Here is a 56,381-nt window from a genome sequence, read left to right as displayed (position 1 = left end):
TCAGCGACCGACGATGCGGCGGCGCAGCGCGCGGGGACTGGTGAGGAAGCCCCACCCCCAGGCCATGTGCATGGTGGCGATGACGGCCGGCACCCGCAGCGCGACCGCGGGCTCCTCCCGGCGCGCCTCGTACAGGCCGCCGGCGGTGACCGCCGCGAGGTAGGTGGCCGGCACCGCCAGCGCCGGGCGCCACCGCAGTCCCACGGCCGTGCCCAGCGCGCAGGCCACGAGGGCCGCCGGTGGGGCGAGGTAGCGGGCGTTGATCGACCCCTCGTGGAGGGCGGCCACCACCCGGCGCCACCGGCCGTAGTCCCGGTACTGCCGGGCGAGGGCGGGCAGGCTGCGGCGCGGCCGGTAGGCCACCACGAGCTCGGGGGTGAACCAGACCAGTCCCCCGGCCTGACGGATGCGCCAGTTCATCTCCCAGTCCTGGGCGCGGTCGAAGCGGGCGTCGTAGCCGCCCACCCGGTCGAGCCACTCGCGGCGGAAGCAGCCGAGGTAGACGGTGTCCGACGGCCCCTCCCCGCCACCGGTGTGGAAGCGCGCCCCGCCCACGCCGATGCGGGACCCCATCGCCACCGCCACGGCCCGCTCGACGACGGTGCGGCCCTGCGCGTGCATGATGCCGCCGACATTGGCCGCGCCGGTGCGCTCGAGCACCTCCACCGCGGTGCGCAGGTAGCCCGGGGAGAGCTCCCCGTGCGCGTCCACGCGCACCACCACCGGGTGCCGGGCCACGGACAGGGCGGCGTTCAGCCCGTCGGGGGTGCGCCCGCTGGGGTTGTCGATGACCACCACGCGCGGGTCGGCCGCGGCGAGGGCATCGGCCACCTCGCGGGTGCGGTCGCGCGAGGGGCCCACGGCCAGCACGACCTCCAGCTCCCCCGGCGCGTCCTGGGCGAGCACGGCCGCCACGGAGTCGGCGAGGTCAGCCTCCTCGTCGAGGACGGGCATGATCACGCTGAGGGCTGTCATGCGCACATTGTGCAGGCCCCGCGCGCCACGCCTGGGACCTGCCCGCGCCGCGTCCCAGCGTGGTCCCAGCCTCGTCGCCTAGGCTCTGGTGAGTGACCGACCGCCATGACGACAGCGATCCCCGCGACTGGGGCAGATCCGGTTCCGGCCGGGACCGTGACGCACGCGGGCGTCGCCGTGTGACCTCCCGGGGGGCCGGGCGGGGACCCGTGCCGCCGCACCCCGACCGTCCGGCGCGCCGCGGCGGCGTGCCCCGCGACGCCGAGGCGCGCCGGGACCGCACCCGCGTGATCGGTCGCCCCGAGCAGGACCCGCGGTACACCGACCGCTCCGACCGCCGCGACCCGCGCGGCCGGTACGACGAGCCGGCCGGGTACGCCGCGGCCGTCGAGCACCCCGAGCACGACGGGCTGGCCCATGAGGACGCCCCCCGCCCGACCCGCGGCGCCGACCGCCTCGAGCGGGCACCGCGGCGCCGCCACCCGGTGCGCCGGACGCTGACCGCCGTGGTCGTCGTGGTCGCGCTCTGGCTGGCCGGCACGGTCTGGGCCGTCGTCGACTCGTGGAACAAGGTCGAGCGCACCGACGCCATGCCCACCTGGGGGGACCGCCCGGCCGACACCGCGGGCCGCAACTACCTGCTCGTCGGCTCGGACAGCCGCGAGAACCTCTCCGCCGAGGACCGCAACCGGCTGCGCACCGGCGGTGGCGCGGGACGCCGCACCGACACGATCATGCTCGTCCACGTGCCGGTCCTGGGGGCCCCGTCGCTGGTCTCCATCCCCCGCGACTCCTACGTGCCCATCCGTGGCATGGGCGAGAACAAGATCAACGCCGCGTACAACACCGGTGGCGCCCCGCTCCTCATCGACACCGTGGAGCAGAACACCGGCCTGCGCATCGACGGGTACGCCGAGATCGGCTTCGGCGGCTTCACCAACGTGGTGGAGAGCCTCGGCGGCGTGGAGCTCTGCCCCAAGCAGGACATCCAGGACGACAAGGCCCACCTCGACGTGAAGAAGGGCTGCCAGGAGATGGACGGCGTCACCGCCCTGGCCTACGTGCGCGCCCGGTACTTCGACCCGCGTGGCGACCTGGGCCGCGTGGAGCGCCAGCGCGAGTTCCTCAAGGCCATCAGCTCCAAGGCGCTCACCCCCGCCAACGTGCTGCTCCCCTGGCGCCTGCACTCGGTGGGCAGTGCCGTGACGCCCAACCTCACGGTGGACGAGCACGACTCAATGCTGGAGATCGGCATGGCGCTCAACGCGGTGCGCCGTGCCAGCGGCGGCGACCGGCAGGTGACCGTCCCAGTGAGCGACTCCACGCTGCGCACCGAGCACGGCTGGGCCGTGAAGTGGGACGACGAGAGGGCCGGCGAGCTGTGGAAGGCCCTGCGCGAGGGCGGCGACCTGCCCGACGGGCTGTGACCCCGGCCCAGCGCGCCGGGCTCTCGGTCGGCTTCGCCACCGGCCTGTACGGCATCTCCTTCGGCGCCCTTGCCGTCGCCAGCGGTCTCGACGCCTGGCAGGCGGTGGCGCTCTCGGCGCTGATGTTCACCGGCGGGTCCCAGTTCGCCTTCATCGGGGTCGTCGGCGGCGGGGGCTCCCCCGCCGCCGCGACCGGGGCGGCCACCCTGCTCGGCGTGCGCAACACCGTCTACGGGCTGCGCCTGGCCACGCTCGTCCCGCCCCGCAGCGCGCCCGAGCGGGCCGCGATGGCGCAGCTCACCATCGACGAGTCGACCGCCGTGGCGGTGGCCCAGCAGGACCGGGCCGAGCAGCGCCGCGGGTTCTGGGCCGCGGGCCTCGGCGTGTACGTCTTCTGGGTGGCCTTCAGCGCGCTGGGAGCGGTGGCGGATGACCGCATCGGCGAACTCGACGCCCTCGGCCTGGACGGCGCCGCGGTGGCCGCGTTCACCGGCCTGCTGTGGCCCCACCTCTCCGCCCGGCGGCCGGTGGTGATCGCGGTCCTGGCGGCCGTGGTGACCCTGGCCCTGGTGCCCGCCGTGCCCGCCGGCCTGCCCATCCTCGGGGCCGCGGTCGTGGCCGCCGCCGCGGGGTGGGCCAGCCGCCCCGAGACCCTCCGGAGCACCTCGTGACCCCCGTGACCGCTGCAGCGGTGCTCGCCGCCCCGGCCGCCGCCGACGCCCCCGCCACCTCGTGGACCTGGCTGCTGCTGGCCTGCGGGCTGGCCTTCGCGCTCAAGCTCGGCGGGTACCTGCTGCCGCGCACCCTGCTCGAGCGGCCGGCCGCCCTGGACCTGGCCGCCATGGTCACCGTGGGCCTGCTGGCCGCCTTGACGGCCACCAACACCCTCGCCTCCGGGCAGGGACTCCAGCTGGACGCCCGCGTGGTGGCACTGGGGGTGGCCGTGGTGGCCCTGTGGATGCGGGCGCCCTTCCTGCTGGTGGTGGTGCTCGGGGCGGCCTCGGTGGCCCTGGCCCGGGCCCTCGGCTGGTCCTGACCGGCGCCCCCCTCCCCTCTCCCCCGCGCGGCGCACGACGACGGGGCCCACCGACCGTCCGGTGGACCCCGTCGCGGCGTCGTGCGGTCAGCACATGGGCAGGGTCCTGAAGGTGTAGCCCCGGGCACGCAGCTGGCGGATCATGTCGTCCAGCGCCGCGACGGTCTGCGAGCGGTTGCCGCCCCCGTCGTGCATGAGGGCGATGCCACCGGGAGTCATCCGCTTGACCACGTCGTCGACGATGGCCTTCTCGCCCGGGCGCTGCCAGTCGTTGCCGCCGGCGCTCCACAGCACCGAGTAGCCGAAGCCGGCCGACCCCGCGGCCTCGTGCACGCGGTCGTTGGTGGCGCCGTACGGCGGGCGGAAGCACTTCGGCGGCCCACCGATGACGGCCTGCGTGCTCGTGAGTTCCTTGACCACCTGCGGGCTCGTGAGGTCCCACAGCTCGGGGTGGTTCCACGAGTGGTTGGAGACCTTGTGGCCCTCGGCGCGGGTCCGGGCCACCAGGCCGGGGTAGGCCTTCGCCCACGACCCGACGACGAAGAAGGTGGCCGGCACGTCGTACTTGTCGAGCACGTCGAGCACCTGCGGGGTGTACCGCGGGTGGGGTCCGTCGTCGAAGGTCAGGTAGGCGACCTTCTCCCCGGTGGGCCAGCTGAGGATGCGCCGGGCGGCGGTGCGGGGCGTGGTGGCCGAGGTGGACACCCAGCGGTGGTCGCCGACGTGCTGCCAGCCGCCCACCACCGGCCCGGTCACGCGCGTGCCCGCGGACAGCCTCCCCACCACGGAGTTGCCGGTGGACGGCCCGAAGCGGACGTTGGTGGTGCCCAGGGTCCACCGGGTGCGGCTGGCGCCCGGCGAGCGCAGGTGCTCCAGGCGCACCCACTCCCCCTCGCGCACCCGGCCCCACCCGTTGGTGACCTGCGAGTACTCCACCGGCTTGCCCGGCGCCAGCACCCGCACTGCGGCGTAGGTGCTGCGCGGCCCCTTCCGGACGGTGGTGCTCGTGGCGGCCACCCCCAGCGTCCAGGTGGACGAGGCGGTGACGGTGTCACGCGCCGCGACGGCCCGGGCCTCGGCCACGGACTGCGCCGGCACGCCGCCGGACTCCGCCCCCGGCACCCGGTCCTCGCGGGCCAGGGCGCCGGCGGTGGCCAGCATCGTGACGGCGACGCACCAGGCGGCGCCGCGACGCACGAGGCGGACACGGTCGTGTGCGGTCATGGTGTTCCCCTCCTCGGTGGGCCCCCGCCCACCTGTCATGACGGCGGGTCCCCTCGACCCGTCCGTGACGGCGCGGACCCCCTCGGTCCGGCCGCTGTGCGGACCCTCTCGGCCCGCGCGGGTGGCCCGGGCCCCCTCGGCCCGTTCCCCCTGCCGTCGTGCCGGGGCCGCCCCCCGCACACGACCCCCTGACGGGGTGCACCCCGACCTTAGCCGGGGTGCACCTCACGGGAGCCCGTCGAGAGCCTCACAGTCCCCGCACAGACCCCACCTGCCTGGCCGGTCTCAGCCGGGCAGGCCCTTGAGCAGCTGGCGCGCCATCACCATGCGCTGCACCTGGTTGGTCCCCTCGTAGATCTGGGTGATCTTGGCGTCGCGCATCATGCGCTCCACGGGGAAGTCCTTGGTGTAGCCGTAGCCGCCGAAGAGCTGCACCGCGTCGGTGGTGACCTCCATGGCCACGTCGGAGGCGAAGCACTTGGCCGCGGCACCGAAGTAGGTCAGGCCCGGGTCGTTGCGCTCCGACTTGGCGGCCGCGTTGTACACCAGCTGGCGGGCCGCCTCGAGCTTCATGCCCATGTCGGCGAGCATGAACTGCACGCCCTGGAAGTCGGCGATCGGCTGACCGAACTGCTCGCGCTCCTTGACGTACGCCAGCGCGGCGTCGAGGGCGCCCTGCGCGATGCCGAGGGCCTGGGCGCCGATGGTCACGCGGGTGTGGTCGAGCGTCTGCAGGGCGATCTTCAGGCCCTGGCCCCGCTCGCCCACCATCCGGTCGGCCGGGATGACGCAGTTCTCGAAGAGCAGCTCGCGGGTGGGCGAGCCCTTGATGCCGAGCTTGCTCTCCGGCTCGCCGAAGGAGAAGCCCTCGTCGTCCTTCTCCACCACGAAGGCGGTGACGTTGCGACCGCGGGGGCCGTCCGGCTCGGTGACGGCCATGACCGTGTAGTACTCCGAGACCCCGGCGTTGGTGATCCAGGACTTCTGGCCGTTGAGCACGAAGCTGCCGTCGGACTGCTCGGTGGCGGTGCAGCGCATGCCCGCGGTGTCCGAGCCCGCCCCGGCCTCGGAGAGCCCGTAGGAGAACATCGCCTCCCCGGCGGCCACCGGCGGCAGGTACTTCTGCTTGACCTCCTCGCTGCCGGCGAGGATCAGCGGCATGGTGCCCAGCTTGTTCACGGCCGGGATGAGGGAGCTCGAGGCACAGCCGCGCGCCACCTCCTCGATGACGATGCAGGTGGCCAGCGCGTCGGCCCCCAGGCCCTCGTAGTCCTCCGGGATGTGGGGGGCGTGGAACATCGTCTCGCGCAGCGCGTCGTAGGCGACCTGCGGGAACTCGCCGGTCGCATCCACCTCTGCGGCGGCGGGCGCGATCTTGTCGCGCACGAGCGGGCGGATGGCCTCACGGACCGTCTCGTGGAAGTCGCTGGGCGTGTACAGGTCGAAGTCGCTCACCGGGCCATCGTACGGCGCGGCCCCACCTGCCTCGTGACCCCCGTCACTCCCGGGCACGCACGAGGGCGGCGACACCCCGTGCAGGGTGCCGCCGCCCTCGCGCTCACGGCCCGGCTCAGAGGAACTCGAGCGGGTCGAACTCGTGGATCGGGATGATGCGCATGCGCGGCAGGCGCGCGTTGAAGGCGTGCACCTCGTACTCGAGGTCGAAGGTCTCCATGCCCTGCTCCTCGAGCTCCACGAAGCCCGCGTTGCGGTACTCGCGGAAGCCCATGAGGCCCAGGCGGCGGTCCTCGTCGTCGAGCAGGCGCGTCATCTGCGGCAGGAAGTCGCCGTCGTGGCTCACCAGCACCACGTCGTCGGAGCGCTCGGCGAGCGCGTCCAGCGTGCGCTGGATGGCGATGTCGACGACCTTCTCGTCCGGCCCACCGGACAGCGGGATCGGCTTGTAGCCGATAGCCATGAGGGCCTGCACGAAGTTCATCGGCAGGTGCTCGGTGCTGGCGGCCAGGAAGAACAGGCCCTGCACCGGCTGGGCCCAGGCCTGCTGCATGTGGGTCAGCAGGCGCTCCCACCGGGGGCGCTCGTCGGGCTGGGGGCGGCGGCCCAGGCAGTTGCCCAGGGTGGCGTCGATGTTCTCGCCGTCGACGAGGAGGTAGGTGGTGCGCTCGGGGGCGGCGGGGTTCATCGCGGGTCCTCGGCGGTCGGTGTGGACGGGGCGGGTTCGCCCTGCCCCTGCAGCCTACGGGCCAGCGCCTCGCCCTTGGCGTGGGCCGCGTCGCGCAGCGAGGACTGGAACTCCACCATCCGCTGGCGCAGGGCGAGGGACTCCTCGTCGGTGCCCGCGGCCAGGATCTGCGCGGCGAGCAGGCCGGCGTTGCGCGCGCCGCCCACCGACACCGTGGCCACCGGCACGCCGGCCGGCATCTGCACGATGCTCAGCAGCGAGTCCATGCCGTCGAGGTGCTTCAGGGGCACCGGCACGCCGATGACGGGCAGCGGGGTGGTGCTGGCGAGCATGCCCGGCAGGTGGGCCGCTCCCCCGGCGCCGGCGATGATGACGCGGTACCCCGCATCGGCGGCCGTGCGCCCGTGCTCGATCATCTCGGTGGGCATGCGGTGCGCCGACACCACCTGCACGGTGTGACTCACCCCCAGCTCCTCCAGGGCCGCCGCGGCCGCCTCCATGACGGGCCAGTCGCTGTCGGAGCCCATGACGATGCTCACATCGGCGGGGGCGCTGGTGCGCAGGTGGCTCATGCGGTCTCTCCTTCGTCGGTGCCCTCCAGCAGGGCCCGGGCGGTCTCGGCGCGCCGGCGCAGGTCGTCCAGGTCGTCACCGCACACGGTGACGTGCCCGACCTTGCGCCCGGGGCGCACCTCCTTGCCGTACAGGTGGATGCGGGCGGCGGCGTCACCGGCCATGACGCGGCGCGAGGCGGCGTGCAGGTCCTCGGCGGCGCCGCCCAGGACGTTGGCCATGACGGTCCAGGTGCTGCGCGGGGCGGTCTCACCCAGGGGCATGTCGAGCACGGCCCGCAGGTGCTGCTCGAACTGGTCGGTGGTGGACCCGTCCTGGGTCCAGTGGCCGGAGTTGTGCGGGCGCATGGCGAGCTCGTTGACCACCCAGCCGCGGTCCTCCTCGGTGGGGGCCCCGGTCTCGAAGACCTCCACGGCCATCACGCCGGTGACGCCCAGCTGCTCGGCGAGCTGCTCGGCGGTACGGCGCACGTCATCGGCCAGCGCCCGGTCCACCTCGGACGCGGGGGCCTCCACGCGGGTGCAGATGCCCTGCTCCTGCACGGTGTGGACCACCGGCCACGAGCGGACCTCCCCCGAGGGCGTGCGCGCCACCATCACCGCGAGCTCGCGGCGGAAGGCCACGGCCTGCTCGGCGAGCAACGCAGCCCCCTCGGCGCGGTCGAACCACGCGGCGGCGCGCTCCAGGTCGGCGGGGCCGTCCACGAGCATCACGCCCTTGCCGTCGTAACCGCCCCGCGGCGTCTTGAGCACCACCGGCCACTCACCGGCGGCGAACTCCTCCAGCGCGGCCGTGCTGGTCACCTCGGCCCAGCGGGGCACCGGCAGGCCGGCCTCCGAGAGGGCGCGGCGCATCACCACCTTGTCCTGGGCGTGCAGGAGGGCGTCCGGCGCCGGGTGGAGGGCCACGCCCTCGTCCTGCAGCACGGCCAGCACGTCGGCGGGCACGTGCTCGTGGTCGAAGGTCACCACGTCGCACACGCGGGCCAGCTCGCGCAGCGCCTCCAGGTCGTCGGCGCGCCCCAGCGGCGCCTGCGGGAAGACCTGCGCGGCCGCGGCGTCGGTGGACTCGGCCAGCACCACCACCCCCAGGCCGAGCTCGGTGGCGGGACCGGCGCACATGCGGGCCAGCTGGCCGCCGCCGACGATGCCCACGACGGGCGCCCCGGTGGGGACCTGCGGACGGTTGACGAGGAGGGGGGAGGCGTCTGTCACACCCGGAGGATATCCACCGTGCGTCGGAGCGGCCGCGGCCGCTCGCGCGCGTACCGTGTGCCCAATGACCAGCGAGCACCACCAGACCACCGGACTGCGCCGCGCCCTGGGGGTGCTCACCCGCGAGGCGAGCAAGTTCGGGGTGATCGGCCTCCTCGCGTTCGTCATCGACGCCGGCCTGTACAACCTGCTCATGTACGGCCCCGTGCTCTCCACCGACGCCGCCGCCGAGGGCGTCCTGGGCGACCACCCCCTCACGAGCAAGGTCGTCGCCACCGCCGCGGCCACGGCCTTCGCCTGGCTGGGCAACCGCTACTGGACCTTCCGCCACGCCCGCCGCGCCGACGTCGGCCGTGAGGCGCTGCTGTTCGTCGTCTTCAACGTGCTCGGCCTGCTCATCGCGCTGGCCTGCCTCTGGTTCAGCCACTACGTCCTGGACTTCCGCTCGCAGCTGGCCGACAACATCTCCGGCAACGGCGTGGGCCTGGTGCTCGGCACGCTCTTCCGGTTCTGGGCCTACCGCACCTTCGTGTTCACCGAGGAGCTCGGCGACGAGCTGGAGCCGTACGACGAGGACGACGACCCCGAGTCGGTGGTGCGCCCCTACGGCGTGCACGAGGAGGTCGACCACCACGACGCTTCCGGCCACCGGAGCGACTCCGGCCACCACGAGGACCCCGACCACCAGCAGGTCGGCACCGCGGCGTGACACCGCGGCCTCCGCACCCCGCGACGCGCACGCAGGCGCCCTGCCCCCATCGACGGAGGGCGCCTGCGGCGTTCAGCGGGTGGGTGACTCCGCCGGCTCGGAGAGGAACACCCCGAAGGTGGCGTGCCGCTCGTCGAGCAGTTCCAGGCGGCCCCCCACCGCGGTGATGATCTGCCGCGCCAGGGCCAGGCCGCGCCCGGTGCCGCCCCCGGCGGTCACGTCGCGCTCGAAGATGAGGTCGGCGATCTCCGGCTTGATGCCGGGCCCCTCGTCGCTCATCACCAGCTGGACGGACGGGCCGTTGTGCTCGATGTGCAGGGTGATGATGCCCTCGCCGTAGGTGAGCGAGTTCTCGATGAGGGTGGAGAGCACCTGGGAGAGCACCCCCTGCGGGCAGGCCACGTGCAGCCCGAAGGTGCCCGTCACCCGCATCCCCCGGCGCTGCTCGCTGAACAGCGGCTGCCACTCCCGCTGCTGGGCGGCGATCACCTCGTCCAGCGAGAGGATGTCCATGGTGGCCAGCGCCGAGTTGGCGGCGGTCTCCAGCATCTCCTCCACCACGGCGGTGAGGCGCTCCACCTGGGTGTGCGCCTCCTCGGCCACCTCGCGGGCCTCCTCGGCCGACTCGGCCAGGGCCAGCTCGTCGAGGCGGATGGTGAGCGCCGAGAGCGGCGTGCGCAGCTGGTGGGCGGCGTCACCGGCCAGTCGGCGCTGGGAGGTGACCATCCGGGTGAGGTGCACCGCGCGGCGCTGCACGGCATCGGCCAGGTCGTCGATCTCCGCGATGCCGGTGGGCTCCGGGCGGGCGCGGGTGCTCTCACCGGTGCCCATGCCCGGGATGCGGCGGGCCAGGGCGTCGATGGTGGCCTCCGGCCCGTCCAGCGCCTCGTGCACGCGGCGGGCGTTGAACAGCGTGGTCAGGCGCAGCCCGGCCAGCACCGCCAGCGGCACCCCGAGCCAGGCCCACAGCGGGGGCCCGGGCAGGTCGAGGGTGGCCCAGATGCCCAGCCCCACGGCCACCAGCAGGGGGAACAGGGCGCTGAGCTGCGCCACCCGCACCGCCCGGTGGACCACGTCGGTCCACAGGCGGCGCAGGGTCACCTGCGCGAGGGCCTTCACTCCTCGGTGACCAGCCGGAAGCCCACCCCACGGACCGTCGCCACGAAGCGCGGGGCGTTGGGGTCGTCGCCGAGCTTCTTGCGCAGGCCCGAGACGTGCATGTCCAAGGTCTTGGTGGACCCCACCCAGTCGGTCTGCCAGGCCTCACGCATGAGCTGGTCACGGCTCACCACCCGGCCGCGGTCGCGAACCAGGATGTGGAGCAGGTCGAACTCCTTGGCGGTGAGGGTGACCTCCTCGCCGTCCACCCACACGCGGCGGGCGGAGGAGTCGATGCGCAGGCCGTCATCGGAGTCCGCGCCGTCCAGGCCGGTCTCGTGCGGGGCACGGCGACGCAGCAGGGCCCGGACCCGGGCGTGGAACTCGGCCAGGCGGAAGGGCTTGGTCACGTAGTCGTCGGCGCCGGCGTCCAGGCCCACGACGGTGTCGATCTCGCCCGCGCGGGCGGTGAGCATGAGCACCGGGAAGGTGTGGCCCTCCGCGCGCAGGCGGCGGCACACCTCCAGGCCGTCCATGCGCGGCAGGCCGATGTCGAGCACCAGCAGGGTGCACCCCTGTCGGGCGGTCATGAGAGCGCTCGGCCCGTCGGCCACGACGGTCACGTCGAATCCCTCGCGCCGCATGGCGCGCGCCAGCGGCTGCGCGATGTCCTCGTCGTCCTCGGCGAGGATCGCGACCAGCGGCTCACCCGTCTCGTGGACGGTGCTCTCGCTCACTTGCCCGGCCACTTCGGTGCGCGCTTCTCGGCGAAGGCGGCCACGCCCTCGGCGCGGTCACCGGAGAAGGCGGTGGCGCGCCAGCAGGCGTCCTCCACCTGCAGGCCGGTGCGCAGGTCCACGTCGCTGCCCAGGCGCATCGCGCGCTTGGCGTTGCGCAGGCCCACCGGGGAGTTGCGGCCGATGGTCGCGGCCATCTCCAGGGCCTTCTCGCGGGCGGAACCGGCCAGGACCAGCTCGTCGACGATGCCGATCTCTGCGGCCTCCGGGGCCGGGTACTTGGCCGCGGTGAAGATGGCGCGCGCGGCGCGGCTCCACCCGATGCGGCGGGTCAGCAGCTGGGTGCCGCCCCCGCCGGGGATGACGCCCACGGACACCTCGGGCAGACCCAGCAGGGCGCCCTCGCCGGCCACCAGGACGTCGCAGGAGAGCGCGATCTCCAGGCCACCGCCCAGGGCGAACCCGTCGACGGCGGCGATGGTCGGCATCGGCAGGTCCAGCACCCCGCCGTAGGCGCGCTGGGTGACCGGGCGCTGCTCCATGAGGTCGGCGTCGGTGAAGGAGTTGCGCTCCTTGAGGTCCGCCCCCACGCAGAAGGCCTTCTCGTGGGCGGAGGTGACCACCACGCAGCGCACGTCGCTGGCGGCCAGCTCGTCGGTGGCGGCGCTGATGCGGCGGGCCATCTCGGTGGAGATGGCGTTCATGGCGCCGGTGCGGGCCAGCACCAGCTCGGCCACCTCACCGTCCTCGCCGTGCCGCTCGATGCGGACCCAGTCCTCCGGGCGGTCCGGGGTCGACGGATCACTCATGGCTCTCTCCAAACGTGAGGTGGCCCCGGGCCGAGGCACCGGGAGGGACGGACAACAGGTGGTGCGGCGTCACCGGGCCGATGCCGTGCAACGTCCGCGGCTCCAGTACCGCGAAGCGCCAGGCCGGGTCGTGCGCCAGGGCCCCCGCGGTCTCGGGGTCGGTCAGCACCGTCCCGGCCGCGGCGTTCGTGGTGAGGCGGGCGGCGCGGTTGACGGTGTCACCGTAGACGTCGCCGAGGCGGAGCAACACCCTCCCCGTGGCGACACCCACCCGCAGGGGCGGCAGCATCGGGTCCTCGTTGGCGGCGCGCACGAGGTCGTGGGCGATGAGCACCGCCGAGCGGGGGTCCAGCGCCTGGTAGAGCACCTCGTCGCCGATGGTCTTGACCACGCGCCCCCGGTAGCGGCGCACCACGTCGACGACGAGCTCCTCGAAGCGCGTCACCAGGCGGGCGATCTCCACGTCGCTGGAGCGGGCCACGCGCTCGGAGAACGAGACCATGTCGGCGAAGCCCACCGAGCGGTTCACGCCGGCGGCCAGCTCGGAGCTCGCGTCGGCGAAGAGCGTCGAGAGCGAGGCCGTGAGGTGGCGGCGCCAGGTGTAGCCCACGAGGCGCTCCAGGTCGTCGGCCAGGTCGGCCAGCACCACACCGGTGGCCTCGGCGACCTCCGGGGTCACGCGCTCGGCCAGGCCCTCGGTGCCGTCGGCCACCACGGAGGCGTCCGGGTGGTCCCAGGCGCCCAGCTCGCGGCGGGGCTCCCGGCGGTAGCGCTCCGCGTCCTGCAGGCGCTCGGCCACCACCTCCACCTGCCAGGTGGCCAGCCGCTCGGTGGTGGTCCCGATGCCGCGCATCAGGCTGATGAGCACGTCCTCGTCGATCTCGTAGCGGCCCAGCAGCCGCCGGGCCACCGTGAGGGCCTCGAGGTCGGCATTGCTGAAGACGGTGTCCTCGGCGCGGGCGTTCTGGAAGCCCAGGGCCCGCCAGAAACGGCGTGCCACGCGCAGCGGGACGCCCGCGTGCCGGGCCACCTCGCCACGCCGCATCGTGCGCCGGCGCCCGATGATGCGCTCGGCGATGGCGTCCATGGTGCGCGCGGGCGGGTCCGCGACCTCCGCGGGCCGGTGCGGGGGCAGCGCCGAGGGGAGCGAGTGGTTCAGGAAGGGCTGCTCGCCGTGCACGGGTCGCACGTCGCGCATGCGCTCCATGGGGCTCCTCCTCCCGTCATCGACCTGGACCGGTACATGGTGTCACGTGGGTCACGTCGCGGGGCGGAGGTGGACCACGTCCGCCGCCTGGAACTCGCGCGGCCCCTCCCCCGGCTCCCCGGCGACCTCCACGAGCAGCCCGCCCGAGGGCGCCAGACCGGTCGCCGTGCCCCGGACGAGCTCACCGCCGGGCAGGTGCAGGTCCACCTCCTGGCCGAGGGTGGCGCTCACCGCGGCCAACCGGTCGGTGAGCGGGCCGTGCTCGGCGTCCGCCAGCTCGGGGGAGACCCCCTCGGCCAGCCAGGCCGCGTGCCACACGGCCAGCCGGTGGAGCACCCCGGTGAGCACCTGCTCGCGGAGGTCTGCCGGGGGCACCCAGCCGGGGCCGTGGACGGCACGGAGCTCGTCGCAGACGCTCGCCGAGCGCCCCGCGGCCTCGGCCGACAGCCCCGCGGTGGGCCACACGTTGAGGCCGATGCCGGCCACCACCGAGCGGCCGCCCTCCCCCACCTGGCACAGGATGCCGGCGAGCTTGCGCCCGGAGGTCCGCGAGAGCACGTCGTTGGGCCACTTCACCCCCGTCGGCAGACCCAGGGCCGCCAGCGCCTCGTGGACCGCCGCCCCCACGCAGAGCGGCACCTGCCCCCAGCGCGGCGTGCGACTGGCCGCCAGAGCGAGGTCCACGGCATCGACCCCGCCGGTCAGGGGCAGCACCACCGAGACCGCGATGCCGGAGCCCGGCGGGTTCTCCCAACCGCGCCCCAGCCGTCCCCGGCCGGCGGTCTGGTGGTCGGTGGAGACCGCGCGCCAAGGGGTGCCGTCGGCCAGGGCCAGCGGTTGCGTGCTGGGGAGGCTGGCGTGGTGCACGAGACCGTCGGCGAGGTCGGACAGCGCGCGGCCCACCGGGTCGTGGACCGGGCCGCGGTCCGCGGCCAGGGCGCGCAGGGCGCCGCGCACCGCCGGCAGGTCGAGGCGGCTGTGGGGGTCCTCCAAGTCCTGGGGGGCAGGGCTGTGGTCGGTGTGCGAGAGGTGGGTCACAGGCCAACGTTAGGGTGGCGCGCATGACCGAGCACGGATCCGCGGGCAGCGAGCCCGAGATCGACCTGACCACCACCGCCGGGCGACTGGCCGAGTTCGAGCGCCGCCGGGCCGAGGCCCTGCACGCCGGCTCCGAGCGCGCCGTCGAGAAGCAGCACGCCAAGGGCAAGAAGACCGCCCGCGAGCGCATCGACGCCTTCCTGGACGAGGGCTCCTTCGTGGAGCTCGACGAGTTCGCCCGCCACCGGTCCACCAACTTCGGGCAGCAGAAGAACCGCCCCTACGGCGACGGCGTGGTGACCGGCTACGGCACCGTGGACGGCCGCACCGTGTGCGTGTTCGCCCAGGACTTCACCGTCTTCGGCGGCTCCCTCGGCGAGGTCTTCGGCGAGAAGATCGTCAAGGTCATGGACCTGGCGCTGAAGATCGGCTGCCCCGTGGTGGGCATCAACGACTCCGGCGGCGCCCGCATCCAGGAGGGCGTGGTGGCCCTTGGCCTGTACGCCGAGATCTTCCGCCGCAACGTGCACGCCTCGGGCGTCATCCCGCAGATCTCGCTGGTCATGGGCCCCTGCGCCGGTGGCGCCGTGTACTCGCCGGCCATCACCGACATCGTGGTGATGGTGGACCAGACCAGCCACATGTTCATCACCGGGCCGGACGTCATCAAGACCGTCACCGGTGAGGACGTGACCTTCGAGGACCTCGGCGGTGCCCGCACCCACAACTCGGTGAGCGGCGTGGCCCACTACATGGCCAGCGACGAGGCCGACGCGCTCGAGTACGTGCGCGAGCTCATGGCCTACCTGCCGCAGAACAACCTCGACGAGGCGCCGGTCTTCGAGGCCGAGGACGCCACGGCCGACGTGGACGAGGCGCTCGACACGCTCGTCCCGGACTCGGCGAACATGCCCTACGACATGCTCACCGTCATCGAGTCGATCGTGGACGACGGCGACTTCCTGCAGGTGCAGGAGCTGTTCGCGGCCAACATCATCTGCGGCTTCGGGCGTGTGGAGGGCCGCTCGGTGGGCGTGGTGGCCAACCAGCCGATGCAGTTCGCCGGCACGCTGAACATCGACGCCAGCGAGAAGGCCGCCCGCTTCGTGCGCATGTGCGACGCGTTCAACATCCCGGTGCTGACGCTCGTGGACGTGCCCGGCTTCCTGCCCGGCACCGACCAGGAGTTCGGCGGCATCATCCGCCGCGGTGCCAAGCTGCTGTACGCCTATGCCGAGGCCACGGTGCCGCTGGTCACCGTCATCACGCGCAAGGCCTACGGCGGCGCGTACGACGTGATGGGATCCAAGCACCTGGGTGCGGACGTGAACTTCGCGTGGCCCACCGCGCAGATCGCCGTGATGGGCGCGCAGGGGGCGGCCAACATCCTGTACCGCAAGCAGCTGGCGGCCGCCGAGGCCGAGGGCGGCCCGGAGGCGATGGAGGCCGAGCGCGCCAAGCGGATCGCGGAGTACGAGGAGACGCTGGCCAACCCGTGGATCGCGGCCGAGCGCGGCTACGTGGACGCGGTGATCCGCCCGGCGGACACCCGCGCCGAGGTGGCCAAGGCCCTGCGGGCGTTGCGCACCAAGCGCGAGACGCTGCCGGCCAAGAAGCACGGGAACATCCCGCTGTGAGCCCGGCGACGCGGGAGGCCGGGGACGCGTCTGCGGTCCCCGGCATGGAGGACGCGGCTTCGACTGCGGCTGCGGACGCGGCTGGCACGGCCGGTGAGCCCGTGGTCACGCTGCCGGCGGACGCCTCGGCCGAGGAGGTGGCCGCCCTGACGGTGGTGTTCTCCGCCCTCGGTGGTGGCGAGGCCCCGGCCGTGGAGCGCACCAATCGCTGGGGCGTGCCGGGTTCCGGGGTCCGCGGTGCCGTGGTTGCCGGACCGGGCGCCTGGCGGGCCTCCGGCCTCCCCCGCTGAGACCCGGCGGCACCCGACGGCGCAACCGGTTCACCTCTGGAGCGCGCCAACGCCGACTGTGGGCAACCGGTTGACCCCGTGACTGTCATGGGGTCAACCGGTTGCCCACAGTCGCCTGAGGTGGTCCCACGCCACCTGACCGTTCAACGATCTCGCCGTTCCCCATCGGCTCGGCCACGGGCCAGCGCCACGAGGAGTGCCTCGCGCAGCTGCGCGGGGCGTCGGAGGTCTCGAGCCGTGGCGCGGATGACCGCCCACCCGGCAACCTCCAGCAGCCGGGTCCTCGAGATGTCGTGCTGCCACTGCCGGCGGTCGGTGCGGTGGTGGTCGCCCTCGTACTCCAGGACCACGCGCTGGTCGCGCCACACCAGGTCGCCGGTGGCCAACCATTGGCCGTCGACGTCGAGGACGGGCGCATTCACCGCCGGCGCCGGCACTCCCCATGTGAGCACGAGGAGCCGCAGGCGGCTCTCCGGTGCGGAGGCGGCTCCGGCATCGGCCTGCGCGAGGGCGCGCAGGGCCCGGGAGTTGCCCTTGCTCCCGGCCCGCAGCCTGCTCGCCAGGAGGTCCGGGGTGACGAGGCCCTCCACCGGGCAGCGCCGCCCGAGGACCGCGTCCGTCAGGGCCACGTGGTCCGCCTCCCCGAGCACGACCGCCATCTGCGCCCACGTCTGGGCGAGCGAGGTGCAGCGCGTCTCGCCCACCTCAGCCACCGTCAGGCCCCTCACCCGATGCCCCTTCACACCGCGACGACGGGGCGGGGTGAGCGGGGGCTCCACGCTGACGTGAACGGGCTCGTGCGGTGTCCACATGCTCGGCAGCGGGAGTCCGTGGAGCCGAGCGGCCGTCACGTGGCTGAGCACGCAGTGGGCCGGCAGCACCTCGAGCACAGCCCGGGCAACCTCATGGCACCGTGTGGCCGAGGTGACCAGAAGGCCCTGGGTCGGGCTCCAGGCCCCCGCGTCCTGCAGCGCCACCCGGCTTGTGACGCGGCCTTCCGGCGTGGTCACGCGATGGCCCCGAGTGGTCCGGTATGCCTTGAACGACGCTCTGTCCATGGCCGGATGCTGGCTGATCCGTCCGCCTCAGGGCACTCGTCATCCACAGCCGTGACCCCACGCAGCCAACCGTGGGCAACCGGTTGACCCCACGACTGTCGCGAGGTCAACCGGTTGCCCACGGTGGCCAGAGGAGGGCGGCCAGGGAGGGGCAGACGCCCCTCAGCCGCGGCGGGCCAGGGCCTCCACGTGGCGCTGGTGGTACATCGACGGCAGGCAGGCGGCCTCCACCAGGGCACGGGAGGCCTCGAGGTCCCCCATCGCGCCGGCGAAGGCGGTCCGCATCGTCACGCCGTGCACCGGGGCCCGGCCCAGCTCGATGCGGTCCCCCGCCCGCACCACGCCCGGCTCCACCACGCGCAGGTAGGTGCCGCACCGCCCCCGCGCGGTGAACCGCTTGAGCCAGCCCCGTTCGTCGAGCCACGCGGCGAAGGTGCGGCATGGCCGGCGCGGGACCGACACCTCCAGCAGTGCCGTGCCGATGCGCAGCGGCTGGTTGACCACGAGCGCCTCCAGGTCGATGCCGGTCGTGGTCAGGTTCTCCCCGAACGCCCCGCAGGCGAGCTCCCGTCCCAGCTCGCCCTCCCAGTGGTCGAGCTCCTCGCGGGCATAGGCGTACACCGCCTTCTGCGCCCCGCCGTGATGTTGGCTGTCGCCCACCACGTCGCCGCGCACGCCCGGCCCGTCGCCGTAGGCCGGCCCCGGCGTGAACAGCTCCAGCTCCCCCACCGGCCGCTTGTCGATGCCGCTCACCCGGTCGGCACCGCCCGGGTCCGGCTGCGGGTGGGCCAGGTTGGTGGAGAGCACGTGCGGGTCCATGCGCGCACGGTAGCCGCGGTGGACCCGCCACGCGGCGGGCCGGGTGCCGAGCCGCGGGAAAGTGGCTGACGCGCGCCCGCCCGGCGGGGTACCGTCCGCCTGTGACCCAGGACACTGCACCCCAGACCGCCCCCGCCCGCGAGAGGACGGCGATCGACGCCATCGCCGACGCCCACCTGGCCGCCGAGGTGGCCCTCTCCCCCACCGCCGCCACCTACCTCGGTGTGCCCGGCGACGAGACGCGTCTCGACGACGTCTCCCCCGCGGGCCTCGCGAAGCAGGCCGAGCTGGTGCGCGACACGCTCGCGAAGCTCGACGCCGCCGAGCCGGTGGACGAGACCGACCGCGTGACCCTGGAGGCCATGCGCGAGCGCCTCGGCCTGGAGCTGGAGATGCACGAGGCGCTCATCCCGCACGGGGCGCTGAACAACATCGCCTCCCCGCTGCAGGGCTTCCGCGACGTGTTCGACCTCATGGCCACCGACACCGCCGAGCAGTGGCGCACCATCGCCCAGCGCCTCGGCGCCGTGGAGGGCGCGCTGGACGGCTGGTTCGCCTCCCTGGCCCACGCCCGCGAGGCCGGCAAGGTGCCCGCACAGCGGCAGGTGCGCGCCTGCATCGGTCAGTGCGAGGACAACTCCGCTGACGGCGGCTTCTTCGACGCCTTCGCGCGCGACGCCCGCCTCGAGGACGGCTCCGACCTGCCCGCCGACGTCCGCGAGCTGCTGGAGACCAACGCCCGCGCCGCCAAGGATGCCTACGCCGCCGCCGGTCGCCGCTTGACCGAGGAGGTGCTGCCCACCGCGCGCGAGGAGGACGCCTGCGGCATCGAGGCCTACCGCTTGCACTCCCGCTACTTCCTGGGCGCCGAGGTGGACCTGGAGGAGACCTACGCCTGGGGGCAGGCCGAGCTGGCCCGCATCGACGGGCTGATGCGCGAGACCGCCGAGCAGATCAAGCCCGGCGCCACGGTCAAGGAGGCCGTGGCCGTGCTCGACGCCGACCCGGCCTACCAGCTGCACGGCAAGGACGCCCTCCAGCAGTGGATGCAGGGCAAGGCCGACGAGGTGATCGAGAAGTTCAGCGGCGTGCACTTCGACATCCCCGAGCCGGTGCGCACCATCGAGTGCATGATCGCCCCCACCGAGACCGGCGGCATCTACTACACCGGCCCGTCCGACGACTTCTCCCGCCCGGGGCGGATGTGGTGGTCGGTGCCCAAGGGCGTCACGGAGTTCTCCGCCTGGCGCGAGCTGACGACCGTCTACCCCGAGGGCGTGCCGGGCCACCACCTGCAGGTGGCGCAGACGGTGTACCGCAAGGAGCTGCTCAACGGCTGGCGCCGACTGGCCGCGTGGACCTCCGGGCACGGCGAGGGGTGGGCGCTGTACTCCGAGTGGCTCATGGCCGACCTGGGCTGGATGGACGACCCGGGCAACCGCATGGGTCTGCTCGACGGTCAGGTGCTGCGCGCCGCCCGCGTGGTGCTCGACATCGGCTTCCACTGCGGCTTCGAGGCCCCCGAGCTGGTGGGCGGCGGCCAGTGGGACTACGACAAGGCGTGGGCCTTCCTCACCCACTACGTGAACATGGAGGAGGGCTTCCTGCGCTTCGAACTGGACCGCTACATGGGCTGGCCGGGCCAGGCGCCGAGCTACAAGATCGGCGAGCGCCTGTGGCTGGAGCTGCGCGACGAGTGCCGCGCGCGTGCCGAGGCCCGCGGTGAGGAGTTCGATCTCAAGGCCTTCCACCGCCGGGCGCTGGACCTGGGCGGCATGGGCCTGGACACCCTGCGCGAGGCGGTGCTCCGCGGCGCATGAGTCGCTCCCCCGACGGTGGGCGCGGGGCGAGGGGGCTCCCGCCCGCCGGCACCGTCACCGGACGGCCCGTGCCCTGCCCTGCGCCGCCCGACGCGTTCTACGACCTGCTGGTCGACCCGCGCCGCCGCCCGGAGTGGCAGTCCTCCCTGCGCCGGGTCGATGCCGTGCGCCCCGCCGGGGGCGGCCCGGTGGCCTCGTCCGGCACCACCTGGCGGGACGTCACCGTGGTGCCGGGCATCACCCCGTCGATGCGGTTGACCGTCGCCGAGCGCCCGACCCACTGGGTCGAGGAGGGCCGCTTCGGGGCGTTCCGCGCCTGGCTGCGGCTGGACCTCCTGCCCCACGGCGCAGGTTCGCAGGCCGTGCCGCGGTTCGTCGTCCACGGGCCGCTGGGGCTGGGCCGGCTGCTGACCCTCACGGCGGTGCCCGCCATCCGGGCGGACCTGCACCGGGCCGCAGCGCTGGCCGCCGGCGCCTGAGCTTGGGTGGGCCGGCAGCATCCGGTGACTCAGCGGGATACCGGCGACGGGCGGGTCTACCGTGGCCGCATGAGCGCACACCCCACCTCCGCCGAACTTCCCGTCGCCACCGGTGTGATCGCCGGCGCCCCGATCCACGAAGGGAAGGTGCGCGGCACAACCGTGGTCTCCGACGACCACGTGCGCACCGTCTGCTTCGCCATGGACGCCGGCACCGAGCTGGCCGAGCACAAGGCCGCCCACCGCATCAGCATCACCGTGGTGGCCGGACGGATGCGGTTCACGGTGCACGGTGAGGACCACGAGATGGTGGCCGGTGACGTGGTCAACCTGCCGCGGATGGTGGAGCACGCCGTCCTCGCGGAGGAGCCGACGCATTTCGTGCTCACCATGCACATCGGTGCCTGAGGGCTACCCACGGCCCACTAGCCTCGGGGCATGACCCACACCCCTGAGGCCCCCTCCCCCGACGTCACCCCCGGCCACCGTCTGGTGCTCGCCAGCCAGTCCGCCTCACGTCGCGCGCTGCTGGCCGCGGCCGGCATCGAGGCCCGGGTGGAGGTCTCCGGGGTGGACGAGGACGCCGTCCTGGCCCGGGCGGAGCAGGTCCGCGGCGAGGCGCTGGCCCCCGAGGAGGTGGCGCTGCTGCTGGCCCAGGCCAAGTGCGAGGCCGTGGTGCCCCAGGTGGAGGACGACGCGGACGCGTGGGTGGTGGTCGGCTGCGACTCGGTGCTGGAGGTGGACGGGCGGGTGTTCGGCAAGCCGGGCACGCCCGAGGTGGCCGCCGAGCGCTGGCGGGCGATGCGGGGGCGCACCGGCGTGCTCCACTCGGGCCACTGGCTGGTGGACCTGCGTGACACCGACCCCGACGGCGAGGCCGGCTCCGGCGCCACCCTGGGCGGGGTGTCGTCCACGACCCTGCACTTCGCCGACGTCACCGACGAGGAGGTCGACGCCTACGTGGCCACCGGGGAGCCGCTGCACGTGGCGGGGGCGTTCACGCTGGAGGGGCGCGCCGCGGCGTTCATCACCCGTGTCGAGGGGGACCCCAGCGGGGTGCAGGGCCTCTCGATGCCGGTGCTCCGCGACCTGCTGGGCGAGGCCGGGCTCGGCGTCCACGAGTTCTGGGGCTGAGACCCCACGCACGAGGGTGGCGCGGGCACCTGTCCGCGCCGCCCTCGTCGTCGCTGGATCGAACCCGCTCAGGCCCCGGGCCGGTGGTGGCGTCCGATGGGGACCATCAGCGGCGTCCCCGCCACCGGGTCCGTGACCACCTGGCTGTCGATGCCGAAGACCTCGTAGATCACCGCGGGCGTCATGACCTCCTGCGGGCTGCCGGCGGCCACGAGCCTGCCCCCCGCCAGCGCGATGAGGTGGTCGGCATAGCGCGCGGCCAGGTTGAGGTCGTGCAGCACCATCACCACGGTGGTGCCCTTGCGCTGGTTGAGATCGGTGAGGAGGTCCAGCACCTCCACTTGGTGGCGCACGTCCAGGTAGGTGGTGGGCTCGTCGAGCAGCAGCACGCCCGTCTCCTGGGCCAGCGCCATCGCGATCCACGCCCGCTGGCGCTGGCCGCCCGAGAGCTCGTCCACCGGACGGTCGGCCAGCGCCGTCACCTCTGTCGCCTCCAGCGCCTGCGCCACGGCTCGGTCGTCCTCGCGGCTCCACCGCGCGAACATCCGCTGGTGCGGGTGACGGCCCCGCCCCACGAGGTCACCGACGGTGATGCCCTCAGGGGTGACCGGCGACTGCGGGAGCAGGCCCAGCCGCCGGGCGAGCTGCTTGGCGGGCATGCGGTGCACGTGCTCGCCCTCCAGCAGCACCTGTCCGTTGCGCGGCCTGAGCAACCGGGACATGGAACGCAGCAGGGTGGACTTGCCGCAGGCGTTGGGTCCGACGATGACCGTCACCCTCCCCTCCGGGAGGCCCAGGGTGAGGTCCTGGACCACCACGTGGTCCTGGTACCCGAGCGACAGCTCGTGCACCTGCAGGACGTCGTCCTCGCGGACGGCCGTGCCGGGGGTCTCCGAGACGGTCACAGGCTGCCTCCAGTGCGGTTGGTGCGGATGATGAGGTACAGCAGGTAGGGGGCGCCGAGCACGCCGGTCACCACTCCCACCGGGTAGCGGAAGGGGGTGAGGTTCTGCCCCACCCAGTCGGCGCCCAGCACCAGTGCCGCGCCCGTGAGCGCGGCCGGCAGGAGCACCGAGCCGTTCGGTCCCACCACGCGTGCGGCGATGGGACCGGCCAGGAAGGCCACGAAGGCGATGGGGCCGGTGGCCGCCGTGGCGATGCAGATGAGCGTCACCGCGGACAGGATCGCGAGCATCCGGCTGCGCTCCACGCGCACTCCCAGGGCAGTCGCGGCGTCATCGCCCAGCTGCCCGATGCTGATCTCCCGCGCGTTGGCCAGCAGAACGGTGCCCAGCACCACGACCGCAGCCGCGGGCAGCACCACCGAGGCCCAGGTGGCACCGTTCAGGGTGCCGGTCAGCCAGCGCAGGGCCTCGGCCAGCTGGGCCCGCTGCGCCTTCTCCAGCTGGATGGCCACCACGCTCTGCAACATGGCGGCCGCGCCGATGCCGATGAGCACCAGGCGCGTGCCGTGCAGACCTCCCCGCCACGAGAGCAGGTAGACCACCGCGGCCACGCCCAGGCCCGCCAGGACCGCCATGACCGAGACCCGGGTGTCGGTCCATCCCATCGAGATGATGCCGATGGCCGCCGCAGCGCTCGCCCCGGCGGTGATGCCGACGACGTCGGGGCTCGCCAGAGGGTTGCGAAGGATGGTCTGGAAGGTGGCGCCGGAGAGCCCGAACGCGACGCCGGCAACGGTCGCCATGGCCACCCGGGGCATGCGGAGCTCGCCGACGATGAACTCGGCCCCACCCGCGTCATCGCCGGTGGCGACCGCCCACACCTCTCCCAAGGAGTAGGCGGGGTCGCCGAGCGTCAGGCTCACGCCCACCAACGCCACGACCACGACGCCCAGCGCGAGCGTGCTGCCCGCCCAGCGCAGTTGCCGGGCACGGCGTCCGGACCGGACCAGCTCCTCGGTGGTGCTCACAGCTCCCTCACCTTGTTGCGTCGCACGATGGCGATGAAGAACGGCGCCCCCACCAGCGCGGTGATGATGCCCACGTCGAGCTCGGCCGGCGGGGTGACCACTCGCCCCAGCACGTCGCTCGCAGTGAGCAGCACGGCACCGCCCAGGGCGCTGAAGGGTACGAGCCAGCGGTGGTCGATGCCGATGAGCAGGCGGAAGAAGTGCGGGACGACCAGGCCCACGAACCCGATGGGGCCGGCCACGGCGGTGGTCGCACCGCACAGCACCACGGCGGCCGCGCTGGCCACAACGCGGGTGATCCACACGCGCTCGCCCAGGCTGGCCGCCACCTCGTCGCCGAGCCCCAGCAGGTTCAGCCCCCGGCTGACTGCCCAGACGACCACGAAGCCCACAGCCAGGAAGGGCAGCACGTGCAGCAGCACGGCCTCCGTGGCGCCGCCCACGCCGCCGATCTGCCACGAGACCACGTTGAGGCCGATGTCCTGGCGCGGCAGCACCACGGCCGAGACCATCGCTGTCAGGGCCACGGTGAACGCCGCACCGGCCAGGGCCAGCTTGAGCGGGGTCGGGCCGCCCCTCCCCATCGAGCCGATGACGTAGACGGTCACGGCGGTGACGGCCGCACCGGCGATGGCCACCCAGATGAACGATGTGGGCTGGGTGAGCCCGAACCAGGCGATGCCGACGGCCACCGCCAGGGAAGCGCCGGCGTTGACCCCCAGGATGCCGGGGTCGGCGAGCGGGTTGCGGGTGACCGCCTGCATCACCAGACCGGAGACCGCCAGGGCGGCACCGGCCACCATCGCCAGCGCGGTGCGTGGCACCCGCTTGGCCACCGCGGCCTGGTCGAAGCCGTCGACGTCGCCGGTGATGCCGGCCCAGACGTCGTCCAGTCCGACCGAGCGCGAGCCGATGGCGACCGACATCCACGCCGTCACCAGCAGCACCGCGACCATGACCAGCAGCACGAGTCCACGCAGGCGGCGCACCCGCGCCAGCGCCGTCACGACGGACGGGTGGGCGACGTCCGGGGTCCCCGAGGGGCCCGCGGTCGACTGGACCGCGGGCCCCTCGGGCTGTGTGGGCTCCGTCACTTGGCGGACGAGGCCTTGGCGCCGGAGGCCTTGGCACCAGACCCCTCACCGGCCAGCGCCTTGGAGATCTCCTCGACGTACAGCGGCACGTTCTCCGGGATCGACAGCGCGGTCGGGTTGGCAGCGGCGCCCACGGGGGACTCGCCGTCGAGGGCCACGATGGCCTTGTTCTTGACGGCCGGCAGCTGCGAGAGCACCGGGTCGGCGGACAGCGCCTCGTAGAGCTCCCCGCCGCCGTAGGTGATGATCACGTCGACGTCGGCCAGCTCGTCAGCCTTCTCGGTGCTGATCTTGCCGGCGTACTTGCCCGGCTCGCTGTGCTTCTTGATGCTGTCGGGGATCTTCATGCCCAGGTCCTCGAGGAACTTGGAACGGGTGTCGTCGGCGGCGTAGAAGTTGATCTCCGAGAGGTCCGTGAGGTCGACGTGCGTCATGAACATGGCGCTCTTGCCCTTGATCTCCGGGTGCTCGGCCACGGCCTTCTCGATCTCGCCCCTCAGCTCGTCCACCAGTTCCTCACCCTCGGCCTCCTGACCCAGGCCCTTGGCGTTCTGGAGGATGGCCTTGTCCCACTCGGTGGCCCACGGGGCGTCCGGGAAGGCGATGGTCGGGGCGATCTTGCTGAGCGTCGCGTAGTCCTCCTCGGACATGCCCGAGTAGCCCGCCAGGATCACGTCGGGGTCCGACTCGGCGATGGCCTCGAAGTCGTAGCCGTCGGTCTCGTCGAACAGCACCGGGGCCTTGGCACCGAGCTCCTGCAGAGCCTTGTCGGTCCACGGCTGGATGCCGTCGCCGTTGTCGTCGCCCCAGGTCATCTTGGCCATGCCCACCGGGGAGATGCCCAGCGCGAGCGGGGTCTCCTGGTTGGCCCAGTCGATGGTGGCCACGCGCTCGGGCTCCTCCTCGACGGTGGTGCTGCCGAAGGCGTGCTCCACGGTCACGGGCTCCCAGGCAGCGTCCCCACCCGACTCCGCCTCGCTGGAGGACTCTGCCGGGCTGGAGGACCCGGCCGCCTCGCTGGAGGAGTTGCTCGCCTCCTTCTCGGAGTCACCGCCACAGGCGGTGAGGGTGAGCGACAGGGTGGCCAGCAGGGCCACGGAGGAAGCCGAACGACGCATGGAGGATCTCCCCTTCTCGGAAATGGATAAGGAGAGGCTACCCTACGTTCATCCCTGCTCGAGTCGACCCTCCTCGGCTTCCAGCTGGGCCATGAAGTCACGCTTGCCGGCCTGCCACTCGTCCTCGGTGCAGCCCGTGCGCCAGTAGCCCGAGATGCTCACATCCGCCTTCGACAGGCCGTGCTCCACGAAGAGGTGGCGACGCATCTCCTTGACCATCTCCGCCACGCCGTGGACGAAGACCTGCACCCCCTCGGGCAGTCGCCCCCTCTCCCTGACCGCGTGCGCAAGCGCGTGCCCGTGAGCGGTCCCGTCGCGCAGCACCCGGTGGAGCTCGATGCCCTCTCCCTCGGGCAGCTCGGGAACGGCCTCGGCGGTGGACACCTCCACGAAGACCTGGGCGGTGCCGCCGGTGGCAATGATGCGCTCCATGGCGGCCGCGACGGCGGGGATCGCCGACTCGTCACCCGCCAGCAGGTGGTGGGCCTCCGGCGTCGGCGACCACGCTCCACCGGGTCCCAGGAAGGTGATGCGGTCGCCCGGCTGCGCGGAGGCTGCCCAGGGGCCGGCCAGCCCCTCGTCCCCGTGGCTCACGAAGTCCAGGGCCATGCGGCCGTTCCGCACGGTACGGACCGTGTAGGTGCGCGTGACGGGCCACCACTCGCGAGGCTGCTCGGCCTGCACCTTCTCCCGATCCACCGGGTGGCCGTAGGGCGCACCTGCGGGAGGGAAGAGCAGCTTCACGTAGTGGTCGGTGTGCTCCAGTTCCGACAGCGCGCCCACGCCCTCGCCAGTGAGCCACACCCGCACCATCTCGGGCGTGAGCCACTCCACGGCATCTACACGGGCGCTGCGGACGGGGCGGGGCGGGCGACCCCCGGGCCCGGACCCGGGGACTGACTGCTGCGGGGGCTGGGACATGACACTCCTCACTTGGACTTAGGTAAGGCTAAACAAATCTCCTCAGAACTCGCCGCAGGTGTTCACCGGGGCCTTCCCGGAGAACACGGTGCCGAAGAACACCGACTGGCTCAGCGAGTGCGGCACGTAGCCACCCACGTGGGTGGGCGTGGCCGCCGAGTACAGCCGGACGCTTGCCCCACCCGTGCACCACTCCCGGGCCATCTGGCGCCCCTGCGCGTAGGGCAGCGTGTCGTCGGCGAGCGAGTGCGTCACCACCGAGGGCACCGCCGGCGCCACGGAGCCGAGCCGGTTCGCGCGCACCGCGGCGGCGAGCCGCTCGTCGGTGGCCAACAGCTCGGCGAAGGACCGGCCGTCACGGGTGAACTCGGAGGTCTTCTGGAAGGCCTGGGTCAGCGCCCACGGCACGCACTGGGTACGTGCCTCGGCGACCTTCGCCAGCCCCCGCTCGTTGAGCACCCGCTCGAGATCCAGGTCGTACTCGGCATCCAGACCCGCCAGGGCGAACCAGGCCAGGCCGGACATCATCGTTCCGTCCACCTTCGGCGCCACCTCCGCGAGGTCCGCGGCCGGGGCCCCGACGGCGGCGCCCCGCACGTCGAGCTCCGGGGCGTAGGTGGGTGCCAGCTCGGCTGCGGCCGCCGAGGCCGCCCCGCCCTGGCTGTACCCGGTCAGGCCGACGCGGGCTCCCTTCACCCCGAAGGCGTCGGTGCCGGTGACGGCCCGGGCGGCGTCGAGCAGCGCCCGGCCGTGCGGGGTGCGCGCCATGTAGGTGTGCTCCCCCTCGGTGCCCAAGCCCTGGTAGTCCGTGACCACCACGGTGTAGCCGGCGCGCACGAGATTCCGGATGCCCTCGAGCTCGTAGTACTGGTTGAGCGATGCCGAGCGGGAGGGTGCGCACTGGTCGCCCAGGCCCTGGGTGCCAGGGGCCAGCGCGACCACGGGGCGGGTGCCCTCGCCACGCCACGGCGCCTTGGGCGTGAGCACGAAGCCGGAGGTGGCCACGGTGCGCCCGTCCGACGCGGTGGAGGTGTAGAGCAGGCGCTCGGCGGAGTACTCGATGGTGTGCGCGCCGGCCGGGTCGAGGAGGAACTCCATCGTCTGGCGGCGCAGCAGCCGACCGGGGGCGTCGGGCATGTCCGCGGGGGTCTCGTAGAAGGCCGGGTCCACCGGATCGGCGGTCGGTGCGGCGGCGGTGGTGGTCGTCGCCCCCAGCGGGGTCCCGGCCCCGGCGGAGACGGGAACAGCCAGGGCGGCGGTGAGGCACAGGGTGAGGGTGGGCAGGGCGCGGCGCACGGGGGTCCTTCCGAAGCGTGTGAACAGGGGCCTTCGGGATCAGACCACAGGTCACGCGCCCGACACAGGGCGTCACGCCCACCATGACCATGTCTTGACGATGCCGCGTGGGCGCCTCCGGCATCACATGGGGCGCAGCGTGAGGTCCAGGCTATTGCCGTCCCGGGCACCGCACTCCACCGGTACGCCCGCGGCGCTCCGCCCACGGCCCGCCGAACCGACCCTGGTGCCCCTGGGGCGTCCCGGACCTGCGCTGGGGCGATGGTGGTCCGGGACGCCACGGTGCGGTTCATCACTGGAGTGGACGACACCGCCGGCGGGGGGGGGGCACGGGATCCTCGCGCACCATCCCCGGCAGCTCCGTGCGCTGCTTTCCGCCCATGCTCACGTCCTTGCCCGGTGGGCCTGCAGCCAGCCCTCACTCCGGGGCGGCCGAGGCGTCGATGGACGCGCGGGTCCGCCTCTCGACCGTCGAGAGGCGGACCCGCGCGTCAGGTGGTGGGAGGTCCGCGCCGGTCAGACCGGCGGCACGTCCCGGCGGCGGGTCGAGAAGTGGCGCTCGCGGCCGCGGGCGAACTCCAGCCGCTTCAGCAGCTCCTCGCGCAGCGCGTCGGCCTCGATGATGCCGTCGATCACCAGGTCGGCCGCCAGGCGCTCGAGGTCCACGTCCTTGACGTACTCCTCACGCATCTGCAGCACGAACTGCTCACGCGCCTCGGGGCCCTGCTCGGCCTCGATCTCGGCGATCTTGTTGGCGTACACCGCGTTCACGGCCGCCTCCGGGCCCATCACTGCGATGCGGCCGGTGGGCAGAGCCAGGGTGGCGTCGGGCGCGAAGCCCGGACCCCCCATCGCGTACAGGCCGGCACCGTAGGCCTTGCGCACCACGATGCAGAACTGCGGCACCGTGGCCGACGAGACGGCCGAGACCATCTTGGCGCCGTGGCGGATGATGCCGGTGCGCTCCACCTCGGAGCCGATCATGAAGCCCGGCACGTCCACGAGGTAGACCAGCGGGATCGAGTAGGCGTCGCACAGCCAGATGAAGCGCGCCGCCTTGTCGGCCGAGTCGGTGAACAGCACGCCACCCTTGACCGCCGAGTTGTTGGCCACGATGCCGACGGTGCGGCCGTCCATGCGGGCGAAGCCGATGACCAGCTCGGGGGCGAACAGCTCCTTGATCTCGAAGAAGCTGTCGTCGTCCACCAGGCCGTCGATGACCTCGTGCATGTCGAACGGCACGGACTCTGCCTCCGGGACCGTGGTGCGCTCCAGCGGGTACGCCGGCTCCTCGGCCTCGTAGGGCTCCAGCTCCGTGTGCCAGTTCTGCGGCACGTAGCTGAAGTACATGCGCGCGGTCTCGATGGCCTCGGTGTCGTCGGCCACGAGGATGTCACCCACGCCGGAGACGGTGCAGTGCATGCGGGCACCACCCATCTCCTCCAGGGAGACCTTCTCGCCCACGACCATCTCGGCCATGCGGGGGCTGCCCAGGTACATGGAGGCGTTGCCCTCCACCATGATCACCACGTCGGTGAAGCTGGGGATGTACGCGCCACCGGCGGCCGACGGGCCGAACAGGCAGCAGATCTGCGGCACCTTGCCCGAGAGCGCCACCTGGTTGTGGAAGATGCGCCCCGCGCCACGGCGGCCCGGGAAGAGCTCCACCTGGTCGGTGATGCGGGCGCCGGCGGAGTCCACGAACCAGAAGACCGGCAGCTCCTCGCGCAGCGCGGTCTCGGTGGCGCGGACGATCTTCTCGACCGTGCGCGCACCCCACGAGCCCGCCTTCACGGTGGGGTCGTTGGCGATGACGATGGCGGGGCGTCCGTCCACGGTGCCGCGCCCGGTGACCACGCCGTCGGCCGGCAGGCCGGTGGCCGTGGCGTTGGCGTAGCGGCCGTCCTCCACGAACGAGCCCTCGTCGAAGAGCAGCGCGATGCGATCGCGGACGTAGAGCTTGTTCTGGGACTCGAGCTTGGCGGCGGCCTTCTCAGTGGGCGCCCCGGAGGCCGCGTGGGCCTCGTTGAGGCGGCGCCGGACGTCGGCGACCTTCTCGTCGCCGCCGGGGGTGGCGTCGGCGAAGGGCTGCACGCCGGGGGTCTCGCCTGCGTTGGTGGTGGTCGTCATCGGTGGATCAGGCCTCCAGACCCAGGCCACGGGCGATGAGCATGCGCTGCACCTCGCTGGTGCCCTCACCGACCTCGAGGATCTTGGCGTCGCGGTAGAAGCGGGCCACGGGGTACTCCTCCATGAAGCCGTTGCCGCCGAAGACCTGGGTGGCGATGCGGGTGGCATCCATGGCGGCCTCGGTGGAGTACAGTTTGGCCACGGACGCGGCCATCTTGACCTCCTGCATCGAGCGACGGCCGGCGTCGAACTCGTCCTTGAGCCAGGCGGCCTTGTAGGTGAGCAGGCGCGCGGCGTCCACCTTGACCTTGAGGTCGGCCACCTGGAACGAGACGCCCTGGTAGGCGCCGATCGGCTTCCCGAACGCAGTACGCGTCTTGGCGTACTCGGTGGAGTGCTCCAGGCAGGCCTGCGCCAGGCCGACCGCGAGCGCCGAGATGGCGATGCGGCCGTCGTCGAGGGTCTTGAGGAACTGCTTGTAGCCCTCGCCGCGAGCGCCCAGCAGGTTGGCCTCGGGGACGCGGCAGTTCTCGAAGGTCAGGCCATGGGTGTCGGAGATGTGCCAGCCGAGCTTGCGGTAGGCCGGCTCCACGGTGAAGCCCGGGGTGCCGGACGGCACGATGATGGCGCTGATCTCCGGCTTGCCGTTCTCCTTGGTGCCGGTGCGGGCGGTGACGGTCACGCAGGAGGTGATGTCGGTGCCCGAGTTGGTGATGAACGCCTTGGCGCCGTTGATGACCCACTCGCCGTCCACGACCTCGGCCTTGGTGCGGGTGCCGCCGGCGTCGGACCCCGCGTCCGGCTCGGTGAGGCCGAAGCCGGCCAGGGCGCGGCCGGCCACGAGGTCGGGCAACCACTGCTGCTTCTGCTCGTCCGAGCCGTAGGTGAGGATCGGGTTGATGCCCAGGCCCACACCGGCCGAGAGCGTGATGCCCATGGACTGGTCCACGCGGCCGAGCTCCTCGATGGCCAGGCACAGGTAGGTGAACGGGCCCTCGTCCTCCAGGCCGGCACCGCCGTACTCCTCGGGGACCACCAGGCCGAACAGGCCCATCTCGCCCATCTTGGGGATGAGCTCGGTCGGGAAGTAGGACTCGGCGTCCCACTTCTCCACGTGCGGGGCGATCTCCGCCTCGGCGAACTGGCGGACGACCTGGCGGAAGTCCTCGTGGTCCTTGGACAGTTCGAACATGCTCCAGGCCTTTCGTGGCGGGGTCAGGGGGGCGGTGCGTCCGGGCGCGTCGAGGCGCCCTCGCGCCGTGGCGCGGGTCACACCATCGCAGAGCATAGGTGGTGCCGAGGAGGTCGGGTCACCGCCCGGCCAGGAAGGCGTCCACCTCGGCGGCCGTGGGCACCGTGGCCGGCCCGTGGCGGGTCACCTTGAGCGCCCCGGCCGCGTTGGCCCGGCGCGCGGCGGCCACCGGGTCAGCACCGGCCGCCAGCTCGGCGCACAGCACGCCGGTGTGCGTGTCGCCCGCACCGTTGGTGTCCACCGGATCCTGCGGGAAGCCCGGCACGGCCACCACCGCTCCCCCGTCGCCCACGGCACAGCCCTTGTCGCCGTCGCGCACCACCACGAGGCACCCGGCCGACAGGAGCCCGGCCACCTGCGCGGCGAGCTCGGCCATGTCGGTGTCGGCGGGGGCACCCACCAGGGCCTCGGCCTCCTCGGCGTTGCTGCTCCACACGTCGGTGAGGGCCAGCACCTCGCGCTGCAGGGCGGCGTCCAGCCCCTCGAAGGCCGCGCCCGGGTCGAGCACCACCCGCACGCCCGTCGGCAGCCCGCGCAGCCAGGCCAGCAGCGGGTCGCGGGTGGGCTCCAGCAGGCTGTACCCGCTGACGCACACCAGGTCGCCGTCCACCGGCTCGCTCGTCTGCAGCGACTCCGGGCTGATGACGCGCTCGGCCCCCATCGCGGTGACGAAGGTGCGCTCGGCCGAGGGCTCCACGAGCACCACGCACACCGCCGTGTCCTGGTCGGGGACCTCCGGGCTGGTCAGCGCGATGCCGTCGGCCGCCAGCGCCTCGCGGACCAGGTCGCCGTTGGGCCCGGCCCCCACCGAGCCGGCGTGCACGGCATGGGCGCCGGACCGGGCCGCCGCACGCAGGATGGTCACCGCGCCGCCCACCTCCCGCGTGGTGCTGGAGGCCATGACGTTGCCGCCACGCCGCGGAAGGGCGGGCACGTGGACGACCTCGTCCACCAGGGCCTGGGCGGTGTGGATGACGCGCGGGGTCCTCGACATGCCCCAAGGGTGCACCACGCCGTGCCCGGTACGGCGTGGATCGCGCGCGAGGTGTGGGCCGCGCCACGTTAGAGTGCCGCCCATGGCTCCTGTGACCTCCGTGCTGATCGCCAACCGTGGCGAGATCGCCGTCCGAATCGCCCGCGCCTGCGCCGATGCAGGCATCCGTTCCATCGCCGTGTACGCCGACGCCGACCGCGACGCGCTGCACACGAAGGTGGCCGACGAGGCCTATTCCATCGGGGGCAACACCCCGGCGGAGTCCTACCTGGTGGTGGACAAGCTGCTGCAGGTGGCCAAGGACGCCGGCGCGGACGCCGTGCACCCCGGCTACGGCTTCCTGGCCGAGAACGCCGACTTCGCACAGGCCGTCATCGACGCCGGCCTCACGTGGATCGGCCCCTCCCCGCAGGCCATCGACTCCCTGGGCGACAAGGTGAAGGCACGCCACATCGCCGATGCCGCCAACGCGCCCCTGGTGCCGGGCACCAAGGACCCGGTGGAGTCCGCCGAGGAGGTGCTCGCCTTCGCCGACGAGCACGGCCTGCCGGTGGCCATCAAGGCTGCCTACGGCGGCGGTGGCCGCGGCCTCAAGGTGGCCCGCACCCGCGAGGAGATCCCCGAGCTGTACGACTCCGCCGTGCGGGAGGCCGTGTCGGCCTTCGGTCGCGGCGAGTGCTTCGTGGAGCGCTTCCTGGACTCCCCCCGCCACGTGGAGACCCAGTGCCTGGCCGACCAGCACGGCAACGTCGTGGTGGTCTCCACCCGCGACTGCTCGCTGCAGCGCCGCAACCAGAAGCTCGTGGAGGAGGCCCCGGCCCCCTTCGTGACCCCGGAGCAGGACGCCGAGCTGCGCCGCGCCTCCAAGGACATCCTCAAGGCCGCCGGCTACGTCGGCGCCGGCACCTGCGAGTACCTCATCGGCACCGACGGCACCATCTCCTTCCTCGAGGTGAACACGCGCCTCCAGGTGGAGCACCCCGTCACCGAGGAGGTCACCGGCATCGACCTCGTGCGCGAGCAGTTCCGCATCGCCGCCGGCGAGGAGCTGGGCTACGACGACCCGGAGGTGCGCGGCCACTCGTTCGAGTTCCGCATCAACTCCGAGGACGCGGGGCTGAACTTCATGCCCTCCCCCGGCACCGCCACCACGCTGCGCACCCCCGCGGGCCCCGGCGTGCGCGTGGACTCCGGCATGGTCGAGGGCGACACCGTGGCCGGTGCGTTCGACTCCATGCTGGCCAAGCTCATCGTCACTGGCCGCACCCGCACCGAGGCCCTCGAGCGCTCCCGCCGCGCGCTGGACGAGTTCGTCGTCGAGGGCATGCCCACCGTGCTGCCCTTCCACCGCGCGGTGGTGCGTGACGAGGCGTTCGCCCCGGCCGACCCGGAGCAGCCGTTCAGCGTGCACACCCGCTGGATCGAGACCGAGTTCGAGAACACCATCGAGCCGTACTCCGGCCCCACCGCGGAGGCCGAGGAGAAGGCCCCGCGCCAGGAGATCCTCGTGGAGGTGAACGGCCGCCGCATGGCCGTGACCCTGCCCGGCGACCTGGCCCTGGGCGGTGGCGGCGCGGCCGCCGGTGGCGCCCGCAAGAAGGCCCCCAAGCGCCAGCGCGGCGGCGGTGGTGCCGCGGCGGCCTCGGGTGACGCCGTGACCGCACCGATGCAGGGCACCATCGTGAAGGTGGCCGTGGAGGAGGGCGCGACGGTGGCCGAGGGCGACCAGGTGGTGGTGCTCGAGGCGATGAAGATGGAGCAGCCCATCAAGGCGCACAAGGCCGGTGTGGTGACCGGGCTCAAGGCCGCCGTGGGCGAGACCGTGAACAACGGTGGCGTCATCTGCGAGATCAAGGACGCCGAGTGACCGCTCGCTGAGCGCCGCCCGGCGCACGCGAAGGGGCCCACTGACCTGTCCGGTCGGTGGGCCCCTTCGCTGTGTGCCCGGCGCCCCCGGGTCCTGCCCGGCGTGTCCCCTCTCGGACGTCGATGCCCGGACGTTGAGTCGTCGTTCGTCGGGGTCAGAACCGCCCGGGGACCCCGACGAACGACGACTCAACGTGTGGGGAGGGCTCAACGTGTGGGGAGGGGCACGCGGCGGGACCCTGGCCCGGGCCGGCTCAGTCCTCGCGGGTGTGGAGGCGGCGCGCGGCCTCGGCGACGCTGCCCGACATCGACGGGTAGACGGTGAACGTGCTGGCCACCTGGTCCACGGTGAGGCGGTGGTGCACGGCCAGGGCCACCGGGTAGATGAGCTCGGAGGCCTGCGGGCCCACCACCACACCGCCGACGACCACGTCGGACCCCTGCGCGGCGTAGAGCTTGACGAACCCGTGGCGCACGTTGCGCATCTTGGCCCGCGGGTTGTTGACCAGCGGCAGCATCACCTGGTGCACGCGGCCCTCCCCCTCGTCCACCTGCTTCTGCCCGATGCCGACGGTGGCGATCTCCGGGTCGGTGAAGATGTTGGAGCTGATGCCGGTGACGCGCAGCGGGGAGACCGCGTCGCCGAGCGCGTGGCTCATGGCGATGCGGCCCTGCATGGCGGCCACCGAGGCCAGCGGCAGCACCGCCGTGCAGTCACCGGCGGCGTACACCCCCCGCACGGAGGTGCGCGACACCTTGTCCACCAGCACGTGGCCCGAGTCGGCGGTCTGCACACCGACCTCCTCCAGCCCCAGGTCCGCGGTGTTGGGCACCGACCCGACGGCCATGATGCAGTGCGAGCCGGTGACGGTGCGCCCGTCGGTGAGGGTCACGAGCACCTCGTCGCCCTGCCGCTCCACGGACTGGGCGCGGGCCCCGTTCATCACCTGCATGCCGCGCTCGCGGAAGACGGTCTCCAGCACCTCGGCGGCGTCCGGGTCCTCGCCGGGCAGCACGCGGTCGCGGCTGGAGACGAGCACCACCTCGCACCCGAGGCCCAGGTAGGCGTGGGCGAGCTCCGCGCCGGTCACACCCGAGCCCACCACGACGAGCTTGCTCGGCAGCTCGGTGAGGTCCCACACCTGCTGCCAGGTGAGGATGCGCTCGCCGTCGGGGCGGGCGCTGGGCAGCACCCGCGGGGAGGCGCCGGTGGCCAGCAGCACGGTGGCGGCGGTGAGCTCGGTGGTGCTGCCGTCGGCGGCGGTCACCTGCACACGGTCCGGCGCGACGAGGCGGCCCCGGCCGTCCACCACGGTGACGCCGGCCTCGGTCAGCGCCGCGCGGATGTCGGCCGACTGGGCACGCGCCAGGTCCATGACCCGCCGGTTGGCCGCGGCCAGGTCGATGTGGGCCTCCACCCCGTGCGCCAGCGGCTCGTGGGTGGCGGGGTCGCCGTCGTCCTCGGAGAACTCCACGCCCATGCGCCCGGCCACGTCGAAGCGGCTGCGGAAGTCCGCAGTGGCGATGAGGGTCTTGGACGGCACGCAGTCGGTGAGCACCGAGGCGCCACCCACCCCGGTGTCCTCCACGAGGGTCACGGTGGCGCCGCCCGCCGCCGCCGTGAGGGCGGCCTCGTACCCGCCGGGACCGCCGCCGATGATGATGACCTCAGGTGCGCTGGAGAGCATGCCCCCATCCAACCATCGACGGCCTGACGCACCACCCTCGCGGTGCCCCCAGTCGTTAGGGTGGCCCCGTGGCCCGACTCGACTCCCAGAACCCCTTCGACGACCCGACCGCCGACCCCCGCGAGATCGCTCGCCGGGCCGCGCAGGACGTGGCCCGCCTCTCCGGCGTGGAGCGGCACGACATCGCCCTCACCCTGGGCTCCGGGTGGGGCAGCGCGGCCGACCTGCTGGGCGAGCCCGTCGCGTCCTTCGACCAGTCCGAGGTGACCGGCTTCCCGCCGCCGGCGGTGGAGGGCCACTCCTCGGTGATGCGCTCGTTCGCGGTCGAGGGTCACGACGGCCGCACCCGCCACGTGCTGGTGTTCGGATCGCGCACCCACTTCTACGAGGGCCACGGTGTGCGCCCGGTGGTGCACACGGTGCGCACGGCGGCCGCGGCCGGCTGCGACACGATGGTGCTCACCAACGGCTGCGGCGGCCTGCGCCCCGAGTGGGCCCCCGGCACCCCGGTGCTCATCAGCGACCACGTGAACCTCACGGCGGCCTCCCCGCTGGAGGGCGCCACCTTCGTGGACCTCACCGACCTGTACACCCCGCACCTGCGCCAGGTGGCCCGCACCGTGGACCCCTCCCTGGAGGAGGGCGTGTACGTGCAGTTCCGCGGGCCGCACTACGAGACCCCCGCCGAGGTGCGCATGGCCAAGGTGATCGGCGGCGACCTCGTGGGCATGTCCACCACGCTCGAGGCGATCGCCGCCCGCGAGGCCGGCATGTCCGTGCTGGGCCTCTCGCTGGTGACCAACCACGCCGCCGGCATCAGCGACGAGCCGCTGGACCACGCCGAGGTGATCGAGGCCGGACGCGCCGCCTCCGCCCGCTGCGGCCAGCTGCTCGCCGGCATCGTGCCCCGCCTCTGACACCCGCGGCCCCCTTCCGCGAACGGAGACCACCGTGCAGCCCACCGACGACCTGACGGCCCTGCTGGCGCAGGCCCGCGCCTGGATCGCCGACGACCCCGACGAGGCCACCCGCACCGAACTGCAGGCCGTGGTGGACGCCGCCGCGGGCGGGGACGCCGCCGCGGCCGCCGACCTGGCCGACCGCTTCCGCGGCCTGCTGGAGTTCGGCACCGCCGGCCTGCGCGGCGCGGTGGCCGCCGGCCCGGCGCGCATGAACCGCGCCGTGGTCATCCGTGCCGCCGCGGGCCTGGTGCGCTGGCTGCAGCAGCGCGCGACCGACCCGGTGACCTCCCCGACCGTGGTGATCGGTTACGACGCACGCCACCGCAGCCACGACTTCGCGCTGGACACCGCTGCCGTGGTGACCGCCGCGGGCGGCCGGGCCATCGTGCTGCCCGAGGCCCTGCCCACCCCGGTGCTGGCCTACGCCGTGCGCCACACCGGTGCCGATGCGGGCGTCATGGTCACCGCCTCGCACAACCCGCCGCAGGACAACGGCTACAAGGTGTACCTGGGCGACGGCAGCCAGATCGTCTCGCCGGTGGACGCCGAGATCGCCGCGCACATCCGGGCCGTGGAGTCCGTGGCGACGGTGCCGCGCGCGGAGGCCGGGTGGATCACCGCCGCCGACGACCTGCGCGAGGCGTACGTCAAGGCCGCCACGAGCGTGGTGGACCCGGCGGGCCCCAAGCAGGTGGCCGTGGTCTACACCGCGCTGCACGGCGTGGGCAACGACCTGGTGGTGCAGGCCTTCGAGGAGGCCGGCTTCCCCAATCCCAAGAGCGTGGCCACGCAGGCCGTCCCGGACCCGGACTTCCCCACCGTGGCCTTCCCCAACCCGGAGGAGGACGGTGCCATCGACGCCGCCCTGGAGCTGGCCTCGCGGATGCAGCCGGACGTGGTCATCGCCAACGACCCGGATGCCGACCGCTGCGCCGTGGCCGTGCCGGACCCCGAGTCCGTGACCGCCGACGACCCGGTGGGCTGGCGCATGCTGCGCGGCGACGAGGTGGGCGCCCTGCTGGGCAACCACGTGCTGCGCCGCGCCGCCGAGACCGGTGGCCTGCCCGAGGACGCGGTCTTCGCCAACTCCATCGTGAGTTCGCGGCTGCTCTCGCGGATGGCGGCCTCCGCCGGCGTGCGCCACACCGAGACCCTCACCGGCTTCAAGTGGATCGGCCGCGTGGACGGCCTGGCCTTCGGCTACGAGGAGGCGCTGGGCTACTGCGTGGACCCGACCCACGTGAAGGACAAGGACGGCATCAGCGCGGCGCTCATGGTGGCCGACCTCGTGGCCCGCCTGCGTGCCGGCTCGCGCACCCGCACGGTGCTGGACGTGCTCGACGACCTGTACCTCGAGCACGGCGTGCACGCCTCGGACTCCTTCAGCATCCGGGTGGAGGAGCTGGAGCAGATCGATGCGGTGATGGCCGCCCTGCGCGCGCAGCCGCCGACCTCGCTGGGTGGCTCCCCGGTGGCCGAGGCCGCCGACCTGGCCGAGGGCTGGAACGGCCTGCCGCCCACCGACGGCCTGCGCTGGGTGCTGGCCGACGACACGCGCGTCATCGTGCGTCCCTCGGGCACCGAGCCGAAGGTGAAGGTCTACCTGGAGGTGGTGGTGCCCGTGGAGTCCGGCGACCTGCCGGCCGCCAAGCACACCGCCCGGGAGCGCCTGGCCACGGTGCGCGCCGACATGGAGCGCCTCACCGCCCTCTGATCAGAGGAACCAAACGGCCAGCGGCAGCAGCAGGCCCACCGCCATCGCGGCCGCCGGCAGCGGTGCCACGGTGCGGGTGGTGGGCGTGGGGTCGGCCTCGATGTGGCCGTCGGCCAGGGCGTCGGCGTGCGCGTCGCGGGCCCCACGCACGGTGGAGGCCACGGACTGCAGGTCCTCCAGCATCGCGAACTCGGGCTTGAGCGGCTGCGGGTCGGCCCCGGTGCGGGCGGCGTCGAGCTTGCGCAGCAGACCCAGGCCGGTGACGTCCGCGGTGTGGTCCACGCCCGAGGGGTCGCGGTAGGAGGAGCCCACGGCCCAGGCGCGGTGCATCCCGGTCTCGGACTCCACCTCCAGGCTCCAGCGGGAGCCCACGCGGCGCACCCGCTGCCACGGGATGCGCACCGTGCGCACCGGGTTGACGATGGTCAGCCCGTCGGGGTCCAGCTCCACCCGGGGACGCCAGATGAGCACCCACGCCAGGGCGGCGCCGGCCACGGCCAGGCCCACCGCACCCCACATGACCGGCCGGGTGACCAGGGCCAGCACCACGAAGCCCGCCGCCAGGAGCCAGGAGACCACCGCGAGGATCCGTGCCTTGCGCGGGTGCACCACCTGCGAGGGGCGGGCGGCGGCGCGGGGCCCGGGCGCGGGAGTGCGGTCGGCGGGGTGCTGCGTCATCGGGGAGGCTCCGGGTGGGTCGAGGTGGTGGGTCGGGCGGGTGGATCGGGGTGGTTCCGGGCAGGCCGGGGACCCGCTCGCGCCACCGACGGTGGGCCGGCGGCGCGCACGTAGGATCATCCCCCATGCCGGACGCCCACCCCGTCGCCCCCACGCCGCAGGCCACCACCCCCGCCGCGCAGGTGCTGCTGCTCACCGGTCCGAGCGGGGCCGGCAAGACCCGCCTGGCCCGCCGGCTGGGCGCCACCCACGGCTGGCCCGTGGTGCCGCTCGACGACTACTACCACCCGCACGACGCCCCGGACCTGCCGCTGCGACCCGACGGCCTCGTGGACTGGGACCACGTGGGCACGTGGGACCACGCCGCCGCCCTGGCCGGGCTGGAGCAGCTGGCGCACACCGGCGCCACCCAGATGCCGGACTACGACATCTCCACCTCGTCCGTACAGGGCCACCGCACCGTGACCCGCGGCAGCGCCCCGCTGGTGGTGGCCGAGGGCATCTTCGCCGCCCACCTTGTGGCCCCGCTGCGCGAGCGCGGCCTGCTCGCCGACGCGTGGTGCATCACCTCCGGACCGTGGACCACTTTCGTCCGCCGCCTGGTCCGCGACCTGGCCGAGCACCGCAAGCCCCCGGCCGTGCTCTGGGAGCGCGGCAACCGCCTGCGCCGCACCGAGCCGCGCTTCGTGGCCCACCAGCGCCGCCTGGGTGCGCGGGTGCTCTCCCCCGCCGCCGGGGAGCGCGCCGCCACCGACCGATGGGGTGCACCCCGCCAGTAGGCTGCGGCCCATGACCGACCGCTACGCCCCCGGCACCGCGCTGACCCTGCAGCAGGTGGCCGACCTGTTCGACCACGCCCTGCTCAAGCCCGAGCTCACCACCGACGAGGTGACCGCCGGCGTCCGCGAGGTGGCCGCGCTCAACGCCTTCTCCGTGTGCGTGCGCCCCAGCGACGTGCCCCTGGCCGCCCGCACCATCGCCGAGACGGTGGCCGACGGCGCCGGGGAGGGCGACGGCGAGCCCTCGCGCACCACGGTGTGCACCGTCATCGGCTTCCCGCACGGCACCACCAGCACGGCCGCCAAGGTGGCCGAGGCCGAGCAGGCCGTGGCCGACGGCGCCACGGAGCTGGACATGGTGCTCAACATCGGCCGCCTGCGCAGCGGCGAGGTCGACGCCGTGCAGGCCGACGTCGCCGCCGTGGTGGAGGCCGGCCACGCCCACGACGTTCCGGTGAAGGTGATCCTCGAGACCGCCCTGCTCGACGACGCGCAGAAGGTGGCCGCCTGCCGCGCCTCGGAGGCCGCGGGCGCGGACTTCGTGAAGACCTCCACCGGGTTCGCCGGCGGCGGCGCGACGCTGCCGGACGTGCGCCTCATGCGGCAGAACACCGGCGAGCAGGTGCAGGTGAAGGCCTCCGGCGGCGTGCGCGACGTGGACACCCTGCTGGCCATGCTGGCCGAGGGGGTCACCCGCATCGGCACCAGCTCCACCTCGGCGCTCATGGCCGGGGCCCGCGAGCGCCTGGCCGCCGGCACCCTCGTGGTGCCCGAGCCGCCGGCCACGCTCGACGAGGCGACGGCCGACAGCACCTACTGAGCCTCAGGCGGTCTCGGCGGCCGTCTCGCCGATGCGCCCGGACATGCGAGCAGCCATGGCCGGGCGCATCGCCGTCCACAGCAAGGCCACCACGGCGCACCCGCCCACGGTGAGCACCACCCACTGGAAGGCGTGCCCGCTGCCGATCATCCACCCGGCCAGTGCCGGGCCGAGGATGGACGACAGGGTCCACGACAGGCCGCCCATGGCGTTGTAGCGGCCACGCAGCTCCTCGGTGGCCAGGTCGTTGACCACCGCCGGCATCACCGGGGACTGGAACACCTCCCCCAGGCCGAAGAGGCCCAGTCCGGTGATGACGGCCGCCGCCGCCCACGGCCCCTCGAGCAGGGCCGAGCTGGCCACCACCGCCCAGGAGACGCCCCACAGCGCCCACGTGAGCGACAGCATCGAGGCGTGGCGCCGCCCCTGGATGACACCCAGCGCCCAGGTCTGCGCCAGCACGATGACGGCCGTGTTGGCCCCGAACGCCCAACCCAGCGCGCTCGGGGGCACGTCGGCCACGCCGTGGGCGTAGGCGGGGAAGCCCATGTCCATCTGCGCGTAGCCCACGGTCATGCCCAGCACGGAGACGAGCACCACGCGCAGCAGCACGGTGTCGCGCAACACGGTCAGCCACGTGCCGCCGGGCAGCAGCTGCTCCTCGCTGGTGGCCGCCGCGCGCTCCAGGGCCCCGGTGCCGGCGGGCAGGGCCACGATGACCACGAGGTAGGCAAGGTAGGTGGCCGCGTCCACGAGGTAGAGGCGCTGGTAGGCCGCCAGGGTCTCGGAGGCCACGAGGAAGGAGCTCGCCATCGCGCCGGTGCCCAGGCCCAGGTTGAGCAGCAGAAACTGGAAGCCGTAGACCCGCTCGCGCTCCTCACGGCGTACCAGGCGGGTGAGCATGGCGGTGAACGCCGGGTGCGCCATGACGCCGGCCACCGCGGTGGTCATGGTGAGCGCGTAGGCGGCCGTGAGCGTGGGGACGAAGGCCATGGCCCCCATGCACAGCCCCTCCACGAGCAGGCCGGTGAAGAGCACCCAGCGCGGCCCCACGTGGTCGATGAGCCAGCCGCCCACCGGCGCCGCGAGCACCGCCACCGCGCCCATGGCCGCGAACATCAGCCCGACCAGGCGGGAGTCGAAGCCGCGCACGTCCGTGAGGTAGACGTACAGGAAGGGCATGGAGAGCCCGCTGCCCAGCGCCGAGAGCAGCACGCCCACGAAGAGCAGGCGCACGGTGCGTGTCATGGGGGGCACCACTCCGCCGAGGCGGGCGGGCAGGCGGTCGTCGTCCAGGGGCGCGGTCACGTCAGGCGGTGATGCGGTCGATCACCAGGGTGCGCTCGAAGGGCTCGGCGTCCGGGTCGATGGTGACCGCACCGGCGAGCGTCTCCACGCCGCGGGCCAGCCGCTCCGGCGTCTCGGTGTGGCAGGTGAAGAGCACCTGCCCGGCCTCCACGCGCTCCCCCACGCCGGCGTGCCAGACCACGCCCGCACCGGCCTGCACCGGGTCCTCCTTGCGGGCGCGCCCGGCGCCCAGGCGCCACGCGGCCACGCCCACCTTGTAGGCGTCCATGGCGGTCACCACACCACTGGCCTCGGCCGTCACCTCGGCGGTGTGGGCACCCGGCACGAGCTCGGCCTCGGGGTCGCCACCCTGCGCGGCGACCATGCGCTTCCACACCTCCAGCGCGGCACCGGAGTCCAGCACCTGCTCCACGTCCACGTCCGCCGCGCCCTCGATGCCGGAGGCCAGCACCATCTCGCGGGCCAGGGCGAGGGTCAGCTCGCGCACGTCGGCCGGGCCGCGGCCGGAGAGCACCTCCACGGACTCGGTGACCTCCAGCCCGTTGCCGGCGGTGCGACCCAGCGGCGCGGACATGTCGGTGAGCAGCGCCACCGTGGTCACCCCCGCCGCGGTGCCCAGGGCCACCATCCGCTCGGCCAGGGCGCGGGCGTCGGCCTCGTTCTTCATGAACGCCCCCGAGCCCACCTTGACGTCGAGCACCAGCGCGCCGGTCCCCTCGGCGATCTTCTTGGACATGATCGAGCTGGCGATGAGGGGCAGCGCCTCCACGGTGCCGGTCACGTCGCGCAGGGCGTAGAGCTTCTTGTCGGCCGGCGCCAGCCCCGCCCCTGCGGCGCAGATGACGGCACCCACCTCCTCGAGCTGGGTCATCATCGCGTCGTTGGTGAGCTCGGCGCGCCAGCCGGGGATCGCCTCGAGCTTGTCCAGGGTGCCGCCGGTGTGGCCCAGCCCGCGCCCGGAGAGCTGCGGCACGGCCACGCCGCATGCGGCCACGAGCGGCGCCAGCGGCAGGGTGATCTTGTCGCCCACGCCGCCGGTGGAGTGCTTGTCGGCGGTCGGGCGGCTCAGGGTGGAGAAGTCCATGCGCTCGCCCGAGGCGATCATGGCCGCGGTCCAGCGCTCGATCTCGCCGGGCTCCATGCCGTTGAGGAAGATCGCCATGGCCAGCGCCGACATCTGCTCGTCGGCCACCTCGCCCCGGGTGTAGGCGGCCACCACCCAGTCGATCTGCTCGTCCGACAGGCGACCACCGTCGCGCTTGGTGCGGATGACGTCCACGGCATCGTGCTGCGCTGCGCTCATGGGTCCATCATCGCCGATGGGGCGCCGCGCCGGGGTACGTGGGCATCGGGCCCCGGCCCGTGCCCGGCCCCGGACGCGCCGACGGCGCACGACCGGGTGGTCGTGCGCCGTCGGGAGGTGGTGCGGGCGGGTCAGTCGCCGAACGACTCCTCGTCCGGGTTGGCCAGCAGGTGGGCCAGGGACACACCCAGACCGCCCCAGATGACGCCCAGGTAGACAACCATCATCACGATCGCCTCGGTGCTCATGCGCGTCCTCCCTCCGTGTACGTGGTGGTGGCGGCGTGGCCGTAGCCTCGCTCAGTGGTGTCGACACCGTGGATGGCACGCACCTCGGGGTCCTCGAGGTCGTACGAGGTGGCGTGCAGGTGGCGGTTGCGGAAGGGGACGAAGGACAGCAGCACCGACAGCAGCAGCACCAGGCCAACCATGCCCCACCCGAAGGTGTTGATGAAGTCGGTCGGGTAGCCCTCGTACGGCTCGGCGCGCAGGCCCTTGACGGTGTCCCAGGTGGTGAACGCCAGCACGGCGGGCGTCAGGACGCCCACGCAGAACATCCAGACCTTGCCCAGGCGGAAGGAGCTGACGGTGTTGAGGTGGCGGGCCAGGCGGGGCAGGGCCAGCGCCACCCAGGTGAGCACGATGCAGGCCAGGCCCGCCGAGCCGACCAGCAGCACGTTGTTCACCCAGTTGTCGGTGACGTCCAGCACGTACAGGCCGGTGGAGCGCGGGTAGAAGGCCAGCGACACCAGGGCCATGACCGTGCCGGTCACCAGGGTGGCGGTGCGGTGGCTCACGCCGGCCTTGTCGGCGAACGCGGCACCGACCACCTGCATGAGGCTGACCAGCGAGGTGACACCGGCCAGCAGCAGGCAGCCGAAGAAGAGCACGCCGAAGACGTTGCCGAAGGGCATCTCGCTGATGAGCGCCGGGAAGACCACGAAGGTCAGGCCGGGCCCGCTGGCGACGGCCTCACCGACGGTCACGCCCTGCTGGTGGGCCAGGAAGCCGATGCAGGCGAACACACCGATGCCGGCCAGCACCTCGAAGGAGGCGTTGGAGAAGCCGACCACCAGGCCGGAGCCGGTGAGGTTGGTCTTGAGGTGCAGGTAGGAGGCGTAGGTCAGCATCGCGCCGATGGCCACCGAGGTGCTGAAGAACACCTGGCCGTAGGCGGCCACCCAGACCTCGGCGTCCTTGAGGGCGGCCCAGTCGGGCGAGAAGAAGGCGTTGAGGCCGTCGGCGGCGCCGTCCAGCAGCAGGGCGCGGATCACCAGCGCGGCGAAGACCACCATCATCAGCGGCAGGAACACACGGTTCAGCCAGCCGATGCCGGCGTCCACGCCAATCCACACGATGAGGATGCTCACGGCCCACAGGGCGGCCAGCACCAGCGCGGTGGAGCCGACGAAGGAGCCGAACGCGCTCGGGGTGTCGGCCACCTGCAGCACGGTGCCGTTGAAGAAGCCCTCCGGATCGTCACCCCAGGCGAGGTTGAACGAGTAGAAGAAGTAGCGCGTGGCCCAGGCCAGCACCACCGCGTAGTAGGTGGCGATGACGAAGCACATGAGCGTCTGGATCCAGCCGAAGGGCTGCAGCCAGCCCTTGAGGCGGCTGAAGGCCAGCGGGGCCGAGCCGCGGAACTTGTGGCCCATGGCGTAGTCCACGAACAGCAGCGGGATGGCCGCCGTCAGCAGGGCCACCAGGTAGGGCACCAGGAAGGCGCCGCCACCGTTGGAGTAGGCCACGTAGGGGTAGCGCCAGATGTTGCCCAGACCCACGGCCGAGCCGATGGCGGCGAGGATGAAGACGGTGCGACCGGAGAAGGCCTGCCGGCCTCCGGACCCGGTGTCCGGTGCGTCGGACGGGCGGTACGCCGAGGCGCCGCCAGCAGTGTGGGACATCGCTGACCTCGATGTTCGTAGGGAGAACTGTCGAGGGAATCATGGCCGCGGGCGCGGCAGGGGCCAATGGTTGGCGCGGATCGTTGTGCAACCGTGACCGGCCGAACCCGCCACCCATCCGGTCCCGGGCGCCCCCGGCTCAGGCGAGGTCGTCGGCCCCGAAGGCCAGCGGCACCAGCTCGGCCACCGTGCGGGGGCGGCCGTCCGGCGCCATGACCAGGCACTCGCCGCCGCCGTGCTCCACGAGCAGCTGGCGGCACCGCCCGCAGGGCATCACCACGAGCTCCTCGCGCTGCACGCACGCCACGGCCACCAGACGCCCTCCCCCGGTGGCCACCAGCTGGCTCACCATGCCGCACTCGGCGCACAGGGTGACGCCGTAGCCGGCGTTCTCCACGTTGCAGCCCGAGACGACCCGGCCGTCGTCGGCCAGGCCCGCGGCACCGACCGGGTACCCGGAGTACGGCGCGTACGCGCGCCGCATGGCCGACCGAGCCGCCTCCAGCAGGGCGTCCCAGTCGACGCCGTCACCGCCGGCGGCAGCCACCTCCGGCTCCTCGCTCACGCCTGGCCCTTGACGTAGGGCGTGCCCTCGGCGGCCGGCGGGCGCACGCGGCCCACCAGGCCGGCCACGGCGACGATCGTCACCAGGTAGGGCAGCATCAGCAGCAGGTCGGTGGGCAGCGGGGAGCCGATGGAGCTCAGCACGTTGCCCAGGTTCTTGGTGAAGCCGAACAGCAGCGCGGCCACCACGGCGCCCTTGGGGCTCCAACGGCCCAGGATCATGGCCGCTAGGGCGATGAAGCCGTTGCCGGCGGACATGTCGCGCCCGAAGGCCAGGCCGGCGCCGATGGTGAAGAAGGCACCACCCAGGCCCGCCACGGCGCCACCGATGAGGGTGTTCACCACACGGAGGCGGTTGACGTCCACACCGACGGTGTCGGCGGCCTTGGGGTGCTCCCCCACCGCGCGGGTGCGCAGGCCCCAGGTGGAGCGGAAGAGCATGACGTGCAGCACCGCCACCACCACGTACATGAGGTACACGAGGATGGTCTGGTCGAAGAGCACCGGCCCGATGACGGGGATCTTGGACAGCACCGGGACCGGCAGCTGCGGCAGCGCCTGGCGGCTGTTCCACAGCTCACGGTCCTGCGTGAGCAGCGACGAGAACAGGAAGCCCGTGAGGCCCAGCACCAAGGTGTTGAGCACCACGCCCACGATGATCTGGTCGACCCGGAAGACCACCGCGAAGAGCACCAGCAGCGCACCCACGAGGGCTCCGGCCACCGGGGCGGCCAGCAGGCCCAGCCACGCGTTGGCCGCCAGCGAGGCCACCACGGCCGCGGCGAAGGCCCCGAAGAGCAGCTGGCCCTCGATGGCGATGTTGATGATGCCCGAGCGCTCGCACAGGATGCCGCTCATGGCGCCGAAGATCAGCGGCACCGAGAGCGCCAGCGCACCGGCCAGCAGGGAGACCACCGGCACCACCGACCCGGTGCCGGCCGCGGCCCACACCAGCGTGGTGGCGATGAAGGCCAGACCACCGAGCACGTGGGCCCAGGCCGGCAGGTGTCCGCGGCGCAGCACCGCCCACGCGGTGACGGCCGTGAACAGCACCGCCAGGCCGATGGCGGTCGGCAGCGTGGGCAGCGTGAGGTCGGGGAGGTCGAAGAACGCCCCGGCGCTGCTGAAGCGGAAGGAGGTCTGCGCACCGGACGGGCTGCGCAGCACGAACACGCCCCAGGCCAGCAGCAGGCCCAGCAGGTAGACCGCGACCACCCCCCATCGGGGCTTGGCGGAGGTGCGGGGCAGAACGACCGGCTGGTCGGCGCCCTCGCTGCCGGTGGGGCGCGGTGCCGGGGTGCTCTCGGCGGCGCTCAGGGCGGTGCTCATGCTGCGGCCTCCTCGGAGGTCGCGCCGGAGCGCCCCGCCCGCTCGGGACGGGGGGCGCGGCGGCGCGGACGGGCGGGGTCGGGCAGGCGGAAGACCATGCGCACCAGCGGCGGGGCCGCGATGAGCAGCACGATCACCGACTGCAGGACGAGGATGATGTCGATGGGGGTCTGCGTGACCGACTGCATGACGAAGCCGCCGGCCTTGAGCGCGCCGAAGAGCAGACCCGACCAGAACACGCCCCACGCCCGGGAGCGGCCCAGCAGCGCCACGGTGATGGCGTCGAAGCCGAGCGAGCCGGCGATGCCGCCGGTGAGGAACTGCTCGGTGCCCTGCACCTGCGCGGAGCCGGCCAGACCGGCCAGCAGGCCGGCCACGGTCATGGCCACCACGGTGACCGCGCCGACGTTCATGCCGGCGGTGCGGGCGGCGGCCTGGTTGGCGCCCACCGCACGCAGGCGGAAGCCCAGGGTGGAGCGCTCCAGCAGCCACCACACGACCACGGTGGCCACGACGGCCAGCAGGAAGGCCGCGTTGAGGCGGAAGCCGTCACCCAGCAGCGAGGGCCACAGGGAGTTCTCGGCCAGGCGCGGGGACTTGGGTTGGTTGGAGCCGTCCTCCTGGAAGGCCGAGGTGGTGAGCAGGTAGGCCACCAGGTACACGGCGGTGTAGTTGAGCATGATCGTCACGATCACCTCGTTGGCACCGGTGCGGGCCTTGAGCAGGCCGGGCACCAGGCCCCACAGTGCGCCACCGAGGGCGGCACCGCCGGCCGCCACGAGCAGGTGCACCACCGGCGGCAGGTCCAGGGCGAAGCCCAGCCAGCTGCCGAGGATGGCGCCGACGATGATCTGGCCCTGGGCACCGATGTTGAACAGCCCGGCCCGGAAGGCCACGGCCACGCCGAGACCGGCCAGGACCAGCGGCACGCTGAACACCAGCGACTCCGTCAGCGGACGGACCTGGCGCTCGAAGGTGGTGGCGTCGGGGTTGAACACCGCCCCCTTGAACAGCGAGGTGTAGGCCTCCGAGACGGCCACCCAGACCGCCTCGAGGGTGTCGCTGGGACGGGCGAAGAAGTAGGTGGAGGTCTCGCGGACCTCCTCGTCGGCGACGGCGATGAGGACCGCGCCCACCAGCAGCGCCAGCAGCACGGCCAGCAGCGAGATGAGCAGGTTGCCGGTCACGATGCGCTGGAACAGCCCGTCGCGCTCGGTGTCCGGGGACACCGAGGTGCCGGTGAGGTCCGGGGTGGCGGGCGCCGCGGGGTCCGTGGCGGGGGTGGTCATCGGGGGTCCTCCTGGGCAGCGGCCTGGGCGCGGGCCTCGTCGGCGGGCACGCCGGCCATCATCAGGCCGAGCACGTCGCGCGGGGTGTCCCCCGGCACGACGTCCACGACGCGGCCGCGGTACATCACGGCGATGCGGTCGGACAGGGCGAGCACCTCGTCGAGCTCGGTGGAGACGATCACCACGGGCGTGCCGCGGTCGCGCTCGGCCACGATCTGGGCGTGGATGAACTCGATGGAGCCCACGTCCACGCCACGGGTGGGCTGGCTGGCCACGAGCAGGGTGAGGTCGCGGCCCATCTCGCGGGCGATGACGACCTTCTGCGCGTTGCCACCCGAGAGGGTGCTGATGGGGTCGTGCACCGAGCCGATGCGGATGTCGTACTCCTGCACCTGGCGCTCGGCGTTCTCGGCCAGCTTGCGCGGCGACATGCTCCACCGGCTGCCGGAGACCGGCGAGGTGTAGCGGTCGAGCACGAGGTTCTCGGCGATGCTGAAGGTGCTGATGACGCCGTCGGTGGAGCGGTCCTCGGGCACGAAGCCCAGGCCGCCGGTCAGGCGCTCGTGCACGGACTGGCGCAGCAGGTCGCGGCCGGCCAGGGTCACGCTGCCGCCGTCGGCGGGCTCGGTACCCAGCAGCACCTCGGTGAGCTCGGTCTGGCCGTTGCCCTGCACCCCGGCGATGCCGAGGATCTCGCCGGCGTGCACCTGCAGGTCCACGCCGTCGACCACCACGGCGCCGGAGTCGCTCACCACGCGCAGGTCGCGCACGTCGAGCACCACCTCGCCGGGCTGCGCGGGCTCCTTGGCCACGCGCATCTCCACCGAGCGGCCCACCATCATCGCGGCGAGCTCGGACTCGGTGCTGGCCGGGTCGGCCTGACCCACCACCTCGCCGCGGCGGATCACCGTGATGCGGTCGGCGACGGCGCGGATCTCGCGCAACTTGTGGGTGATGAAGACGATCGAGGTGCCGGAGTCGGCCAGCTCGCGCATGATCGCCAGCAGCTCGTCGGTCTCCTGCGGCGTGAGCACGGCGGTGGGCTCGTCGAGGATGAGCACCTTGGCGTCACGGCTGAGGGCCTTGATGATCTCGACGCGCTGCTGCGCGCCGACCGGCAGGTCCTCGATCACCGCGTCCGGGTCGATGTCGAAGCCGAAGCGCTCCGACAGCTCCCGGACGCGGCGTCGTGCGGCCCCCAGGTCCAGCATCGGGCCGGAGCCCTCGTGGCCCAGGGCCACGGACTCGGCCACGGTGAAGACCGGCACGAGCATGAAGTGCTGGTGCACCATCCCGATGCCGGCGGCGACCGCGTCGCCCGGGCCGGAGAAGGAGACCTCACGGTCGTCCAGCAGGATGGCGCCCTCGTCGGGGCGGTGCAGGCCATAGAGCACGTTCATGAGCGTGCTCTTGCCGGCGCCGTTCTCGCCCAGCAGCGCGTGGACCTCGCCACGCTCCACCACGAGGTCGATGTCGCGGTTGGCCACCACGGGCCCGAAGGCCTTGGTGATGCCGCGCAGTTCCAGCTTCATGCAGGTGTCCTGTCGTCCGTGCGGACCCGGGTGCCGCCCGGGGTCACTTCGGGGTGTTCTCGGAGGTCACCTTGAGCTCGCCGGAGACGATCTTCGCGCGCAGGGCGTCGACCTCCTTGGAGAGCTCCTCGGGAACCTTGCCCTCGAAGTCGTGGAAGGGGGCCAGGCCCACGCCCTCGTTCTCGAGCGTGCCCACGTACGGCTTGTTGTCGAACTTGCCGGTGGCGCCCTGCTGCACGGCGTCGAACACCGCCTGGTCCATCTCCTTGATGACCGAGGTGAGCATGACCTTGCCGTACTCGGTGGACTCGTAGCCGTCGGTGTCGACCCAGACCAGCTTGGCGCCGTCCTTGCCCTCCACGGCCTGCGCCGCACCGGAGCCCACGGGGCCGGCCACCGGCATCACGACGTCCACGCCCTGGGCGAGGAACTGCTCGGTGAGGGTCTTGCCCTGGCCGATGTTCTCGAAGTCGCCGGAGAAGGAGCCCTTCTGGGCCTTCTTGTCCCAGCCCAGCAGCTTGACGTCCTTGCCCTTGGCCTTGTTGTACTCGGCCACACCGTCGGCGAAGCCGTCCATGAAGACCGACACCGAGGGGATCTGCATGCCGCCGAAGGTGGCGACCTTGCCGGACTCGCTCATGCCGGCGGCCAGGTAGCCACCCAGGAAGGCGGCCTCGGCGGTGTTGAACAGCAGCGGGCGCACGTTCTCGGCGGTGGCCGGCTTGTTGCCGTCGGCCAGGGCGGAGTCCACGAGAGCGAAGTCCACGTCGGAATGCTGCTTGGCGGCCTCCTGGATGGTGTCCTCGAGCATGAAACCCACGCCGATCACCATGTTGCAGCCCTGCTGGTTGACCAGGGTGTCCACGTTGGGGGCGAAGTCGGCCTCGCTGGAGGACTCCACCTTGGCGGTCTGGATGCCCAGCTCCTCCTCGGCGCGCTTGAGGCCCTCGTAGGAGGTCTGGTTGAAGGACTGGTCGTCGAAGCCACCGGAGTCCGAGACCATGCAGGCCTTGTAGTCCTTGTTCACGTCCTCCGCGGGCGCGCCGCTGCCGGAGCCCTTGCCGGACTCCGAGCCGCCCTCCTCCGGGGCCTCGCCACAGGCCGTCAGGGCGAGGGAAGCGGCCGCGAGGACGCCGGCGATCTTCATCGAAATGCGCATGTCAACTCCTGCTGAGTGGCTGTGCCACCCAGGCGTGACACGGCGCACATGGTACGCGCCCGGGCGCCCCTCGACGGGTTCCTTCTCAGGCGCGCGCGGCGGCGCCGGCCACGAGGGCGGGTCCGGCGAAGACGAAGCCCGAGTAGACCTGCACCAGCGCCGCACCGGCCTCGCGCAGGGCCACCGCGTCGGCGGGCGTCATCACACCGCCCACCCCGATGACGGGCAGGTCGCTCGCGCCGGCCACCACCGCCACGGCCTCCCGGGCCCGCGCGGTGAGCGGCGCCCCGGAGAGACCACCGGGCGGCTGCTCAGCGGACACCCAGGCGGCGTCCTGCGGGGCCAGGCCCGTGCGCGCCAGGGTCGTGTTGGTGGCCACCATGCCGGCCACCCCCGCCTCACGCGCGATGCGGGTGGCGCCGGCGAGCGCCTCGTCGTCCATGTCCGGGGCCACCTTGCAGAACACCGGGACCGAGGCGGTGCCTGCGGCACGGGCTCGGTCGGCCTCCGCCTGCACCACGCCGGCCAGCAGGCGCTCCAGCGGCTCGGGGTCCTGCAGCCCGCGCAGGCCCGGGGTGTTGGGCGAGGAGATGTTCACCGCCAGGTAGTCCGGCAGGCCGGCGGCCACGCGCACGCAGGTGGCGTAGTCCTCCAGGGCGGACTCCAGCGGGGTGTCCTTGTTCTTGCCGATGCTCAGGCCCACCGGGATGGTCAGGCCGGCCGCGCGGGCCTCGCGCAGCCGCAGCACCGCGGAGTGCACCCCGGCGTTGGGGAAGCCCATGGAGTTGATCACCGCGCCGCTGGCGGGCAGGCGGTGCATGCGCGGCCGGGGGTTGCCCGGCTGCGGGCGCGGGGTGACCGTGCCCAGCTCCACGTGGCCCAGGCCCAGGGCCTGCCAAGCCAGCAGTGCGGTGCCCTCCTTGTCCGCCCCGGCCGCCAGGCCGACGCGGTGCGGGAAGGTGATGCCGGCCACCGTCACGCCCTCGCCGGGGCGCACCGTGCGCCCCGGGGCGATGCCGCCGGTCACCGCCGCGAGCGCGGTCATCGCGCCGGGCACACCCTGCAGCGCGGCCGACCACTGCAGCGTCGTGTGGTGGGCGGTCTCCGCATCGCCCCCGCCGAGCCCGAAGAGCACGGGGCGGACCACGCGCTCCCAACCGGTGGTGAGCACGGCCTCGCGCGCGGTCACGTGAGGTCCTCGCGGCCCAGCTCGTTGAGGCGGGCGACGATGCCCTTGACGTCCTGCGCGCGCTCCCGGGTGGTCACGAGCACCGCGTCGGGGGTGTCCACCACCACCACGTCGTCCAGGCCCATGGTCACCACGGTGCGGCCCTTGGAGGTCATGACGAACCCGCTGGCGTCCTCGCCCACCACCTCGCCGGCGCCGGTGGTCACCAGGCCGTCCACCTCCTTGCCCGCACCCAGGCGGCCGAGCACGGCACCCAGGGAGCCGAAGTCGCCCACGTCGTCCCACGGGAAGTCCCCCGGCACGCAGGCCACGTCGCCGGTGGCGGCGGCCGGCTCGGCGACCGCGTGGTCGATGGCGATCTTGGTGATCGGCGCCCACAGGTCGTCCAGTCGGCGCAGGTCGTCGTCGGCGGCGATGGTGGTGAGCGCCTCCACCATGTCCGGGTGGTTGCGGCCCAGCAGCTCCAGCAGCACGGTGGCCTTCACCACGAACATGCCGGCGTTCCAGCGGTAGCCGCCCTCGGCCAGGAAGGCCTCGGCGCGGGCGGCGTGCGGCTTCTCGTGGAAGGCCCGGACCGCGTGGGCCGAGGGGGCGCCGGGCACGTCGAGGGCCTCCCCCAGCCGGATGTAGCCGAAGCCGGTGGCCGGGCGGGTGGGCTCGATGCCGATGGTCACCAGCTTGCCGGTGCGCGCCACGGCCACGGCCTCGGCCACGCAGGCACGAAAGGTGTCCTCGTCGCCCACCAGGTGGTCGGCGGCGAAGGAGCCGATGACGGCCCCCGGGTCGTGGCGGGCGATGATCGCCGCGGCCAGCCCGATGGCCGGCATCGACTCGCGCGGCTGCGGCTCCACCACCAGGCCGTCGGCACCCAGGCCGGGCACGCCACCGCCGAGGGCCTCGCCGGTCACCTGCTCCCGCACCTTGTCCGAGTGCGCCGACCCGGTGACGATGGTGATGCGGTCCCCGGTGAGCGGCCGCAGCCGGTCGAGGGTGGCCTGCAGCATGGACCGGCCCTCCCCGGTCATGTCCTGCAGGAACTTGGGGGCCGAGGACCGGGAGACCGGCCACAGGCGGGTCCCCGATCCCCCGGCGGGGACGATGCCCCAGAAGCCGTCGATGCCCTGGTTGGCGGTGCCGGTGCTCATGAGGCCGAACCCTATCCGGCGTGCCGCAGTGGACAACGCGGCCCGCGCCGGGCACCGTGACCAGCGTGCGCGTCGCCATCGTCACCGAGTCCTTCCTGCCCCAGCTGAACGGGGTCACCACGAGCGTCTGCAAGGTGCTCGAGTGCCTGGCCGACAAGGGCCACGAGGCCGCGGTGGTCTGCCCGCGCTCCTCCACCCTGGCCCCCGAGGACCAGGTGCCCACCACCTACGCGGGCTTCCCCGTGCACCCGGTGGCCTCGGTGCCGGTGCGCAAGTTCCGCGTGGGCATGCCCGGTTACGACACCGAGGCGGTGTTCCGCGGCTTCAAGCCGGACGTGGCCCACATCGCCTCCCCCTTCGTGCTCGGCGTCAACGCCCTCTCGGTGGCCCGCCAGCTGCGGGTGCCCACGGTGGCCATCTACCAGACCGACATGCCCAGCTACATCCGCCAGCACTCCGGGCCGGCGGGGCACATCGCCGCCAACGCGGCGTGGCGCTGGATCCGGCGCATCCACGCCCAGGCCGACCTCACGCTCGCTCCCTCGCAGGCGGCCCTGACCGACCTGCGCGAGCACGACATCCCGCGCACCGCCCTGTGGGGCCGCGGCGTGGACGCCAAGCTGTTCCACCCCGACCGCAAGCAGACCGACGCGGTGCGCCGCCTCAAGGCCGAGCTGTCGCCGCACGGTGAGGTGCTGCTGGGCTACGTGGGGCGCCTGGCCCCGGAGAAGGAGCTGCACCGCTTCCTGGAGCTGGCCGACCTGCCCGGCGCCCGGCTGGTGTTCGTGGGCGACGGCCCGAGCCGCGACCTGCTGGCCCACCAGTTCCCCACCGCGGCCTTCCTCGGCCGCATGGAGGGCGAGGAGCTGGCCGACGCGTACGCGTCCTTCGACCTGTTCGTGCACGCCGGCACGCGCGAGACCTTCGGGCAGACGCTGCAGGAGGGCGCCGCGGCCGGGCTGCCCGTCATCGCGCCGGCGCGGGGCGGCCCCCTGGACCTCATCGACCACGGGGGGACGGGCTACCTCTTCGACCCGGACCGGGCCGGGTCGCTGCGCGAGTGCGTGGAGCGCCTCGTCACCGCGCCGGGGGCGGCGCAGGAGCGTGAGCGCATGGGCGTCGCCGGCCGCACCGCCGTGGAGGGCCGCTCCTGGAGCGCGATGGTGGACCGCCTCATCGAGTACTACGAGCAGGTCATCCCGCTGCACGCCGCCGGGCGCCGGGTGCTCTGAGGAGAGCTGGCCCGCCGCTACCACCACGGCCGGGCGCGACAGGACGAGGCCGGGCGAGGCCCAGGGGGCGTGACAGGGCGAACTCAGAGGGCGCGGCACTCCCCCGAGCCGAGCTCCCAGGAGTCCAACGGGCGCCACACGCCGTCCGGCCCCGACACGTAGCGCGTGAAGTGGTCCACCGTGAACGTCGCCGCGAAGTCCGCCATCTCCTGCATGGCCCGGTCGAGCGACCCGGCCGGCACGTTCTGGGCGAGGGTGACGTGCGGGTGGTACGGGAAGGGCAGCTCCATGGCCAGCGGACCGGCGTGCACGCGACGCTCCAGGGCGGCGCACTCCTCGGCACCCTGCACCAGCGGCGCGTAGACCACCTGGGAGACCGGCCGGAATGTCTCGGTTCCCCGCAGCTCCACGACGAAGGGCGGCACCGCCGCCGCGGCGGCCGAGAGGTGGTCGGCCACCAGCGAGCGGTCGTCACGCGCCATCGTGAGCGGCGGCATGAGGGTGATGTGCGTGGGGATGGACCGGGCCTGCTCGTCCCCGACGGCCATCCGCACCCGACGGACCTCGTCCGCCCAGGGCGCGGGGACCGGGATGGCGACGCCGATGTCCATCGTCACGGGAGAGTCCTCAGTCCCGTCCGACCGGGAGGAAGCCCATCGCCTCTCGGGCCCGGTCCATGACCGGGGCGGCCATGGCTCGGGCCTTCTCGGAGCCACGGGCCAGGATGCGGTCGAGCTCGGCCGGGTCGGCCAGCAGCTCGGCGGCACGCCCGCGGGCCGGGGCCAGCAGCGCCTCCACCGCCTCGGCCGTGGAGACCTTGAGCGCGCCGTAACCCTGACCCTCGAAGCGGGCCAGCAGCGTCTCCACGCTCTCCCCGGAGGCGACCGCGTGGATGTTCAGCAGGTTGGTGACGCCCGGCTTGGCCTCCTGGTCGTAGGCGATCACCGCGTCGTTGTCGGTGACGGCCGACTTGAGCTTCTTGGTGGAGGCCTTCGCCTCCTCGAGCAGCCAGATGACGCCCTTGTCGGAGCTGGCCGACTTGCTCATCTTGTTCGTGGGCTCCTGCAGGTCCATGACCCGCGCGGACTCCTTGGTCACCCGGTACTCCGGCACCACGAAGGTGTCGCCGAAGCGGTGGTTGAACCGCTGGGCGAGGTCGCGGGTGAGCTCCACGTGCTGCACCTGGTCGTCGCCCACCGGCACCAAGGAGGTGTCGTAGAGCAGGATGTCGGCGGCCATGAGCATCGGATAGGTGAACAGTCCCACCGAGGCGTTGCCGGCCTCCTGCTTGGCGGCCTTGTCCTTGAACTGCGTCATGCGGCTGGCCTCGCCGAAGCCGGTGATGCAGTTGAGCAGCCACGCCAGCTCGGCGTGCTCGGGCACGTGGGACTGCACGAACAGCACGGAACGCTCCGGGTCCACGCCGCCGGCCATGAACTGTGCCGCGGTACGACGGGTGCGCTCGCGCAGCAGGGCCGGGTCCATGGGCACGGTCACCGCGTGCAGGTCCACCACGCAGAAGACCGCCTCGTGGCCGTCCTGCATCGGCCCCCACTGCGACAACGCGCCGAGGTAGTTGCCCAGGTGCAGCGAGTCGGAGGTGGGCTGCATGCCGGAGAACACCCGCGGGGTGCCGGCGTGCTGGAAACCGGTGGGGACGTCAGCGCTCATGGCGCCCATTCTGACACTCGGGGTGGGGTGTCCGTCCTCCATGGTTGTCCGGGTCGTCGTGGGTGGTAGGTGATGGTCCGTGTGCC

The 56,381-nt window shown here is 73.2% G+C and carries 53 protein-coding genes; 16 read left to right on the top strand and 37 right to left on the bottom strand.

Annotated elements, in window-relative coordinates:
• Nucleotides 1–975, bottom strand: a complete 975-nt coding sequence (locus ACFFHC_RS04435) for a glycosyltransferase family 2 protein (RefSeq protein WP_070705661.1) — start codon at nt 973–975, stop codon at nt 1–3.
• A 209-nt stretch (nt 976–1,184) separates the two neighbouring features.
• On the opposite strand from ACFFHC_RS04435, the gene ACFFHC_RS04430 reads away from it, so the two are divergent.
• The 3 genes from ACFFHC_RS04430 to ACFFHC_RS04420 are packed head-to-tail and all read left to right on the top strand — an operon-like array spanning nt 1,185 to nt 3,438.
• Nucleotides 1,185–2,402 carry an LCP family protein gene (locus ACFFHC_RS04430; protein WP_238138212.1) on the top strand — a complete coding sequence of 406 codons (1,218 nt, stop codon included), beginning with the start codon at nt 1,185–1,187 and terminating at the stop codon, nt 2,400–2,402.
• Nucleotides 2,399–3,073, top strand: a complete 675-nt coding sequence (locus ACFFHC_RS04425; RefSeq protein WP_101849960.1) for an AzlC family ABC transporter permease — start codon at nt 2,399–2,401, stop codon at nt 3,071–3,073. Before ACFFHC_RS04430 ends, ACFFHC_RS04425 begins: the two co-directional genes overlap by 4 nt.
• A gap of 5 nt (nt 3,074–3,078) precedes the next feature.
• Nucleotides 3,079–3,438, top strand: a complete 360-nt coding sequence (locus ACFFHC_RS04420) for an AzlD domain-containing protein (protein ID WP_238138215.1) — start codon at nt 3,079–3,081, stop codon at nt 3,436–3,438.
• Nucleotides 3,439–3,525: 87 nt separating this feature from the next.
• On the opposite strand, the gene ACFFHC_RS04415 is transcribed toward ACFFHC_RS04420, so the two are convergent.
• The 5 genes from ACFFHC_RS04415 to ACFFHC_RS04395 form a co-directional block, all read right to left on the bottom strand.
• On the bottom strand, nt 3,526–4,662 hold the full coding sequence (locus ACFFHC_RS04415) for a polysaccharide deacetylase family protein (protein WP_141494311.1): 1,137 nt from the start codon (nt 4,660–4,662) through the stop codon (nt 3,526–3,528).
• A gap of 285 nt (nt 4,663–4,947) precedes the next feature.
• Nucleotides 4,948–6,117 carry an acyl-CoA dehydrogenase family protein gene (locus ACFFHC_RS04410; protein WP_070704203.1) on the bottom strand — a complete coding sequence of 390 codons (1,170 nt, stop codon included), beginning with the start codon at nt 6,115–6,117 and terminating at the stop codon, nt 4,948–4,950.
• Between the two features lie 115 nt (nt 6,118–6,232).
• Entirely contained in the window at nt 6,233–6,805 is a 573-nt protein-coding gene (locus tag ACFFHC_RS04405) for an NYN domain-containing protein (protein ID WP_070704200.1), read from the bottom strand.
• Nucleotides 6,802–7,377 carry a 5-(carboxyamino)imidazole ribonucleotide mutase gene (gene purE, locus ACFFHC_RS04400; protein WP_070704197.1) on the bottom strand — a complete coding sequence of 192 codons (576 nt, stop codon included), beginning with the start codon at nt 7,375–7,377 and terminating at the stop codon, nt 6,802–6,804. Before purE ends, ACFFHC_RS04405 begins: the two co-directional genes overlap by 4 nt.
• Entirely contained in the window at nt 7,374–8,591 is a 1,218-nt protein-coding gene (locus tag ACFFHC_RS04395) for a 5-(carboxyamino)imidazole ribonucleotide synthase (protein ID WP_070704194.1), read from the bottom strand. The genes purE and ACFFHC_RS04395 overlap by 4 nt, the downstream gene beginning before the upstream one ends.
• A gap of 64 nt (nt 8,592–8,655) precedes the next feature.
• Here ACFFHC_RS04395 and ACFFHC_RS04390 point away from each other — a divergent pair, with 64 nt between their 5' ends.
• Nucleotides 8,656–9,300, top strand: a complete 645-nt coding sequence (locus tag ACFFHC_RS04390; RefSeq protein ID WP_070704191.1) for a GtrA family protein — start codon at nt 8,656–8,658, stop codon at nt 9,298–9,300.
• Between the two features lie 72 nt (nt 9,301–9,372).
• Here the strand turns inward: ACFFHC_RS04390 and ACFFHC_RS04385 are convergent, their stop codons facing one another.
• The 5 genes from ACFFHC_RS04385 to ACFFHC_RS04365 are packed head-to-tail and all read right to left on the bottom strand — an operon-like array spanning nt 9,373 to nt 14,189.
• On the bottom strand, nt 9,373–10,419 hold the full coding sequence (locus ACFFHC_RS04385; protein ID WP_083323471.1) for a sensor histidine kinase: 1,047 nt from the start codon (nt 10,417–10,419) through the stop codon (nt 9,373–9,375).
• Nucleotides 10,416–11,135 (bottom strand): response regulator transcription factor, encoded by a 720-nt coding sequence (locus ACFFHC_RS04380; protein WP_256374417.1) that lies wholly within the window; start codon nt 11,133–11,135, stop codon nt 10,416–10,418. Before ACFFHC_RS04380 ends, ACFFHC_RS04385 begins: the two co-directional genes overlap by 4 nt.
• Nucleotides 11,132–11,944 (bottom strand): enoyl-CoA hydratase/isomerase family protein, encoded by an 813-nt coding sequence (locus ACFFHC_RS04375; protein WP_070704188.1) that lies wholly within the window; start codon nt 11,942–11,944, stop codon nt 11,132–11,134. The genes ACFFHC_RS04380 and ACFFHC_RS04375 overlap by 4 nt, the downstream gene beginning before the upstream one ends.
• Nucleotides 11,937–13,151, bottom strand: a complete 1,215-nt coding sequence (locus tag ACFFHC_RS04370; RefSeq protein WP_070704185.1) for an adenylate/guanylate cyclase domain-containing protein — start codon at nt 13,149–13,151, stop codon at nt 11,937–11,939. The genes ACFFHC_RS04375 and ACFFHC_RS04370 overlap by 8 nt, the downstream gene beginning before the upstream one ends.
• Before the next feature lie 51 nt (nt 13,152–13,202).
• The gene (locus ACFFHC_RS04365) at nt 13,203–14,189 is read right to left on the bottom strand and encodes a biotin--[acetyl-CoA-carboxylase] ligase (protein ID WP_070704182.1); all 987 of its coding nucleotides are present in this window, start codon (nt 14,187–14,189) and stop codon (nt 13,203–13,205) included.
• A gap of 23 nt (nt 14,190–14,212) precedes the next feature.
• Here ACFFHC_RS04365 and ACFFHC_RS04360 point away from each other — a divergent pair, with 23 nt between their 5' ends.
• Nucleotides 14,213–15,826, top strand: a complete 1,614-nt coding sequence (locus ACFFHC_RS04360; protein ID WP_070704179.1) for an acyl-CoA carboxylase subunit beta — start codon at nt 14,213–14,215, stop codon at nt 15,824–15,826.
• A complete protein-coding gene (locus ACFFHC_RS04355; protein WP_238329882.1) occupies nt 15,823–16,116 on the top strand; it encodes an acyl-CoA carboxylase subunit epsilon in 294 nt (97 codons plus the stop codon). The genes ACFFHC_RS04360 and ACFFHC_RS04355 overlap by 4 nt, the downstream gene beginning before the upstream one ends.
• Nucleotides 16,117–16,259: 143 nt before the next feature.
• On the opposite strand, the gene ACFFHC_RS04350 is transcribed toward ACFFHC_RS04355, so the two are convergent.
• Together ACFFHC_RS04350 and ACFFHC_RS04345 are read right to left on the bottom strand one after the other, a co-directional pair.
• Complete coding sequence (locus ACFFHC_RS04350) at nt 16,260–16,844, bottom strand: DUF559 domain-containing protein (protein WP_141494313.1); 585 nt, start codon at nt 16,842–16,844, stop codon at nt 16,260–16,262.
• A 492-nt stretch (nt 16,845–17,336) separates the two neighbouring features.
• Nucleotides 17,337–17,993, bottom strand: coding sequence for an MOSC domain-containing protein (locus tag ACFFHC_RS04345; protein ID WP_070704171.1), 657 nt, complete (start codon nt 17,991–17,993; stop codon nt 17,337–17,339).
• A gap of 101 nt (nt 17,994–18,094) precedes the next feature.
• Here ACFFHC_RS04345 and ACFFHC_RS04340 point away from each other — a divergent pair, with 101 nt between their 5' ends.
• The 4 genes from ACFFHC_RS04340 (at nt 18,095) to ACFFHC_RS04325 (ending at nt 21,426) form a co-directional block, all read left to right on the top strand.
• Entirely contained in the window at nt 18,095–19,813 is a 1,719-nt protein-coding gene (locus ACFFHC_RS04340; RefSeq protein WP_379803332.1) for a DUF885 domain-containing protein, read from the top strand.
• 68 nt (nt 19,814–19,881) lie between these two features.
• Nucleotides 19,882–20,292, top strand: a complete 411-nt coding sequence (locus tag ACFFHC_RS04335) for an SRPBCC family protein (RefSeq protein WP_181443105.1) — start codon at nt 19,882–19,884, stop codon at nt 20,290–20,292.
• A 69-nt stretch (nt 20,293–20,361) separates the two neighbouring features.
• Nucleotides 20,362–20,700, top strand: coding sequence for a cupin domain-containing protein (locus ACFFHC_RS04330; protein WP_070704162.1), 339 nt, complete (start codon nt 20,362–20,364; stop codon nt 20,698–20,700).
• Nucleotides 20,701–20,730: 30 nt separating this feature from the next.
• Nucleotides 20,731–21,426 carry a Maf family protein gene (locus ACFFHC_RS04325; protein ID WP_070704159.1) on the top strand — a complete coding sequence of 232 codons (696 nt, stop codon included), beginning with the start codon at nt 20,731–20,733 and terminating at the stop codon, nt 21,424–21,426.
• 68 nt (nt 21,427–21,494) lie between these two features.
• Here ACFFHC_RS04325 and ACFFHC_RS04320 read toward each other — a convergent pair whose 3' ends face one another.
• The 9 genes from ACFFHC_RS04320 to ACFFHC_RS04280 all read right to left on the bottom strand — a co-directional run bounded on the left by ACFFHC_RS04320 (nt 21,495) and on the right by ACFFHC_RS04280 (nt 32,164).
• Complete coding sequence (locus ACFFHC_RS04320; RefSeq protein WP_070704209.1) at nt 21,495–22,283, bottom strand: ABC transporter ATP-binding protein; 789 nt, start codon at nt 22,281–22,283, stop codon at nt 21,495–21,497.
• Nucleotides 22,284–22,327: 44 nt separating this feature from the next.
• Nucleotides 22,328–23,359, bottom strand: a complete 1,032-nt coding sequence (locus ACFFHC_RS04315) for a FecCD family ABC transporter permease (RefSeq protein WP_101849942.1) — start codon at nt 23,357–23,359, stop codon at nt 22,328–22,330.
• Complete coding sequence (locus ACFFHC_RS04310) at nt 23,356–24,366, bottom strand: FecCD family ABC transporter permease (protein WP_070704206.1); 1,011 nt, start codon at nt 24,364–24,366, stop codon at nt 23,356–23,358. Before ACFFHC_RS04310 ends, ACFFHC_RS04315 begins: the two co-directional genes overlap by 4 nt.
• Before the next feature lie 83 nt (nt 24,367–24,449).
• A complete protein-coding gene (locus tag ACFFHC_RS04305; RefSeq protein WP_070703575.1) occupies nt 24,450–25,571 on the bottom strand; it encodes an iron-siderophore ABC transporter substrate-binding protein in 1,122 nt (373 codons plus the stop codon).
• A 48-nt stretch (nt 25,572–25,619) separates the two neighbouring features.
• A complete protein-coding gene (locus ACFFHC_RS04300) occupies nt 25,620–26,492 on the bottom strand; it encodes a siderophore-interacting protein (protein ID WP_070703574.1) in 873 nt (290 codons plus the stop codon).
• A 42-nt stretch (nt 26,493–26,534) separates the two neighbouring features.
• On the bottom strand, nt 26,535–27,788 hold the full coding sequence (locus ACFFHC_RS04295; RefSeq protein WP_083323420.1) for a lipase family protein: 1,254 nt from the start codon (nt 27,786–27,788) through the stop codon (nt 26,535–26,537).
• 516 nt (nt 27,789–28,304) lie between these two features.
• A complete protein-coding gene (locus ACFFHC_RS04290) occupies nt 28,305–29,918 on the bottom strand; it encodes an acyl-CoA carboxylase subunit beta (protein WP_070703572.1) in 1,614 nt (537 codons plus the stop codon).
• Between the two features lie 7 nt (nt 29,919–29,925).
• The gene (locus ACFFHC_RS04285; protein WP_070703571.1) at nt 29,926–31,110 is read right to left on the bottom strand and encodes an acyl-CoA dehydrogenase family protein; all 1,185 of its coding nucleotides are present in this window, start codon (nt 31,108–31,110) and stop codon (nt 29,926–29,928) included.
• Between the two features lie 118 nt (nt 31,111–31,228).
• Nucleotides 31,229–32,164: a PfkB family carbohydrate kinase gene (locus ACFFHC_RS04280; RefSeq protein WP_101849939.1), complete on the bottom strand. Its 936-nt coding sequence runs from the start codon at nt 32,162–32,164 to the stop codon at nt 31,229–31,231.
• A gap of 82 nt (nt 32,165–32,246) precedes the next feature.
• On the opposite strand from ACFFHC_RS04280, the gene ACFFHC_RS04275 reads away from it, so the two are divergent.
• The gene (locus ACFFHC_RS04275) at nt 32,247–34,031 is read left to right on the top strand and encodes an acetyl/propionyl/methylcrotonyl-CoA carboxylase subunit alpha (protein WP_141494316.1); all 1,785 of its coding nucleotides are present in this window, start codon (nt 32,247–32,249) and stop codon (nt 34,029–34,031) included.
• A 253-nt stretch (nt 34,032–34,284) separates the two neighbouring features.
• Here the strand turns inward: ACFFHC_RS04275 and ACFFHC_RS04270 are convergent, their stop codons facing one another.
• Nucleotides 34,285–35,718 (bottom strand): NAD(P)H-quinone dehydrogenase, encoded by a 1,434-nt coding sequence (locus ACFFHC_RS04270; protein ID WP_070703568.1) that lies wholly within the window; start codon nt 35,716–35,718, stop codon nt 34,285–34,287.
• 68 nt (nt 35,719–35,786) lie between these two features.
• Between ACFFHC_RS04270 and ACFFHC_RS04265 the strand changes: the two genes are divergently transcribed.
• On the top strand, nt 35,787–36,635 hold the full coding sequence (locus tag ACFFHC_RS04265; protein ID WP_070703567.1) for a purine-nucleoside phosphorylase: 849 nt from the start codon (nt 35,787–35,789) through the stop codon (nt 36,633–36,635).
• Nucleotides 36,636–36,669: 34 nt separating this feature from the next.
• The gene (locus ACFFHC_RS04260; RefSeq protein WP_379803320.1) at nt 36,670–38,394 is read left to right on the top strand and encodes a phospho-sugar mutase; all 1,725 of its coding nucleotides are present in this window, start codon (nt 36,670–36,672) and stop codon (nt 38,392–38,394) included.
• Here the strand turns inward: ACFFHC_RS04260 and ACFFHC_RS04255 are convergent, their stop codons facing one another.
• A complete protein-coding gene (locus tag ACFFHC_RS04255; protein WP_070703565.1) occupies nt 38,395–39,072 on the bottom strand; it encodes a PH domain-containing protein in 678 nt (225 codons plus the stop codon).
• Nucleotides 39,073–39,197: 125 nt separating this feature from the next.
• Here ACFFHC_RS04255 and ACFFHC_RS04250 point away from each other — a divergent pair, with 125 nt between their 5' ends.
• Entirely contained in the window at nt 39,198–39,851 is a 654-nt protein-coding gene (locus ACFFHC_RS04250; protein ID WP_379803316.1) for a uridine kinase family protein, read from the top strand.
• 10 nt (nt 39,852–39,861) lie between these two features.
• Nucleotides 39,862–40,671, top strand: a complete 810-nt coding sequence (gene deoC, locus ACFFHC_RS04245) for a deoxyribose-phosphate aldolase (protein WP_101849936.1) — start codon at nt 39,862–39,864, stop codon at nt 40,669–40,671.
• A gap of 3 nt (nt 40,672–40,674) precedes the next feature.
• Here the strand turns inward: deoC and ACFFHC_RS04240 are convergent, their stop codons facing one another.
• From ACFFHC_RS04240 to ACFFHC_RS04190, 11 genes are all read right to left on the bottom strand, one after another.
• Nucleotides 40,675–41,979, bottom strand: coding sequence for an MFS transporter (locus tag ACFFHC_RS04240; RefSeq protein ID WP_379803313.1), 1,305 nt, complete (start codon nt 41,977–41,979; stop codon nt 40,675–40,677).
• A gap of 1 nt (nt 41,980) precedes the next feature.
• A complete protein-coding gene (locus tag ACFFHC_RS04235; protein ID WP_070703561.1) occupies nt 41,981–43,282 on the bottom strand; it encodes a thymidine phosphorylase in 1,302 nt (433 codons plus the stop codon).
• 131 nt (nt 43,283–43,413) lie between these two features.
• A complete protein-coding gene (locus ACFFHC_RS04230; protein WP_083323419.1) occupies nt 43,414–43,530 on the bottom strand; it encodes a methionine/alanine import family NSS transporter small subunit in 117 nt (38 codons plus the stop codon).
• Nucleotides 43,527–45,185 carry a sodium-dependent transporter gene (locus ACFFHC_RS04225; protein ID WP_101849935.1) on the bottom strand — a complete coding sequence of 553 codons (1,659 nt, stop codon included), beginning with the start codon at nt 45,183–45,185 and terminating at the stop codon, nt 43,527–43,529. The genes ACFFHC_RS04230 and ACFFHC_RS04225 overlap by 4 nt, the downstream gene beginning before the upstream one ends.
• Nucleotides 45,186–45,324: 139 nt before the next feature.
• Nucleotides 45,325–45,750, bottom strand: a complete 426-nt coding sequence (locus tag ACFFHC_RS04220) for a cytidine deaminase (protein ID WP_083323418.1) — start codon at nt 45,748–45,750, stop codon at nt 45,325–45,327.
• Nucleotides 45,747–47,078 carry an ABC transporter permease gene (locus ACFFHC_RS04215; RefSeq protein WP_070703559.1) on the bottom strand — a complete coding sequence of 444 codons (1,332 nt, stop codon included), beginning with the start codon at nt 47,076–47,078 and terminating at the stop codon, nt 45,747–45,749. The genes ACFFHC_RS04220 and ACFFHC_RS04215 overlap by 4 nt, the downstream gene beginning before the upstream one ends.
• Nucleotides 47,075–48,367: an ABC transporter permease gene (locus ACFFHC_RS04210; protein ID WP_070703558.1), complete on the bottom strand. Its 1,293-nt coding sequence runs from the start codon at nt 48,365–48,367 to the stop codon at nt 47,075–47,077. Before ACFFHC_RS04210 ends, ACFFHC_RS04215 begins: the two co-directional genes overlap by 4 nt.
• Nucleotides 48,364–49,899 (bottom strand): ABC transporter ATP-binding protein, encoded by a 1,536-nt coding sequence (locus tag ACFFHC_RS04205; RefSeq protein ID WP_379803306.1) that lies wholly within the window; start codon nt 49,897–49,899, stop codon nt 48,364–48,366. Before ACFFHC_RS04205 ends, ACFFHC_RS04210 begins: the two co-directional genes overlap by 4 nt.
• A gap of 43 nt (nt 49,900–49,942) precedes the next feature.
• On the bottom strand, nt 49,943–51,058 hold the full coding sequence (locus tag ACFFHC_RS04200) for a BMP family lipoprotein (RefSeq protein WP_070703556.1): 1,116 nt from the start codon (nt 51,056–51,058) through the stop codon (nt 49,943–49,945).
• Nucleotides 51,059–51,143: 85 nt separating this feature from the next.
• Nucleotides 51,144–52,247, bottom strand: a complete 1,104-nt coding sequence (locus ACFFHC_RS04195; RefSeq protein WP_202820479.1) for a quinone-dependent dihydroorotate dehydrogenase — start codon at nt 52,245–52,247, stop codon at nt 51,144–51,146.
• Entirely contained in the window at nt 52,244–53,392 is a 1,149-nt protein-coding gene (locus tag ACFFHC_RS04190) for a mannose-1-phosphate guanylyltransferase (protein ID WP_141494921.1), read from the bottom strand. The genes ACFFHC_RS04195 and ACFFHC_RS04190 overlap by 4 nt, the downstream gene beginning before the upstream one ends.
• A gap of 65 nt (nt 53,393–53,457) precedes the next feature.
• Between ACFFHC_RS04190 and ACFFHC_RS04185 the strand changes: the two genes are divergently transcribed.
• Nucleotides 53,458–54,624, top strand: a complete 1,167-nt coding sequence (locus ACFFHC_RS04185) for a glycosyltransferase family 4 protein (RefSeq protein WP_070703578.1) — start codon at nt 53,458–53,460, stop codon at nt 54,622–54,624.
• 83 nt (nt 54,625–54,707) lie between these two features.
• Here the strand turns inward: ACFFHC_RS04185 and ACFFHC_RS04180 are convergent, their stop codons facing one another.
• Nucleotides 54,708–55,235 (bottom strand): 2'-5' RNA ligase family protein, encoded by a 528-nt coding sequence (locus ACFFHC_RS04180; protein WP_070703577.1) that lies wholly within the window; start codon nt 55,233–55,235, stop codon nt 54,708–54,710.
• Between the two features lie 16 nt (nt 55,236–55,251).
• On the bottom strand, nt 55,252–56,295 hold the full coding sequence (trpS, locus tag ACFFHC_RS04175; RefSeq protein ID WP_070703576.1) for a tryptophan--tRNA ligase: 1,044 nt from the start codon (nt 56,293–56,295) through the stop codon (nt 55,252–55,254).
• Nucleotides 56,296–56,381 lie beyond the last annotated feature (86 nt).

Origin of the sequence: Kytococcus schroeteri, from assembly GCF_042433515.1 — a bacterium.
GTDB classification, from domain to species: domain Bacteria; phylum Actinomycetota; class Actinomycetes; order Actinomycetales; family Dermatophilaceae; genus Kytococcus; species Kytococcus schroeteri.
This window is presented reverse-complemented; position numbering and strand designations above follow the sequence as displayed.

Excerpts from the sequence above, each read along its gene's own strand:
- ACFFHC_RS04205 (WP_379803306.1), bottom strand. The coding sequence starts at position 49,899 with ATGAAGCTGGAACTGCGCGGCATCACCAAGGCCTTCGGGCCCGTGGTG.
- ACFFHC_RS04290 (WP_070703572.1), bottom strand. The coding sequence starts at position 29,918 with ATGACGACCACCACCAACGCAGGCGAGACCCCCGGCGTGCAGCCCTTC.
- ACFFHC_RS04180 (WP_070703577.1), bottom strand. The coding sequence starts at position 55,235 with ATGGACATCGGCGTCGCCATCCCGGTCCCCGCGCCCTGGGCGGACGAG.
- ACFFHC_RS04200 (WP_070703556.1), bottom strand. The coding sequence starts at position 51,058 with ATGCGCATTTCGATGAAGATCGCCGGCGTCCTCGCGGCCGCTTCCCTC.
- ACFFHC_RS04405 (WP_070704200.1), bottom strand. The coding sequence starts at position 6,805 with ATGAACCCCGCCGCCCCCGAGCGCACCACCTACCTCCTCGTCGACGGC.
- deoC (WP_101849936.1), top strand. The coding sequence starts at position 39,862 with ATGACCGACCGCTACGCCCCCGGCACCGCGCTGACCCTGCAGCAGGTG.
- ACFFHC_RS04435 (WP_070705661.1), bottom strand. The coding sequence starts at position 975 with ATGACAGCCCTCAGCGTGATCATGCCCGTCCTCGACGAGGAGGCTGAC.
- ACFFHC_RS04270 (WP_070703568.1), bottom strand. The coding sequence starts at position 35,718 with ATGCTCTCCAGCGCACCTGAGGTCATCATCATCGGCGGCGGTCCCGGC.
- ACFFHC_RS04415 (WP_141494311.1), bottom strand. The coding sequence starts at position 4,662 with ATGACCGCACACGACCGTGTCCGCCTCGTGCGTCGCGGCGCCGCCTGG.
- ACFFHC_RS04305 (WP_070703575.1), bottom strand. The coding sequence starts at position 25,571 with ATGCGTCGTTCGGCTTCCTCCGTGGCCCTGCTGGCCACCCTGTCGCTC.
- ACFFHC_RS04325 (WP_070704159.1), top strand. The coding sequence starts at position 20,731 with ATGACCCACACCCCTGAGGCCCCCTCCCCCGACGTCACCCCCGGCCAC.
- ACFFHC_RS04210 (WP_070703558.1), bottom strand. The coding sequence starts at position 48,367 with ATGACCACCCCCGCCACGGACCCCGCGGCGCCCGCCACCCCGGACCTC.
- ACFFHC_RS04360 (WP_070704179.1), top strand. The coding sequence starts at position 14,213 with ATGACCGAGCACGGATCCGCGGGCAGCGAGCCCGAGATCGACCTGACC.
- ACFFHC_RS04370 (WP_070704185.1), bottom strand. The coding sequence starts at position 13,151 with ATGGAGCGCATGCGCGACGTGCGACCCGTGCACGGCGAGCAGCCCTTC.
- ACFFHC_RS04225 (WP_101849935.1), bottom strand. The coding sequence starts at position 45,185 with ATGTCCCACACTGCTGGCGGCGCCTCGGCGTACCGCCCGTCCGACGCA.
- ACFFHC_RS04230 (WP_083323419.1), bottom strand. The coding sequence starts at position 43,530 with ATGAGCACCGAGGCGATCGTGATGATGGTTGTCTACCTGGGCGTCATC.
- ACFFHC_RS04190 (WP_141494921.1), bottom strand. The coding sequence starts at position 53,392 with ATGAGCACCGGCACCGCCAACCAGGGCATCGACGGCTTCTGGGGCATC.
- trpS (WP_070703576.1), bottom strand. The coding sequence starts at position 56,295 with ATGAGCGCTGACGTCCCCACCGGTTTCCAGCACGCCGGCACCCCGCGG.
- ACFFHC_RS04285 (WP_070703571.1), bottom strand. The coding sequence starts at position 31,110 with ATGTTCGAACTGTCCAAGGACCACGAGGACTTCCGCCAGGTCGTCCGC.
- ACFFHC_RS04275 (WP_141494316.1), top strand. The coding sequence starts at position 32,247 with ATGGCTCCTGTGACCTCCGTGCTGATCGCCAACCGTGGCGAGATCGCC.
- ACFFHC_RS04255 (WP_070703565.1), bottom strand. The coding sequence starts at position 39,072 with ATGACGCAGCACCCCGCCGACCGCACTCCCGCGCCCGGGCCCCGCGCC.
- ACFFHC_RS04345 (WP_070704171.1), bottom strand. The coding sequence starts at position 17,993 with ATGGACCCGCACGTGCTCTCCACCAACCTGGCCCACCCGCAGCCGGAC.
- ACFFHC_RS04390 (WP_070704191.1), top strand. The coding sequence starts at position 8,656 with ATGACCAGCGAGCACCACCAGACCACCGGACTGCGCCGCGCCCTGGGG.
- purE (WP_070704197.1), bottom strand. The coding sequence starts at position 7,377 with ATGAGCCACCTGCGCACCAGCGCCCCCGCCGATGTGAGCATCGTCATG.
- ACFFHC_RS04250 (WP_379803316.1), top strand. The coding sequence starts at position 39,198 with ATGCCGGACGCCCACCCCGTCGCCCCCACGCCGCAGGCCACCACCCCC.
- ACFFHC_RS04280 (WP_101849939.1), bottom strand. The coding sequence starts at position 32,164 with ATGTCGAGGACCCCGCGCGTCATCCACACCGCCCAGGCCCTGGTGGAC.
- ACFFHC_RS04215 (WP_070703559.1), bottom strand. The coding sequence starts at position 47,078 with ATGAGCACCGCCCTGAGCGCCGCCGAGAGCACCCCGGCACCGCGCCCC.
- ACFFHC_RS04300 (WP_070703574.1), bottom strand. The coding sequence starts at position 26,492 with ATGTCCCAGCCCCCGCAGCAGTCAGTCCCCGGGTCCGGGCCCGGGGGT.
- ACFFHC_RS04235 (WP_070703561.1), bottom strand. The coding sequence starts at position 43,282 with ATGAGCGCAGCGCAGCACGATGCCGTGGACGTCATCCGCACCAAGCGC.
- ACFFHC_RS04330 (WP_070704162.1), top strand. The coding sequence starts at position 20,362 with ATGAGCGCACACCCCACCTCCGCCGAACTTCCCGTCGCCACCGGTGTG.
- ACFFHC_RS04375 (WP_070704188.1), bottom strand. The coding sequence starts at position 11,944 with ATGAGTGATCCGTCGACCCCGGACCGCCCGGAGGACTGGGTCCGCATC.